Raw genomic sequence first — 56776 nt, 5'->3', positions numbered from 1 at the left:
CGGGAGCTTTCCAATTGCACTGATGCCGCTCTGCATAGTGACCGCTATCGGTTCGCTATTGGTGTTTCTGATTGGCAAACAGAACGCTCGTGCGAAGCAAGTCGCTACGGTCGGCAGCTGACCCATTGCTTCTGAGGAGGCTCGAAGTGGGCGAGCCTCCTCGTTGTGTATGTTCCAGTTTAAGGCCAGTAACATAACGGCCACCCCTTTTCCGGTACCAACGCTTGAACCGGCAGAATACCGATGAATCGTTCTTCAAGGAGATATCCATGACAACAGGGCAGTGTCTTTGCGGGGCTGTACGTTTTTCCCTCGGGGTTGAACCACGATTTTTTTATCGATGCCATTGCAGCCTGTGCCGCAAGCAAACCGGGGTCGGCCATAATCTCGCCACAGTGGTCAAAGCTCGCGACTTTCGATGGGAAGAAGGGCTAGGTGCGCTCACCAGTTGGCGCAAATCCAGCGGGTACAGAAATGACTTTTGCTCACGATGTGGCTCGACCGTGCCTAATGCTCTTCGCGAGACGCCTTACTTCTGGATTCCGCTTGGTCTTCTCGATGGCGAACTGAGCATGGAGTGTATTGGAGATTTCTGCACCGATGACGCTATGCCATGGGATGAACAACGCTCGGGAAAAAGTCATTGCTCAACCCCGGACTCACTTGGGTTTCTTCTGCAGGAGCTCCAGGTCGACAATGATTGATTCAGGCGCTTGCCGAGGGCGCGGGTGAGGGTGGATTTGCCGCTACCGGCAGTCTGTCCCCTGTTCATACTGATGAGCAGCAGGCATTTTTGCAGAGTGTGAAGGCGTATCCCTTTTGAGGAACCCGCAACGATGCTCAACAAGTGGCTGGATCCCGCCCTATTGCTGCTGACCACGCTGTCACTGCTGGCGGGTGGCGTTGCGCATTTTGCCCAGCAGCCTGATTGGGCGGCAGTGTGCTGGGCCTTCGGCAGCCTGGTGATGGCTTTGGTGTTGTTGGTCGAGATTGTCAGGCGTCTGGCACGGCACGAGGCAGGGGTGGACTTGATCGCGCTGCTGTCGATCGGCGCGGCGCTGATGTTGGAGCAGATGTTGGTGGCGGCAGTCATTGCCTTGATGCTGGCCACCGGGCGCACCCTGGAGTTTTTCACTGCTCAGCGCGCCGAACGTGAGCTGCGTGCGCTCGTCGAACGGGCACCACGCTTTGCCTGGCTGCAGGAGCTGAACGACTTGCGTCAGATACCGGTTGAGCAGATCCAGCCGGGTCAGACACTGCTTGTACGCCTGGGTGAGGTGGTCCCCGTCGACGGCCGTCTACTCAGCCCCACGGCCACTCTGGACGAGTCGGCGCTCAGCGGTGAGTCTTTGCCGGTAACCCGCCGGGAAGGCGAGCAAATGCTCAGTGGCGTTGCCAATGCTGGTGCGCCGATCCTGCTAATGGCGACGCAGACGGCGGCGCAGAGTACGTACGCCGGAATAGTGCGGCTTGCTGAGACAGCACGACGCTCGCGCGCGCCTTTCGTGCGTCTGGCCGACCGTTATGCCTTGTTCTTCATTCCGCTGACTTTGCTGATTGCCGGGCTGGCCTGGCAATTGAGTGGAGATCCTTTGCGGGCACTGGCGGTTCTGGTAGTGGCCACGCCCTGTCCTTTGATCCTGGCGGTGCCGATCGCCATCATGTCAGGTATCTCGAAGGCGGCGCGGCGCGGCATCCTTATCAAGGACGGCGCCACCCTGGAAGCGCTGGCAGGGAGCAAACAGCTGTTTCTCGACAAGACCGGCACCTTGACCTGTGGTCACGCCCGTTTGCAGTCGGTTGAGGTCAATGGCCAGGTCGATCCACAACATCTGCTTGGCTTGGCCGCTTCGCTGGCGCAGGCCTCGGTGCACCCCATCTCCCAGGCCATCGTCGAAGCGGCGCGCCAACGCCGATTGCCGCTCAGTGCCCCGCAAGAGGTTGAAGAAAGTCCGGGCTCCGGTCTTTGTGGGCTGATCGATGGTCAGCGGGTGCGCCTCGGTACACTGTCTTTTGCTCATGCAGAGGCGTCTGTCAGCGCTTGGACCGAAGCAATGCTGCGCCACATGGACTACTTGGCCTGCGGTGGAAGCTTCATTGAAGTGGATGGGGTTCTCGCGGGTCTGCTGATCTTCTCGGACAGCCTGCGTCGGGAAACCCCGCAAACCCTTCGCCGGCTGCGCAACAGCGGTATCGAGCGGATTGTCATGCTTACGGGTGATCGCCCGGAAACAGCCGAAATGATTGCTCTGTCCGCCGGCATCGACGAGCTGCGTGCCGGGTTGACCCCGGAGGACAAGGTGCGCGCGGTGCAGGAGGGCTGCACGCGCGCCAGCACGCTGATGGTCGGCGACGGCATCAACGATGCTCCTGCACTCGCGGCGGCCACCGTCGGCGTTGCCATGGGGGCCAGTGGTGCCACTGCCTCTGCACAAGCGGCGGGTGTTGTGCTGCTGGTGGATCGCCTGGATCGTCTGGTCGAGGCGCTGGAGATTGCCCGCCGTACCCGCCATATCGCCCGGCAAGGCGTGCTGGCCGGCATGGGGCTTTCACTGCTGGCCATGACCGTGGCCGCCCTCGGTTACCTGCCGCCGCTCGCCGGCGCCGTGGTTCAGGAAGTCATCGACGTGGTCATCATCATTAATGCTCTGCGTGCATTGGGGTTGTCGCCAGGACTGGGCCAACGACGACTGGCCGGCGAACAGATCGATCGCCTGCAAGACGAACACCGCCAACTCACCAGCGTGCTGAGTGATCTGCATCAACTGGCCGGCGATTTCGCCCGGCGTCCGCTTGAGCAAGCGCGGACCGATCTGTTGGATCTGGTCGAAAAGCTGCAAGTCTCGCTAGCCAGCCATGAACGGGACGATGAAAACACACTGTACCCGCTGCTGACCCGAAGCATGCCGGGCGAGGACCCCTTGTCGGCACTGAGCCACGGACACCGCGAGATTTTTCGCTGTATCCATTTGCTGGCGCGCATGAGCAGCGACTTCAGTGCCGACCCGACCTCTGTTCCTGTCGAAGAGATTCAGCATCAGTTAATTCGCCTGGATACCCTCGTGCAGCTGCACTTCGACCAGGAGGAGGAACTGTTCCGCTATCTTGATAGGCGCTAAAGAGCCTGCGGGACATTGTTCAAATGACTCTGGAGCGATGGCTGAGCTGTTTCGCCAATACCTGGTTTAGCGCCAGGCTTTTCTACTGTGTGCAGTGCTCGGATGGAATGAGGGCGACCAGATCCGTATCACCTATGTCGACACCCGCTTGTGAAAGCAAGGTAGTCACTTGTCCGCGGTGATGCGTCTGATGGTTGAAGAAATGCATGACCAAACCATAAAAGTTCCTGTCAGCGGGTATTCCCTTCATGCTTGTGTAATGGAGGGTGTGATCCAGATCCGGCTCTGCAATGGAGCGAGACCACTCGACAATGTTCTGGTCGAGCCACACTCGATGTGCCGAAAGTTCTCGGATATTCGAGAACAGCAACTGGTCGAGGCTTTTGAGGGCAGGAAGCTGCTGAATCGGTTCCAGCGCCAGGTAGTTAGCTGGGTGCTTGGCGAATCGCTTTAGCCAGACAGTGTCGCCGGCCACCAGGTGGTTCAACGTCCCGAGAATTGAACCAAAGAATGCTTTCCTGTCCACTGAGAGTTCTTCATCTGACAGGCTTCTGGCGACCTCATAAATCTTTGCGTTCATCCATTCGTTATAGGTCGCCATCAGGCAGATATGACTGGTTCGGTTCATCGTGCTTATCCTTTCAATGAATACTTGATAAGCGATCCACGCTCATCTTGAATCCCGGTCCAGTGTTGGGCTTTGTTGTTTTGGGGGCAGCAGGGGGAGGGGCGCTCTTGTTTGATGCTTGTATGTGGCTCGGCGAATGTCTTCATTTGGCTGTGGATTCAACCGGTTGAATTCACAACCCAAAGCCGCCTATTACATTCATTGACCAATGAAGAGTGGTGGTTACTTGATCTGAAAGATTCCAGCAATTGCATTCAAGGCTTTCCTGCCGTCAGATTCATAAAGACCATGTAGCAACCTCTGCTCGCTGAGACGATGCAGACGGAAGTGGTTGTAGAAAGCCTGTCCCAATCTCTGGTTCTCGAATGCACCGCTGTCCCAAAGCGCTAAGAACTCATCATAGGCCGCTCTCTCAATTTCCGGTCTTATTCTACTTTTCAATGCGGGCCTCAATTGGTGGTGAGCGCTGGCAGGATTCTACAAAGCCGGAACTGACGTTGACAGACCTGAGGGCCTACATCGCGAGCATTTCGGGTTAATGGCGTGACGCAATTACCCTAAGGTGGAGTATGCCGTTACACTGCGGCCCCCGAAATTTAAGCAAGGAAGCTTTGGATGCGTTCGCTCGTCAACGGTGTGCTCCTCTCCATGGCCTTGGTAGCCCCGGTCGTGGCCGCACCACTGTCATTTGCGGTAAATGACCCCAGTGGCAAGTACCTGGTGGAAGTGCTGTTCCCGGAGCCTCCGGAAGACCCGCATCAACTGGCGCGAGCGCTCATCACTTTGCGCGACAAAAACACGCTCGAAACCCTGCAGCAATTGCAGACCCAGGCCGGTAACGTGCCTGCAAACCACAATGACAAAGCCGACGCGTGGTTGCTCGGGCCCTACGGCTTGTTGTACTTCGCTGATTTCAACTTCGATGGTCGTCAGGATCTGGCAATTCGCAACGGCACAGATCCCAAGGTGGATGGCCGGGCGCATTTCGATGTCTATTTGCAAGACCCGCTGCAAACCCGATGGGTCCTCAACGCTGCATTGACGGACCTGGCGAAGGAGAGCAACGGGATGTTCTCGGTCAGCCCAACTGACGGCATTCTGTATTCGCAAACTGATCGCGGCTGCTGCTGGATGCGCACTAGCCAATGGAAAATGCGCGACGGCGAGTTGGTCCGGCTTCGCTCGTACACCCAGGAAGAAGTCCCTCCGACCGAGTTTGGCGAAAATTCCAGCATGCCCCGCGGCTATATGCTGCGCACCACCGGCGACTGGAAAGATGGTCAGTGGCACGAACAACCCAGCCTGGAAGGACCGGTCATCGAAGATTCTCAGAGTCTCGTCGGAACCCTCAACGGCAAAATCCCGGTAGAGATCTGGTACCAGGATCAGGGGGCGGTCCTCATTGGTGAGGTGCGGTACACCAAGGGTGGCAGCGGTGAGCCGATCAAACTGGTGGGTTCTCGGGAAGCCTACGGCGACGATAGTTTTGTCTACCTTCACGAATATGCTGACGATGGTCGTCGGACGGGTATCTGGCGGATAACGCGGCAAACCATCGAACCCCACAACTACACCGGCACATGGGTCAGCGGCGCCAAGGGTGACGACCGCGAACTGGCGATCCTGCTACACGATGAATACCGTGAACCGGACTACGACAAACTCAACGAAGTCGACCGTGACCAGCGCGGCGGCCATTACCAGATGCGCCGGGACTTTCTGGGGCGCGACGGAGATCTGGACTTGAAGATCCTGCCTGACCGCGATGCCGAGGGGAGAGAAGTGGCGGAGTTCACCGTGACATTGAAGGACGCTGTGACCTTGAAAGACATCGTGACCGAGCATCACATCGTGCCCATGGAAACCGAAAACCTGATCATTGTGCGTGAGCCGCAAGCGTCCAAGATAAATGGCCCGTATCACATACAGCTGGTGAAAAACTTCGCGGTCATCAACTACAACGCTGAGCCGGATTCTCAGGACATGCTGACGGGGATGTACCGGAAGCAGCCTTGAGTAAAACCTGTGTAGTCCTGAAACAGGTGTAGACCTTATTCAGGACGGGACACACTCTTGAACCCCAGGCACTGGGCTAACGCTAAATGCGCGGATCGACTGTCGGGATGGTGAAAGTTCGCCTCTACTCAAGGCAGATTTCAGGCGTTGCGGGCAAGCTATCGAGAAATGCGGCAATCTGCCGGTTACCGCACAAGTGCACTGTAGGAATGTCCGGACCTATGGACAGGCGCACCTTCTCGATACCTGCGCGGTAACCGCGATCGAAATTCCACACGAAATTCAGGAAGGTCAGGAACGCTCGGTCGAGCTTCTCTTTACAGCCTGTTGGGAGGTCAGGGCGAGGGCGGTTCATGACGCTGCGCAGGATCACTCGGGCGAAACAGGTAAGCCGCGAAGTATCGAGCCAGATGATCAGGTCGGTACGGGGCAGGCGAAGGTCAAAGGTTCGCCGCGCGTAGTTGCCTTCACAAATCCAGGCATCCGCTGCGATCGCTTCGCGAACCCGTGCGCGGAACTGTTCGGCGTCGGGTTCGACCCAGCCAGGCTCCCAGAACAGCGTGTCCAGATGGACCACGGGCAGGTTCAGGCGCTTGCCGAGGGCGCGGGCTAGGGTAGATTTGCCGCTACCGGCATTGCCCAGAATGACAATCCGTTGCATGGGGACTTCCTGTCGCGAAAAAGCCGGCGATTGTGCAGGTTTTGAACGTCCAGTTAAAGGCTGATGGGAGGGGGCGACCGTACCGCGGGAACGGGTGTTGTGTTGCATCGACCGGTTGAATCCACAGCCGATTTCTGCCTATCTTCGACTTCAGCTCTGAGCGTTCAGAAACAGTGAGAACAGCTCGGACTGAGATTTAATGCCGAGTTTGCTGTACATGTGCTTGCGGTGGACCTTCACAGTCTCGGCGGAAATCCCCAGCTTGCGCGCGATCTCCTTGTTTGAGCAGCCGCTGAGCATTAGCCGGCCGACTTCCAGTTCGCGGGCGGAGAGCGGGGTATCCAACTGCTGGTCAGTGGAGTCCAGCCAGCTCTGCCAGTTTGGCGTCGCCGACGCGTTCTGCTCCAGCACCTCCCGCTCGAATGCCATGCGCTGACGCATCAGGGCGGCAACCCAGGACTGGATAAGTGTGAGCAGGGCTATCTGCTCTGGACTGAAGAGGCCCTCACTCCCCAGCGACAGACTGAGGGTGCGTTCCGCGTCGAGTTGGACGTTGATATGGACTTCGTCGGCAACGACATTGAGGCGGAAGTAGCGTTGGTAGTAGTCGGTTTGTTCGAAGCACTCCGGCGCCACATCGGCTAGCCACAACAAGCCGTTCTGCGGTGTCTCTCGGTTGGCCAGGTAAAAGGGGTCGAGTAGATACAGGCCTTTGAGGTAATCCTGAAAGAGCGGGTCCGGCCCGCCATCCTTGCCAGGGCTTTCTGCGAGCACCCGCGGCCGGCCATTGCTGAAAATCAGCACGACCCAACTGTCCACCGGTATGTATCTATCCAGCAGACGCACCAAGGCCAGCCAGAAATCAGGACGGTCGAGTGCCTCAATCAGCCTGCCAATCGCCTGGTGCCAGGCCATATCCTGCAATGTAATGCTCACGTTTCTACCCATACGGGGTTACCCCATCGATGTGATTACTTTCCGTGTTATGGCTCTCCATACTCCATCCAGCCTTGGCGAGTGCTGTTCAGTTTGGCGATTGCGAGCCCACATACACGTGAAAGGATCACCGATGAAGATTGAACTCGTACAACTTACCGGTCGCGATGGCGATACCGCTTATAACCTAGAGCGTACCTTGCAGGCTATCGCTACCTGCGCAGCGGATACCGATCTGCTGATATTTCCAGAGACCCAGTTGATGGGATTCGCCAGCGCGCAACAGCTCGCCGAAGTTGCCGAGCCCCTGAACGGGCCAAGTGTGCAGGCCGTGCAGCGCGCTGCACGCGAACGGAACGTCTCGGTGGTGGTTGGCATGGCTGAGAACGACTCCGGCACCTTCTACAACACCTCCCTGCTGGTAACTCCACAAGGGATCGCCTTGAGCTATCGCAAGACTCACCTTTGGCCGTCGGAACGCGGCCTGTTCCAGCCGGGAGACCGCTATGCCACTGCGATCTGGAAGGGAGTCCGTGTCGGCATCCTGATTTGCTACGACATTGAGTTGCCGGAAAGCGCTCGAGCCCTCGGCCAACTCGGCGCCGAGCTGATTCTGGTCACTAACGGCAACATGGATCCCTACGGCCCTGTCCACCGCACCGCGATCATGGCTCGCGCTCAGGAAAACCAGGCATTCACGGTGATGGTGAATCGAGTCGGCGACGGCGATGAAGGCCTCGTTTTTGCCGGTGGAAGTGCAGCGATCGATCCCTTCGGGCGCACGCTTTTCGAAGCGGGGCGCGCAGAGTGCCGTCAGGTTGTCGAGCTGGACCTCGATCTGCTGCGCTCCGCCCGCCGAGACTATGACTACCTCAATGACCGCCGCCTGTTCCTGACTGGCGAACAGATTGAACACGCTGATGGTCGCCGTGAACTACTGATCCCCTGTGCCCTGCGCGAGGGGGCGTCTCGCACGAAAACAGTTCTTCAACCTTGATGCTGATTTCAGCCCTGCCATAACAATAATTCACACACTAGCAGGAGCGGCGCGCGCGTCCACGGACCCGCCGTCAACGCTCTGGAGCACCCCGATGAAATCGACTCGTTATATGCAATTCGCGTTGGCCTCGCTTCTCAGTGTCGGCCTGGTCGGCGCCAGGGCCGACCAGCCCGCCACCCCCACCGTGCACATCTACAACTGGTATGACTACATCGCCCCGGACACGGTGAAAAACTTCCAGAAAGAAGCAGGCGTCAGCGCTGTGTACGATGTGTTCGACAACAGCGACGTCATGCAAAGCAAGCTGATGGCCGGCCGAAGTGGCTATGACGTGGTGGTCGCCACGGGTGACCTACTACCGAACCTGATCAAAGCAGGTGTGCTCAAGAAACTGGATCGCAGCAAGTTGCCGAACTGGTCTCACCTCGACCCGGACATCCTCGCCAAGGTGCAGAGCAACGATCCCGGAAATAGCTATGCGGCCCCTTATCTGTGGGGTACGACTGGCATCGGCTATGACGCGGACAAGGTTAAATCGATACTCGGCCCAGATGCGCCAGTTAATTCTTGGGACCTGATTTTCAAGGAAGAAAATCTGGCCAAACTGAGTCAATGCGGTGTGGCCATGCTGGACGCCCCTAGCGAGATCATTCCCATCGCGTTGCACTACCTTGGACTGCCCTACAACAGCCAGAACCCGGAGGATTACAAAAAAGCCCAGGATCTGCTGCTGAAACTGCGTCCCCATATCGTCTACTTCGATTCTTCCAAGTTCATCTCTGATCTAGCTAATGGCAACATCTGCGTCGTGCTGGGCTGGGCTGGTGGTGTCGCCGATGCGCAAAAGGCCTCCGAGCTGGCCGGCAACCATCGCAACCTCGTCTACAGCATTCCACGCGAAGGTGCCCCGGTGTGGGTGGAGAGCCTGGTGCAGCTCAACGATGCGCCGAACCCGGAGCAAGGGTTAGCCTTCATCAACTACATGCTGCGTCCCGAAGTCATCGCTGAGTCATCCAACTACCTGAGCTATCCAAACGCCAACAAAGATGCCACCGCGCTTGTCGAGAAGAAAGTCCGCGACAACCCCGGGGTGTATCCGTCCAAGCAAGTCCTTGACACGCTATTTCCGCTAGAACCACTCCCGCTGAAGATAGAGCGCGTGCGCACCCGCGCGTGGAACACGGTCAAGACCGGCGCTTGATTGGCAGACTCGGCTCTGCTGATGACTAGCCAAGCCCCTTCATGCAACAAATGAAACAAGAGAGAGACCATGAAAGAGACGATGAAGCCACGTGCCCGCGACCTGAACATTCAGTTCGGCCAACTGCAACCCGGCCCCCTCAATGCCATCACCGATGTGCCCGGCGTACGGGTCGGCCACAGTAATGTGCGAGGACGCACCGCCAATGGCCGCGACATCCTGACCGGTGTCACCCTGATCGAACCTCGTGCCGGTTCCACCAGCCAGCAACCGTGCTTTGCCGGCGTCCATGTGTTGAACGGCAACGGCGACGCCACCGGTCTGGAATGGATTCGCGAGGCAGGTCTTTTGACCAGTCCCATCGCCTTCACCAACACCCACAGCCTGGGCGTGGTGCGCGATGCGCTGGTTGTGCTGGACCGTGAACAGCAGCCTGATGACGGGCGCCTCTACTGGAACATGCCGGTGGTGCTGGAGACCTTCGACGGCCTGCTCAACGACATCAACGGCTTCCATGTGAAGATTGAACATGTGGCCGAGGCCCTGCGTTCGGCCAAGAGCGGGCCGGTAACGGAAGGCTCCGTCGGGGGCGGTAGCGGCATGATTTGTCATGAATTCAAGGGCGGCATCGGCACCGCATCACGGCGTCTGAGCAGTGCTCAGGGCGGCTGGACCGTTGGGGCCATCGTCCAGGCCAATCATGGCATCCGTAACGAACTGCGCGTCGACGGCTACCCGGTCGGACGCTACATGGAGCAGGTCGACTCGCCGTTCCTCAAAGCGTCGCTGCCGCACCCGGGCATGGGCTCGATAGTCGTTTGCCTGGCCACCGACGCGCCGTTGCTGCCGCACCAATGCACGCGTCTGGCGCAACGTGCCAGCCTCGGCCTCGCCCGCACCGGCGGCGGCAATGAAGACCACAGCGGTGACATCTTCATCGCCTTCGCCACCGGTAATCAGCATGTGCCGCCGGCCGCTTACGAGAGTAAGCGTGCGCCGACTACCGACAACCTGAGCATGGTCAACAACGACCACATCAGCGAGTTGTTCCTGGCCGCCACCGAAGCGGTGGAAGAAGCCATCATCAATGCCTTGCTGGCCGCCGACACCGCTGAAGGCAACGGCCATGCCGTGCCGGGCCTGGATTCCGAGACGCTGCTCAAAGCCTTGCATCGGGCCGGCTGGCGGGGAGCGGCGAATGACTAACTGATCTCGCGGTATTGAGGTGGTGTGATTGTTTCGCGTTCATGCCACCTCGAGCACATTGATTGCATCGTCAGGTTCCAGGGAAGACGTCGTGACCCAGGGCTCACACGACGTTTAAGTGAGAGCTGTCGGGCAGACCCGCGCCATAAATCGTACGTTGCCGCACAGGCAACCGCCGATGAATCGTTCCTTGCAGCGTCTCGTCTGAAATCAAGCGGCCGGAGTGTCGACCGGCTAACCCGCGAGTGCCGCTTCGATTGCCGCGATGTCTATCTTGGTCATTGTCATCATGGCGTCGAAAGCGCGCTTGGCCGCCGCTCGATCGGGGTTGGATATCGCGGCGCTCAGGACACGGGGCGTGATCTGCCACGACAGGCCCCATTTGTCCTTGCACCAGCCACATACGCTTTCCTGGCCGCCGTTTGCGACAATCGCGTTCCACAAGCGGTCAGTTTCGGCCTGGTCGTCGGTCGCCACCTGGAATGAAAAAGCCTCGTTGTGCTTGATCCCCGGCCCCCCGTTCAACCCGAGGCAAGGGATGCCCATCACCGTGAACTCGACCGTTATCACATCGCCTTGCTTGCCCGCCGGATAGTCGCCAGGCGCGTGATGGACGGCGACGACCGCGCTGTCCGGGAATGTCCGGGCGTAGAACTCTGCAGCATCTTGCGCAGTGCCGTCGTACCAGAGGCAAATCGTGTTTTTGCTGACCATTTTGCTTCTCCAGAATCAGGTCTGATACGTTCACTCCAGCCGCGTAGTCAGCCGCGCTGAACGTTGGCTAATGAACAGGCAAACCCCAAGTATTGTTTAAATTGCTGATTTTTCAAAAGTCGGCCAAAGGAGATCTTGATGGCCACTGCACATGTTTTCATTGCCACCAGTCTGGATGGCTTCATCGCCCGACCTGATGGCGATATCGACTGGCTGTTGCAGCGCGATGATCCGACTGAGGATCATGGCTACTCAGCCTTCATCGCCGATAAGGATGTGATCGTGATGGGGCGGGGAAGCTATGAGAAGGCGCTGACCTTCGACACGTGGTTCTACGACCGGCCCGTCGTGGTGCTGTCTGAACAGCTGGCCGATTCGGCGGTGCCCGAGGCACTGACGGGCAAATTGCGTTTCTCCAACCTCAAGCCCAGGGACGTGATGGCGGAAATGGCCAGGCAAGGCGTGCGTCGGGTCTATGTCGATGGTGGGCAGTTGGTGCAATCATTCCTGCGCGAAGGGTTAGTCGCCGATATGGTGATTACCACTGTTCCTGTGCTGATCGGGTCGGGAAGGCCATTATTCGGGGCCCTTGAGCAGGATATTGATTTGAAACTGGTATCAAGCCGCTGCTTTCCTTCGGGGTTGGTGCAGTCTACTTATCGGTTGAACCTATGACCCGCTTGCGTGGATGTCCGATCCAAGAGCAATCGATTCAGTCCTAGGAAATACCTACAAACATCAGGTGCTCAAGAGAATTCTCCGACAGCTTTTCAAGGTTGCCGGGTGGGAAGGTGAATGGATAACCTCCGGCTGTCGCTGCCAATTCAGCGACCGGGCCTGGAAACCCGATGAGCGAAAGGGCTTCAATCCGTAAAAAGGAGCTTCACCATGCACAAGATCACTCCTGATCTCGCAGAAACCCCAAGCACTTCCCCTTACGCCACAACCGACTCCAAAAAACTCCACGACGCCGCCGAGCGGGCGCTGGATCATTACCTCAAGCCGCCGTTCGACAAGGGCAACCTGCCCGATAAACGTCCCTCCAACATCTTCGCGGTCATCCCTGATCTGGATAACGAAACCCTGCTGGCTCACGCCTCGGAAACCCTGGCATCGCTGAATGTGCTGACCAGCGATCTGGCATTCGAGCTGGAAGGCACGCGCCGGCATGTGGCGTTGGCGATTCAGCAGATGATTTCGCTGGGGGAGTTGTTGGTGAATCGGGCGCTGGATAATTACGATCAGCCAGAGGCGCCGTAGTACCGCGTTGTAGCAAGGCGGCTTGCTCCGTCGGCCGGTCTGCGTTGGTTCGCGACCGGTCGGTGGGTTAATGCTGGCTCGGTTGCCGGCGTTGCGCCGGGGTGCTTATTTCACGGCGTAAAACTTGCGGACATACCGGGTGCTTTGCCAGGCGCACGGTGCGCCTTGCGGTACGAACACGGTGTCGCCGGTGTTGACTGTCAGGCTCGTACCATCGGCTGCTCGCAGGGTGACGCTGCCTTCGATCAGGTGCATCAGCTCGTTGAGTTTGTGCGGCCGGCCATGGCGTTCGTAGGGGGTCGAATCCCAGACGCCGACGCGCAGGTCGGTGGTGCTGTCTTCGAAGGCATTGCGTGAGCGGCACTGCGGGGTGGGCCCGATCAGTATTTGTGGTTCCGGCGCGGCTGAAGGGGAGAGCATCGCTAACCGGTCCAGCGCTGTCAGCCCAGGTGTCGGTTCAGTATTGGGGCTGATGACGGCACAGAATGCCCAGCACGTCTCGGCTTGCGCCTCGATTCGTAGCGTGGTCCCACGACCGATCACCGCGCTGGCACCGATCCCCAGTTCCAGCGTCTGGCCTTTGGATTTCAACACGACGTGGCCGGCGTGGACCACGATCACTTCGGTGTGCGGGAAATCATTGATATCGAGTGATTCGCCTGTGTTCACGAGCCCGGCGCAGATGCCATCGGGCCCGGTGTAGGCGACTTGCCGGTGTTCCCTGAAGGGGTCGGTAGCGCTCAAGGACGTTGCCTTGAAAGACGTGGCGACACGGCTGCCGTCGGCGCGAGCCAACAGCAGGACGGTAGGTTGAGACATGCGGGTGACGCTCCATGCAAATGGGGTGTGGAGGGTGTTGGGTCAGCCAATAGCCTGGGTGACGAGTGCGAACTGTCGGACGCCGTTGACCGCTTGCGGCGGTGTGCCCCGTGCCATTTGCGCCACGGTGTCGACTTGCTTGAGGCCGACCGTTGCGAGCCAATCGCTCAAGCCACTGTCCGCCGGAATGTCGATGCGCACGAACGCATCCGGTACCTGGGCCAGTAACACGGCGATCAGGTGTTTGGCCTGTTCGATGTTTTCGGCGACCACCGGGCCAAGGCCGCGACCACGGCCATAAGGACGCAGCAGGGCGAAGGCGCGCACCTGGCCATCGCGCTCGATGACAGCTGAATGCTCGACCACATCGAACAGCTCGTTGAGCACCGTCTGCCGGTCCAGCCCGGTGCCGGCATTGGCCAGCTCCAGCACGCGGGCCTTATCGGCCTCACGCAGCGGGCGACAGGTTTCACCGTCGGCCAGTTGCCCGGGTGCAACGGCTTGCGCCGGGCCCTGGTGTTGCTGAATCCGCCCGAACTCGACAAAGCCCTGACTCGCGTAAAGCGGCGCGCCGGCAAGGGTCGCGTTGAGTACCGGGGTGCGTGACTGGCACGCATCAAGTGCCTGTTCCATCAGCTTGCGGCCGATGCCCTTGCCTTGATAGTCGTCGCTGACGATCACCAGGCCGATGGTGGCGAAATCGCCTTGGGGGCAGGCAAACGCGGTGCCGATCAGACGCTCGCCATCGAGTGCCACAAAGCCATCGCTGATGCGCAACACCATGGCCCAATCGTCCAGGCGATGGGGCCACTTCAATTGCACGGACAAGGCATGGGCCGAGGGCAGGTCGGCGGTCGTCATCGGGCGATAAACATAAGCAGAAGGGTGCGGGGCGGACATGGCGAGTCTCCGTTGGACAGTGTGCGCAATCAACCGGTTGTGCGGCGCGATGGTGCTTGTATCCCATCTGCGTGAAGGCCTGACAAGAGGGGCTGGAACATTCGGCAGATTCCGCACGCCCGAAGCCACAAGACCACACTTACTACTTATTTGCCCGGCAAGGTCGGCAGCAAATGCTTGGGCTTTTTTTCTACGATGGAGGCCTGAGTTCACGACTCGCCGTCCCTTATCTGGAGTGCTCCATGGATAGCTTCGATCCTCGCCTTATCGCTGTGCGCAGCGCTCATTTCATTGCTGGTAAATACCGCGATGCTCAACCGGGGCTTGAGGTGGTGCGGCCGTCGGATGGCCAGGTCTATGCCCAGTTGCCTATCGCCGATGCCGACCTGGTGGATGAAGCGGTCAACGATGCCTGGCAGGCGTTCAATCGCAGCGATTGGGCCAGTCGCCCGCCTCGGGAACGGGCGCGGGTCATGCGCCGTTGGGCCGATCTGATCGAAGCGGACGCCGCCGTCCTGGCGCCTTTGGAAGCGGTGGGTTCGACCCGTCCCCATAAAGATGTGATCGCCTGGGATATTCCCTACGTCGCCGAAGGCATTCGTTTCTTTGCCGAGCTGGCCGATAAGCATGGCGGTCATGTGGCTGCCACCCAGACCGATCGACTGGGCATGCAGATCGCCGAACCCTACGGCGTGATTGCCGCCATCGCACCGTGGAATTTCCCGTTGAGCATGGCCTCCTGGAAAGTCGCGCCGGCGCTGGCCGCAGGTAATGCCGTGGTGCTCAAGCCTTCAGAGCTGACGCCATTTTCCAGCCTGCGCTTTGCCGAGCTGGCGTTGCAGGCGGGCATGCCGGCGGGGATTTTCAACGTGATTCAGGGCGATGGTCGCGTTACGGGCGATGCCTTGTGCCGTCATCCGCGGGTGGGCAAGGTGACCTTTACCGGTTCCACCGCGACCGGCTCGAGCATCATGTCCACCTGCGCGCTGATCGGTCCGAAGCCGGTCACCCTGGAGCTTGGCGGCAAGAGCCCGCAACTGGTCTTCGCCGATGTGCCGGATATCGCCAAAACCGCTCGCACGGTGGCCATGGCCATTACCGGCAATGCCGGGCAGGTGTGCGTGTCCGGGTCTCGGCTGTTGATCCAGCGTTCGATCATGGAACCGTTTATCGCGCACTTGGAGGCGTATTTCGAGGAGCTGCGCCCCGGCCCGACCTGGTCGTCCGAGAGCACGCTGTCGCCGATCATTTCCCGGCTGCAGGCCAGCCGCATCGATGGCATCGTCCAGCGCTCGCGTCAGGCCGGCGCCGAAGTGCTGACCGGTGGCGGGCTGTTCGAGGGGCTCGGCGGCGCTTATTACCGGCCGACCTTGCTGACCGGCCTGGACCACCAGAACCCGGCGATCTGCGAAGAAATCTTCGGCCCGGTGCTGACGGTGCAGGCGTTCGATGATGAAGAGCAGGCGCTGAGCCTGGCGGCGCATGCGACTTATGGCTTGGCGGCGGGTGTGCACACGGCCGACATCAACCGTGCCTTGCGTCTGGTTCGGCGCCTGGAAGCGGGGACGGTGTGGGTCAATCGTTACGGACGCAGTAACGACTACATCCTGCCGACCGGTGGCTACAAACGCTCCGGCATTGGCAAGGACCTGGGGCGTGAAGCGTTCGAAGCCAATTTGCGCTTCAAGAGTGTGTTGATCGATATCGTCCAATAACACGCCGATCATAAAGCCCGACGCAACCTGTAACACCGTAGCAGCTGCCGAGCCTGCGAGGCTGCGTTCGGCTGCGGAGCAGTCGTAAACCCGGTGTGCAAGATCTGTCTGATGTACCGCGAGTTCTGATTTTACGACTGCTCCGCAGCCGAACGCAGCCTCGCAGGCTCGGCAGCTGCTACGAGGTGTACGAGGGGGTAGAAGTAAGCTTTAAACCGCACCCAAACGGGCGCTTCCTCAGGGAAGCGCCCGTTTTCGTTCTGCCCGGCGCAGGTTCTGCGGTGAATGGGTGTGCGCTTGAGCCTTGCGGCGTTATAAAGGCCCATAAGAGCGCATGAATACGGGGTTTGCCCAAGGCTGGAGCGGCCCGCAAAGTCTGCTGAGGGGGGGCGCTAAAACGGTGGTTTGTATCGAGCAGAGGTCGCTTTTAACGCCATCTGCTGATTTCACGGTGGTGTAATGACGGTGTGCTGCAGCGATGCATCACGGCTCCCGGAACGGAGCGAATGCTTGTCACGCCATGACCTCAACGAACTTCAGGACCGCACTCAATGAGCTTTCTTCGCCCCAAATTCATTACGTTCGACTGCTACGGTACGCTGACCAATTTCCACATGGGTACGATGACTCGCGAGCTGTTCGCCGATCGCGTGGTGCCCGAGCAGATGGAGCAGTTCGTCAAGGACTTCTCGGCCTATCGCCTGGACCAGGTCATGGGTGACTGGAGGCCGTATGACGAAATCCTCAAGACCGCGCTGGCGCGGACCTGCAAGCGTTGGGGCATTGAATACCGTGACGAAGGCCAACTGTATTACGACGCCGTGCCGACTTGGGGGCCGCACCCGGACGTACCGGCCGGCCTGTCGAAAATCGCCGACAAAATCCCGCTGGTGATTTTCTCCAACGCCAGCAACAGCCAGATCATGTCCAACGTCGACAAGCTCGGCGCACCGTTTCACAAGGTTTTTACCGCCGAGCAGGCACAAGCCTACAAACCGCGCCTGGCCGCGTTCGAGTACATGCTCGACAACCTCAATTGCGGCCCGGAAGACATCTTGCATGTGTCGTCGAGCTTCCGTTACGACCTGATGCCGGCCCACGACATGAAGATCAAGAACAAGGCCTTCGTCGCCCGTGGTCACGAAGTCCCGGCCAACGCTTTCTACGAGTACCGGCAGATCACCGACATCGGCGGGCTGGCGGCGCTGGTCGGTCTCTGAGTCGTCACGGCAACGGCATTCTCACGGCAGTCTTTTTGGTAGAGGCGGATTAGACATGGGCAGTGAATCCTACTGGCTCGACACTGCACCGGCGTTCACCGGTGCTCAGACCGGCGCGTTGCCCGGGCAGGTCGACGTGGCCATCGTCGGGGGTGGTTTCACCGGCCTGGCGGCGGCTCGGGCGCTGGCCTTGAAGGGCGCCAGTGTGGTGGTGCTGGAGGCCGGCAGGGTGATCGGCGAAGCCTCGGGTCGCAACGGCGGTCAGTGCAATACCGGCGTGGCCCAGGATTACGCCGGCCTGAGCGCCAGCCTCGGCGCGGACAAGGCGCGGGCCTATTACAAGGCTTACGAGAGTGCCGTGCACAGCGTGGTTTCGCTGGTGGAGCAGGAGCAGATCGCCTGCGACCTCAAGCGTAACGGCAAGCTCAAGCTGGCCGCCAAGCCGATGCACTACGAGGGCCTGGCACGGACTTGCGAGTTGATTCGCCGGGAGGTCGATGCCGATGTCGAGTTGCTGACCGCCGAACAGATCCGCGCTGAAGTCGACTCGGCCCAGTTCCACGGAGGATTGCTGCAGCGCAACGGCGTGCAGATGCATGTCGGGCGCTTCGGCGTCGGTCTGGCCGAAGCGGCGGCACGGCACGGTGCGTTGATCTATCAAGACACGCCCGTGACGGACTGGAAAGCCCAGGCGGGCGGCTATCAGGTCAACACCGCCAAGGGTTCGCTGCACGCCGGGCAAGTGCTGCTGGCGACCGGCGCCTGTCAGCACGGCGGGTTGGGCTGGTATCGGCGGCGGATCGTGCCGGTGGGCAGTTTCGTGATCGCCACCGAGGTCCTTCCCCAGAGCCTGATCGACCAATTGCTGCCCGGTCGGCGAGCCTATGTCACCAGCCGGATGATCGGTAACTACTTTCGCCTGACCCCGGACAACCGCCTGCTGTTTGGCGGCCGTGCGCGGTTTGCCATGTCCGACAGCGTCTCCGACGCCAAGAGCGGCAAGGTGCTGCGGGCGGCGATGGTGCAGATGTTCCCGGCGTTGGCCAACGTCAAGATCGATTACTGCTGGGGCGGGCTGGTGGACATGACCTCCGACCGGTTGCCCCGTGCCGGCCAGCACGGCGGGGTTTATCACTCCATGGGCTACAGCGGCCATGGGGTGCAGATGTCGGTGCACATGGGCCAGGTGATGGCCGAGGTGATGGCCGGCAAAGTCGAGGCCAATCCCTGGCGCGAACTCGACTGGCCGGCGATTCCCGGGCATTTCGGCAAGCCGTGGTTCCTGCCGCTGGTGGGCGCTTATTACCGGTTCCAGGACTATTTGCATTGAGTTGATGTTGTGGCTTTACCGTCGTTTGCGTTTCCAGGACGTTCCGGTCAACCGGAACACTCGAGCCTTCTCTTTATCGACAGGTACAACAGATATGACTGATAACAAGATCGACTCCAAACTGATCTCCGGCCAGGAAAGCCTGAGAGTCTTCGAAGGCCTCAATCGCGGCATGTCGCGCCGCAACGCGTTGCAATTGCTCGGTGTCGCCGGGGTGGCTGCAGCGGGCGCCGGCAGCCTGTTCGGCGCCGCCGGCAAACTGTTCGCCGACGAAGCCGCAAGCCCCGGCAAAGGCAAGCCGGGCGGACGGATTCGCGTCGCCGGCATGTCCAGCTCCACCGCCGATACCCTGGACCCGGCCAAGGGTGCGCTGTCCACCGACTACGTGCGCCACTATATGTTCTACAACGGCTTGACCCGTTTCGACAGCCATCTGGTGCCGCAACTGGAGCTGGCCGAGCGCATCGACAACACTGATGCCACGCTGTGGACCATCACCCTGCGCAAGGACGTGACCTTCCACAACGGCAAAACCCTGAGCGCGGCCGACGTGGTGTTCTCGCTGTCGCGGCACAAGGACCCGCTGACCGGTTCCAAGGTCATGCCGCTGATGGAGCAGTTCGCCGAGATCAAGGCCACTGGCCCCAATGAAGTACAGATCCGCCTGAGCGCGCCGAACGCCGAACTGCCGTCGATCCTGGCCGTGTCGCACCTGCTGATCGTTCCCGAAGGCACCACCGACTTCAATCAGGGCATCGGTACCGGGCCGTTCAAGGTCAAGGAATTCAAACCGGGCGTGCGTTCGATTGCTGCGCGCAATACCGGCTACTGGAAACCGGGCCTGCCTTACCTGGACGAGATCGAGTTCATCGCCATTGCCGACGAGCCATCGCGGGTCAACGCGCTGCTGTCGGGCGACGTGCACATGATCAACGAGGTCAACCCGCGCTCCACCACGCGAATCAAGGCCAGCGCCGGTCACCGCGTCGTCGATGCGCCCTCGGGCAACTACACCGACTTGATCATCCGTCAGGATCAGATGCCCGGCAAAAGCGCGGAATTCACCCAGGCCATGAAGTACCTGATGGACCGCGAGCAGATCAAATCCGCGGTGTTCCGTGGTTTTGCAGTGGTCGGTAACGACCATCCGATTGCCCCCGGTTCGCGCTACTACAACGCTGACCTGCCGCAGACCGTCTACGACCCGGAGAAAGCCAAGTTCCTGCTGAAGAAGGCCGGCATGGACAGCATCAACATGCCGCTGGTGGCATCACCTGCGGCGACCGGTTCGGTGGACATCGCCGTGCTGCTGCAGCAATCGGCGAAACAGGCCGGGCTCAAGCTCGACGTCAACCGCCTGCCCAGCGACGGCTACTGGTCCAACCACTGGATGAAGCACCCGTTGAGCTTCGGCAACATCAACCCGCGGCCGAACGCCGACGTGATGTTTTCGCAGTTCTTCCAGTCGAGCGCGCCGTGGAACGAATCGGGCTGGAAGAACGACCAGTTCGACCAGTTGCTGATGCTCGCCCGGGCGGAAACCGACGACGCCAAGCGCAGCAAGATGTACGCGGACATGCAGACCCTGGCGCATGACCACTGCGGTATCGGCATCCCGGTGTTCATCAGCAACATCGACGGCGTCGACCAGCGCGTCAAAGGCTATGGCAGCAACCCGTTGGGCGGCTTCATGGGCTACATGTTCGCCGAGCAGGTCTGGCTGGATGCTTGATGCGCCGACGAGGTTTGTGCCGTAGCAACATTGCAGGAGAACAGGGCGATGAATAGCAACACACTGTGGTTGATCGGCCGGCGTATGGGCGCCGCGATCGTGACCTTGTTGATCGTCTCCATGGTGGTTTTCGCCATCACGGCGGTACTGCCGGGGGACGCGGCACAACAGGCCCTCGGGCAGTTCGCCACGCCGGAACAGGTGGCGGCACTGCGGCTGAAACTGGGGCTCGATCAGCCCGGTGTGTTGCGTTACCTGCACTGGTTGATGAGCCTGCTCAGCGGCGACATGGGCCTGTCGGTCTCCAACGCTATGCCGGTCAGCGACTTGATGGCCGGTCGGGTGCCCAACACGCTGATGCTGGCGGCCGCCACGGCGCTGGTGTCAGTGCCGGTGGCGCTGATTCTGGGCATCGGTTCGGCCATGGGCCGGGGCGGGCGCATCGACAGCTTTCTCAGCTTTGTCACCCTGGCGATGGTCGCCGTACCGGAGTTTTTGGTGGCAACGCTGGCGGTGCTGATTTTTGCGGTGAACCTGGGCTGGTTGTCGGCGCTGTCCTATGCCAGCGACATCACTTCACCGCTGCAATTTCTACGCACGTACGCCTTGCCGGTGATGACGCTCTGCTGCGTGATCGTTGCGCAAATGGCGCGCATGACCCGGGCGGCGGTGATCGATCAACTCGATAGCCCGTATGTGGAAATGGCCCGGCTCAAAGGCGTGAGCCCGGTGCGGATCGTCCTGCGTCATGCCTTGCCCAATGCCATCGGGCCGATTGCCAATGCCATCGCCTTGAGTCTGTCCTACCTGCTGGGCGGGGTGGTGATCGTCGAGACGATCTTCAACTATCCCGGCATCGCCAGCCTGATGGTCGATGCGGTGACCAACCGTGACATGGCGCTGGTCCAGGCCTGCACCATGCTGTTTTGCACGGCGTACCTGGGGTTGGTGCTGATTGCCGACCTGTGCGCGATTCTTTCCAATCCAAGGCTGAGAAACCAATGAACAAGCTCATTGTGAAATCGATGCCTGTGACCCCCGACCTGTCGGTTGGCAAGGTGTCAAACGGGCCATCCTGGCTGGGTCTGGTCGGGGCAGCGATGTGTTTTATCTGGTTGCTGGTGGCGGTCTTCGGCCCGTGGCTGGCGCCGCACCCGGTCGGTGAAGTGGTCTCCGACAATGTCTTCGATAGCCTGAGTGCAGCGTACCCCTTTGGCACCGATTACCTGGGCCGCGACATGCTCAGCCGAATCCTCGTCGGCGCCCGTTTCACGGTCGGCCTGGCGCTGGTTGCCGCCGTGCTGGCCAGCGGTCTGGGCACCAGCTGCGCACTGTTGTCGGTGGTTTCGCCGAAATGGCTGGATGAAATCATCAGCCGCTTGATGGACGCGTTCATTTCGATCCCGAGCAAGATGCTGGCGCTGATCATGGTCTCGGCCTTCGGTTCTTCGGTGACGTTGCTGATCTGCACTGCGGTGCTGAGTTTCACCCCCGGCGCGTTCCGCATTGCCCGCAGCATGGCGGTGAACATCGAAGCGCTGGAGTACGTGCAAGTGGCCCGAACCCGTGGCGAACGCCGGCTGTATATCGCCTGTGTGGAAATCCTGCCCAACATGCTCAACCCGGTGCTGACTGACCTGGGGCTGCGTTTCGGTTTCATTGTGTTGTTGCTCAGCGGCATGAGCTTCCTCGGCCTGGGCGTGCAACCGCCGGATGCCGACCTCGGGTCGCTGGTGCGCGAAAACATTGGCGGCCTCAATCAGGGCGCGCCGGCCATCGTGATTCCGGCGCTGGCCATCGGCACCCTGACCATTGGCGTGAATCTGTTTATCGACAGACTGTCGTCCCGACGTAGTCGACGTACGGGGGGGCATTGAAATGAGTGAATTGATTCGGGTCCAGGACCTGCGCGTGGTCGCCTGTGGCGAACGCGGCGAAGTAGAAATCGTCAAGGGCGTGAGCTTCTCCCTGGAAAAAGGCGAAGTGCTGGCGCTGATCGGTGAGTCGGGCTCCGGCAAGACCACCATCGCCCTGGCGCTGCTCGGTTACGCCCGGCGCGGTTGCCGGTTGGCCGGCGGCGTGGTGCAGGTCGGCGAACACGACATGCTGGCGTTGAGCGAACGCGAACTGCAAGGCCTGCGCGGGAACCGTGTGTCGTATATCGCGCAAAGCGCTGCGGCGGCGTTCAACCCGGCGAAAAAACTCATCGACCAAGTGGTGGAGGGCGCGTTGATTCATGGCCTGGGCAACCGGACCGTGCTCGAAGCCAAAGCCATCGAGCTGTTCCGCGACCTGGCCCTGCCGGACCCTGAACACATCGGCCAACGCTATCCGCACCAAGTGTCCGGCGGACAGCTGCAGCGGGTGATGGCGGCGATGGCGCTGATCAGCGATCCGTTGCTGGTGGTGCTCGACGAGCCGACCACCGCGCTCGATGTGACCACTCAAATCGACGTGCTGCGCGCTTTCAAGCGGGTGGTACGTGAGCGTGGGGCGACGGCAGTCTATGTGTCCCACGACCTGGCCGTGGTAGCGCAGATGGCCGATCAGATTGTGGTGCTCAATGGCGGCCAGATCTTCGAACAGAGCGCCACCGCGCCCTTGCTCAAAGGCCCGGCCCATGAATACACCCGTAGCCTGCTGGCGGCGGCGCGCCCGGATACAACGATCCGCCCGCCCTGCGGTGTGGCCGAAGATCAGCCACTGCTGACCATCAAAGGTTTGACCGCCGGCTATGGCAACAAAAACACCCAAGGCATGCCGTCGATCCGCGTGCTGGAAGACATCGACCTGACGGTGCGCAGGGGCCAGGCCATCGGCGTGATCGGTGAATCGGGTTCCGGCAAGTCGACCCTGGCGCGGGTGGTGGCCGGGTTGCTGACGCCGGCGTTGGGTGGCCTGACCTTTGATGGTCAGCCACTGGGCGGCAGCCTGTCCGAGCGTACCGATGAACAATTCCGGCGCATTCAAATGGTCTTCCAGAACGCTGACACCGCGCTCAATCCGATGCACAGCATCAGCACCATTCTGAGCCGGCCGCTGAAAATGTATTTCGGCCTCAAGGGCGCCGCCTTGCGCGAGCGTATCGGCGAACTGCTGGACCTGGTGCGCTTGCCGCGGAGCCTGGCCGAGCGTCGGCCGAATGAACTCTCCGGCGGGCAAAAGCAACGGGTCAACCTGGCTCGCGCACTGGCGGCCAAGCCGGACCTGATCCTCTGCGATGAAGTGACTTCGGCGCTGGATACGGTGGTCGGCGCGGCGATTCTTGAACTGCTGCGCGACCTGCGTCAGGAGCTGGGGGTGTCGTATCTGTTCATCAGCCACGACATCTCCACCGTGCGCGCGCTGTGCGACGACATCGTGGTGATGTACAGCGGCTACAAGGTGCAGGAGGGTAGTCGACAGTCGTTTGCCCAGGCGCCTTTCCATCCGTACACCGACCTGTTGATTCATTCGGTGCCGGAGCTGCGTCAGGGCTGGCTGGAGAACTGCGGCACCACCTGCGGCACGCTGCCGCCGATCGGTGCCAAAGCCAACGTGCCGGAGCTGTGCACGTTCCTCAATCGCTGCCCGGTACGGGTCGACGGTTTGTGCAATCGCACCGCGCCAAACCGCCGGACGCTTGTCGGCGGCAGTGAAATCCTTTGTCACCACGACAGTGCCGAGCTGCTGAAAACCCAGCAGGATTTGAACAGCATGATTCAGGGAGCCTATGCATGAAGGGGCGTTTTGTGAGGCTGGCCGAGCAGGGCCGGCCGACCGTCAAATTGACGGTGGACGGCACACCCATCGAGGCGTTGCAGGGCGACACGCTGATGGTCGCGTTGCTGACCCAGGGTTCGGCGCTGCGTCAGTCGGAGTTCGACTCGGGCCGGCGGGCCGGTTTTTGCCTGATGGGCGCCTGTCAGGATTGCTGGGTCTGGACCCGCAGCGGCGAACGGCTGCGTGCCTGTTCCAACGAAGTCCGTGAAGGGCTGGATATCATCACCACACAACCGGAGGCGATATGGCCACTGCACGGCTGAGCACTCATCGAGTGGTGATCGTCGGCGCCGGGCCGGCCGGCATTCGCTGCGCCGAAACCTTGCTGGCGGCGGGCTGCAAACCGATCCTGATCGATGAAAATCGTCGCGATGGCGGGCAGATCTACCGTCGCCAACCAGAAGGATTTACCCGCGATTACGCGACGCTGTACGGTACCGAAGCGGCCAAGGCCAAAGACTTGCACCAAAGCTTCGACCGCTTGCGCGGGTTGATCGACTACCGCCCGGACACGCTGGTGTGGAACCTTACACCGGGGCAACTGTGCTGCGTCAGCCAGGGCAAACACTCGACGGTTGATTACGACGCGCTGATCCTCTGCACCGGCGCCACCGACCGCTTGATGCCGATCGAAGGCTGGCAACTGGCGGGCACCTACAGCCTCGGTGGCGCGCAGATCGCGCTCAAATCCCAGGCGGTGTCGATTGGTCATCGCGTGGTGTTCATGGGCAGCGGGCCGTTGTTGTACCTGGTCGCCAGCCAATACCTCAAGGCTGGTGCCAACGTGGCGGCGGTGCTCGACACTTCGCCGCTGAGCAAGCGCATCGGCGCCTTGCCGAAACTGCTGGCGCGCCCCGGAGTGCTGTTCACCGGGATGAAACTGTTGGCGCAGCTGTACCGGGCGAAGATCCCGGTGCACCTGGGGATTTCTCCGTTGCAAGTGCTGGGCGATGCCCAGCGCGGTGTCAGTGGTGTGCGGGTGCGGACCGCCGAAGGCAAGACATTGACCGTTGAGTGCGATGCCGTGGCGCTGGGTTATCACCTGCGCCCGGAAACCCAACTGGCGGATCTGGCCGGTTGCCGTTTGCGCTTCGATGAGGCGTCCAGTCAATGGTGGCTGGCCACCGATGAAGAAGGCCGGACCTCGGTGAATGGTGTGTATGCCGCCGGCGATGGCTCGAAAATTCGTGGTGCGGATGCCGCCGAGCACGCCGGGCGCCTGGTGGCCATGGCGCTGCTGGAGGATCTGCACCAGCCGGTGGACGCCGGATTACGCGACGAACAACGCCGCGCCCTGGCGCTGATGGACCAGTTTCGTCTCGGCCTGGCCCAGGCGTTTCCCTGGCCTGCCGAACAAGCCAAGGCCTTGCCCGACTCGGCCATTGTCTGCCGCTGCGAAATGATCAGCGCCGGCGAATTGCGTCGCACCGTCAGCGAAAAGGGCGCCTGTGAAGTCAATCGGGCCAAGGCGTTCAGCCGGGTCGGCATGGGCCGCTGCCAGGGCCGTTATTGCTCCCAGGCGGGGGCCGAGGTGATTGCCGCTGCGGCCGGCGTCAATGTGCAACTGGTCGGTCGCCAGCGTGGTCAGGCGCCGGTCAAACCGCTTTCGATGCTCACCGAGGAGGTGTCGCCATGACGCTACAGAAGGCCGATGTGGTGATTGTCGGGGGCGGCCTGATGGGCTCGGCGGCGGCGTTTTTCCTGCGCCAGCGCGGGCAGTCGGTGATCTTGCTGGAGCGCGACCAGATCGGTCAGTACGCCAGCGGCGTGAACTTCGGCAACGTCCGGCGCCAGGGGCGATTCCTCGGGCAACTGGAATTGGCCAACCGTTCCTGGGCGTTGTGGAAACGCTTGCCGGAGTTGATCGACGACGACCTCGAATTCATCGCCAGTGGGCACATGCGCGTGTGCTACCGCGAAGACGAAATCGCCGAACTGGAGGCCTACGCCGCCGCTCCCGAGGCGGCGCAACTGGACCTGAAAATCTATCGCGGCGCCGAACTGCACCAGCGTTTTCCGTTTCTTGGACCGGATGTGAAGGGCGGTTCCTACGCGCCCCACGACGGCCATGCCAACCCGCGTCTGGCGGCCCCGGCGTTTGCCCGCGCCGCACGGCGTCTCGGTGCGCGGATCGAAGAGCAGACCGAAGTCGCCGAAGTGCAAAAGGTTGGCGGTGAGTTCACCGTCACCACCACCGATGGTCGCCAGTTCAGCGCCGAACAGTTGCTGATTACCGCCGGTGCCTGGGGCCAGAAGCTGTCGGCGCAGTTCGGCGAACCGGTGCCGCTGGACACTCACGGCCCGCAAATGGCCGTGACCGAGCCGGTGCCGTACGCCTTGCCAACGGTGATCGGCGTGTACACGAAAATTCCCGAGGAAGTGATTTACTTCCGGCAGATCCCGCGCGGCAACATCGTCATCGGCGGTGGCTACCGCAGCAAGCCGGACATGCTGAACCGTCGGGCCCAGGTCGAGCCGCGCAGCATCCTCAACCAGATCCAGCAGATGCGGCGCCTGCTGCCGGGTGTCGGCAACCTGAACATCATCCGCGTCTGGAGCGGCATCGAAGGTTACATGCCCGATTCCCTGCCGGTGATGGGCCGCAGCGGTACGGTCGACGGGTTGTTCTACGCGTTCGGCTTCTGCGGTCACGGCTTTCAGCTTGGCCCGGGCGTCGGCGACGTGATGGCCGAACTGATCAGCACCGGCAGCACCAACACTTCGATTGAGCCGTTCTCCATTCGCCGGTTCGCCCTTTCAGCCGAGCAACGGAGCAAGGCCTCATGAAACCCCGTGTACTGGATATTCTCAAACGGCTGATGGCCTTCGATACCGTGTCTTCGGAGTCGAATATGGCCTTGATCGAGTACGTGCGCGACCTGCTGCTGAGCAAGGGCATCGAGTCGCTGATCGTCAAGGATGAAACAGGCAAGAAGGCCAATCTGTTCGCCAGCACCGGCCCTAAGGAGTTGCCGGGGATTCTGCTGTCCGGGCACACCGACGTGGTCCCGGCAGCGGGCCAGGCCTGGACCGTTCCGGCGTTTCAGGCGACGGTGCAGGAGGGGCGGATTTACGGTCGCGGCAGCTGCGACATGAAGGGCTTTATCGCGTTGGCCATCGACGCCATGCTCGACGCCGCCGACCATTCGTTGAGCCGACCGCTGCAACTGGCGCTGTCCCATGACGAAGAGACCGGCTGCGTCGGCGTGCGGCGTTTGCTCGACGTGTTGCACCTGGCGCCGGTACGGCCATTTTTGTGCCTGATCGGCGAACCGACCAACATGCAGTTTGTACTGGGGCACAAGGGCAAGGGTTCTTATCGCACGTATTGCCGGGGCCTGGAGGCGCACTCATCGCTGGCACCGCGCTCGGTCAATGCGATTCATGTGGCCTGCGATTTCATCGCGGCGTTGCGTCAAAGCCAACAGCAATTGCAAGAGCAGGGCGCTCAGGATACGGACTATGACGTGCCTTACAGCACGGTGCATGTCGGGCAGATTGTCGGCGGCAAGGCGCTGAACATCGTGCCGAACCTCTGCACCCTGGATTTCGAAGTACGCAACCTGCCGGCAGACGATCTGGATCAGTTCCTGACGCAGATGCAAGCGCGTGCGGAAGTAATCGTGCGCGAGGCCAAAAAGCTCTCCAGCGTGGCGGACATCGAGATCGAAACCCTCAACGTCTATCCGGGGCTCGATACCCATCCGAGTGTCGAAGCGGTGCGCTTTCTGAAGAACTTCGCCGCACCGGATACCGGCACCGCCAAAGTCTCGTTCGGCACCGAAGGCGGTTTGTTCAAGCAGCGCCTGGATGTGCCGGTGGTGGTCTGCGGACCGGGTTCGATCGAACAGGCGCACAAGCCGGACGAGTTCATCGAGATCAGCCAGATGGAGGCCGGGGAGCGGTTTCTGGAGGGGTTGCTCGGTTCCCTGAAGCAGTGATGATCATTCCCAGGCGATACGATTCCCTGTGGCGAGGGGGCTTGCCCCCGCTGGGTCGCGAAGCGGCCCTGAAACCTGCAATCCCATTTCGACAGGCACACCGCATCCACACAGGGTTGCGGGTTGGTTGTCTGCTCCTCGAACTCCTTCGGTAGAGCCTGCCGTCCCGCCGCGATTTTCAGCATCCGACGCTGCCCTCAAGGCGCTTTCAGCATCCTCTTCCGAGGCACCTCCCTAGACTGGCAAGTGTCTCGGATCAGGACCTCGACCATGCTCAAGAATCGTTTGAAAGACCCAAGCCTTTTGGCAGAACTCGCCTACATCGACGGGCAGTGGATCGGCGCCGACAACGCCGCGACGCTGGACGTTATCGACCCGGCCAACGGCCAGTTGCTTGCCCGCGTACCGGCGATGCAAGGAACGGAAACCCGTCGCGCCATCGACGCCGCCGAAAAAGCCTGGCCAGCCTGGCGCGCCCGCCCGGCGGCCGAACGTGCGGCGCTGCTGGAGCGCTGGTATCAGGCGATGATCGACAACCTCGATGACCTCGCGTTGATCATGACTTGCGAGCAGGGCAAACCGCTCAACGAAGCCAAAGGCGAAATTCGCTACGGCGCCGGTTTCGTCAAATGGTTTGCCGAAGAGGCCCGCCGGGTTTACGGCGAAACCATACCGGCCCCCAGCGGCGACCGCCGACTGCTGACCCTCAAGCAACCGGTGGGGGTCTGCGCCGCCATCACCCCGTGGAACTTCCCCAACGCGATGATCACCCGCAAGTGCGCGCCGGCCTTGGCGGCGGGTTGTCCGATCATCGTCAAACCCTCGGACCTGACGCCATTGTCGGCACTGGCCCTGGCAGTACTGGCCGAGCGCGTCGGCATCCCGGCCGGGGTGTTCAACGTGCTGACCGGAATGCCCGCCGGCATCGGTGAAGAGCTGACTGGCAACCCGAGCGTACGGAAGATTTCCTTCACCGGTTCAACGGCGGTGGGCCGCTTGCTGATGCGCCAGAGCGCCGAACACATCAAGCGCTTGAGCCTGGAGCTGGGCGGCAATGCGCCATTTATTGTGTTCGACGATGCTGACCTGGAGCAGGCGGTGGCGGGCATCATGCTCAGCAAGTTTCGCAACGCCGGGCAGACCTGCGTCTGTGCCAACCGCATCCTGGTGCAGGACGGCATCTACGAGCGCTTCGCCCAGCGGCTGGTGGAGGAGGTGGGCAAGCTCAAGGTCGGTAACGGCCTCGACGCCGACGTCACCATCGGCCCGCTGATCAATCCGGCGGCAGTGAGCAAAGTCGCCCGGCATATCGACGATGCCCTGAGCCAGGGCGCGCGCTTGCTCTGCGGCGGTATTCCCGAGGGCGACAGTCAATTTGTCCAGCCAACGGTACTCGGCGATGCCCACGCCGGCATGCTGCTGGCCAACGAAGAAACCTTCGGCCCGGTGGCGCCGTTAATGCGCTTTACCGAGGAGGCCGAAGCACTCGCGCTGGCCAATGCCACGCCTTATGGCCTGGGCGCCTACTATTTCACTCAGGACTTGCGCCGCTCGTGGCGTTTCGGCGAAGCGCTGGAGTTCGGCATGGTCGGTCTCAACACCGGGATCATTTCCATGGAAGTCGCCCCGTTCGGCGGCATCAAGCAGTCGGGCCTGGGCCGTGAAGGCAGCAAGTACGGCCTGGATGAATACCTTGAAGTCAAAGCCTTCCACATTGGTGGGCTGTAACTCACAGACACGGGGAGCCACGATTGATGAGCAAGACATTCAGAATCGCCGCGATTGCCGGCGATGGCATCGGCAAGGAAGTCCTGCCCGAAGGGCTGCGAGTCCTGGAGCAGGCCGCGAAGAAATGGCAGCTGGAGTTGAGCATCGAGGTGCTCGACTGGGCGCACTGCGATTATTACCTGGAGCACGGGCAGATGATGCCCGACGACTGGTTCGAACAGCTCAAGGGTTTTGACGCGATTTATTTCGGCGCCGTGGGCTGGCCGGACAAGGTGCCGGACCACATTTCGCTGTGGGGTTCGTTGCTGAAGTTCCGTCGGGATTTCGACCAGTACGTGAATATCCGCCCGGTGCGGTTATTCCCCGGCGTGCCGTGTCCATTGGCCGGACGTAAGCCCGGGGACATCGATTTCGTGGTGATTCGTGAAAACACCGAGGGTGAATATTCCTCGGTCGGCGGCAAGATGTTCGAAGGCACCGAGCATGAATTCGTGCTGCAAGAGTCGGTGTTCACCCGACGCGGCGTCGACCGGATTCTCAAGTTCGCCTTCGACCTGGCCCAGACCCGGCCGCGCAAACGCCTGACGGCGGCGACCAAGTCCAACGGCATTTCCATCAGCATGCCGTATTGGGACGAGCGCACCGCATTGATGGCCGCGCAGTACCCGGAGATCACCTGGGACAAACAGCACATCGACATTCTGTGTGCGCGTTTCGTGCTGCAACCAGACCGCTTTGATGTGGTGGTGGCGTCGAACCTGTTCGGCGACATTCTCTCCGACCTCGGGCCGGCGTGTGCTGGCACCATCGGCATTGCGCCGTCGGCCAACCTGGATCCCGAGCGGCGTTTTCCGTCGCTGTTCGAGCCGGTGCATGGTTCGGCCCCGGATATCTATGGGCAAAACATTGCCAACCCGATTGCGATGATCTGGTCCGGGGCATTGATGCTCGATTTCCTCGGTAACGGTGATGAGCGTTATCGCGCGGCGCATGACGGGATTTTGCAGGCAATCGAGCGGGTGATTGCCGAGGGGCCAATCACGCCGGATCTGGGCGGGAAGGGCTCGACTCAGGATGTTGGAAAGGCGATTGCTGACAGACTTTGAGTTTGTTGATGTTGATCGTTCCCACGCAGAGCGTGGGAATGATCAGTGGTGTTTTAGTCAGTAACCTTGGATGCGATCAACTTCACCCACCATTTTCTCCCCCCGCTCATACCGCCGAATATTCTCCAACAACACCCCAAACGCACTTTCCGGCTGTGTCATCGCCGCAATGTGCGGGGTCAGCAGAATCTGCGGATGGTCCCAAAACGGATGATCCACCGGTGCCGGTTCCTCCTGTAGCACATCGAGTACCGCGCCGCTCAGCTGCCCGCTGTCCAGCGCCTCGAGCAAATCACTTTCCACCAGATGCCCGCCACGGCCCATGTTGATCAGCGCCGCGCCACGGGGCAGTTGCTGGAACAGCGTGTGGTCGAGGATGCCTTGGGTCTGATCGGTCAGCGGCAGTACGCACAACAGAATGTCGCACTGACCCAGGAACGCTGGCAGCTGCTCGGTACCGGCATAACAAGCGACGCCCGGGACTTGATGGGCACTGCGCGCCCAGCCGGACAAGGCAAAACCCAGGGGCTGCAAGGTCGCCAGAATCTGCCGGGCCTGGATCCCGAGGCCCATGACGCCAACCCGGCGCTTGGCTGCCGGTTGCAGCAAGTGAGCCTGCCAGCACCGGGCCATTTGTTGCTGGCGATAGCGCAACATGTCGCGGTGCAGGCTGAGCACCGCGAAACTGGCGTATTCGCACATGCCGCGAGTGATGCCAGGGTCCAGCAGGCGCACCACCGGCAAGCTTGTCGGCAGGCGATTCAGATCCAGTTGATCGACCCCGGCGGACAACGCAAACAACACGCGCAGGTTGGGCAGTAGAACCTCGAGATCATCCGGTGCCTGCCAGGCGGCTAGGTACTGAATGTCCTTGGGGTCGCCGATGTCCGGCCAGGCGCGCCATTCGATATCCGGGGCATGCTCGGCGAACAGCGCCTTCCACTGTTCGCCGCGTACCGGGTCAGCTTTATAAAGCAGGGCCATGGGCATTTCCTGAAGGGTGAAGAGGCTGTCCATCATCGCGCAACGCCAACGCAGGATCTGTCGAAAGGGCCGGGTTAAACGCGTCGCGCCTGTTTCTATCAGGCATGCCCCGGCAGATTCGGCGGGCTGAAGGAATCTGCCGTTTGACGGGGTGAAAACAGTCGATCCGAATTTCTCAGGGCGCAAGTTCGGCGTAGTTCGTTTCGCACAAGCCTTAACCTGAACACCATCGCAACCACCTCCCGGTTGCCGGACTCACGATGGGAAATGCCATGAACAGCAAAGTCGACGAAACCCCTCATTTGCTCCGTCAGCGCGATCAGTTCGTGCCACGTGGCCTGGTTACCGCTCACCCGTTGGTGATCGATCGCGCCCAAGGTGCCGAATTGTGGGACGTGGACGGCAAGCGCTACCTGGATTTTGTCGGCGGCATTGGTGTGCTGAACATCGGCCATAACCACCCCAAGGTGGTCGCCGCGGTGCAGGCCCAGTTGCAAAAGGTCTCCCACGCATGTTTTCAGGTGGTGGCCTATAAGCCTTATCTCGATCTGGCCCAGCGCCTGTGCGAAATGATCGGCGGCAACGAAGCGTACAAAGCGGCGTTCTTTACCTCTGGCGCCGAGGCCGTGGAAAACGCGGTGAAGATCGCCCGCGCTCATACCAACCGTTCGGCGGTAATCGCGTTTCGTGGCGGGTTTCACGGTCGCACCTTGCTCGGCACCACGCTGACCGGCATGAGCCAGCCGTACAAGCAGAACTTCGGGCCGTTCGCGCCGGAGGTGTTTCACACGCCGTACCCGAATGCCTATCGCGGCGTCAGCAGCGAGATGGCGCTCAAGGCACTGGACGAGTTGCTGGCCACCCAGGTTGCCCCTGAGCGGGTTGCGGCAATCATCATTGAGCCGGTCCAGGGCGACGGTGGTTTCCTCTCGGCACCGGCGGAGTTCCTTCAGGCGCTGCGTGCCCTCACTGAAAAACACGGGATTGTGCTGATTCTTGATGAAATCCAGACCGGTTTTGGCCGTACCGGCAAGTGGTTCGGCTTCCAGCACGCCGGCATCCAGCCGGACCTGGTGACTGTCGCCAAAAGTCTTGCCGGTGGTCTACCGTTGTCAGGTGTGGTCGGCAAGGCCGGGATCATGGACGCGCCATTGCCTGGTGGCCTGGGCGGTACTTACGGCGGTAACGCGTTGTCATGCGCCGCAGCGCTGGCGGTGATCGACGCCTATGAGCAAGAACAGCTGCTGGCGCGTGGCGACGCCTTGGGCGAGCGTTTGCGTCAGGGGTTGCTGCGCTTGCAGGCCCGTCACCGGCAAATCGGCGACGTGCGCGGCAGCGGGTTCATGCTGGCGATCGAACTGATCAAGGATGACGACGCACGTACCCCGGATGCGGACCTGAATCAGCGGCTGATCGACGAAGCCCGAGCGGGCGGTCTGCTGGTGATCAAATGCGGCGTTTACCGCAACGTGCTGCGCTTCCTTGCGCCGCTGGTGACAACAGAAGATCAGATCGACGAAGCGCTGCAGATTCTTGAAGCAGCATTGGCACGCGTCTTGAACTGAGTTCATGCCTGCGTCGGGCGGTACCGCGAGGTACCGCCCGTGAACATTTATGGCGCATGGAGTGACGGAGTGCATTATTGGAGGCTTGGCGTACCATGGGGCTGACTGATTATCGAGCGTTGCTCATCGATTGCGATGAAGTCCTGGTCGATCGCGATTCGGGAGTCTGGACGGCGCTGCAACCGCTGCTCGACAGCCTTGGCGGTCGTCCGGACAAGGAACAGGTATTGGCCGAGTACGGCGAGGTGGTGCGTGCGCTCTACCCGCGTTTCGGTGAGCTGGGCTTTAGTGGCTTGCTGTGTTTCGCCCATCGTCAGTTGGCCGAGCGCTGGGGGCTGCGAGCCAGTTGGGAGGAGGGCATGAGTTTTGCCCGTTCGGTGGCCAATTGGTCGCTGTTCGAAGACGCGCCCGGCGCGATGTTGTACCTGCGCAAGTTCTATCGCTTGCTGGTGCAGGGCGATCGGGATGCCGAAGATCGAGGGCTGCTCTGTGAGCGTTTGGGAGTCATGCCCGACGACTTCATTTCACTGGCCAGTGATCCCTTGCTGGATCGGGACTGGTTACAGGCCAATGGGCTTGAGGCCCGGGAGATCCTGCAAGTGACCCGACCGTCTGCCGGTCGGCAGACGGCCAGCGATGTGTGCCTGATTTGTCGCGGGCGGGCAAAACCTGCAACGTCGTGTGCGGCGGATTACTGCATCAACAGCATGGCTGACCTGGTGGCTCAGCATCAGCTGTCTTTACGGCGCTGATTTTGCTAGAAGATTGTCCTACAAACGGCAATCAAGAGGTACGCAATGGAAGGTTTAGTGAAACTGGACCGGATCGACATCAGCATCTTGGTTGAGTTGCAAAAAGACGGGCGCATGACCAACGTCAGCCTGGCCGATGCTGTGGGGCTGTCAGCCAGCCCGTGCCTGCAACGGGTCAAGCGACTGGAGTCGGCCGGGTACATCTCGAGTTACAAGGCGCATTTGAACCTGGCCAAGATCACTGACTCGGTCACGGTGTTCACCGAGATCACCCTGAGCGATCACAAGCGCGAAGACTTTGCCAAATTCGAGTCCAATATCCGCCTGGTGGATGAAGTGCTCGAATGCCATCTGATCAGCGGTGGCTACGATTATCTGGTGCGCTTCATGACCCGCAGCATCCAGCACTATCAGGAAGTGATCGAAAGCCTGCTGGACAAGAACATCGGCATTTCCAAGTACTTCAGCTACATCGTCATCAAGTCGCCCGTGCTCAAGGACGGCGTGCCGCTGCGCAAATTGCTGCGCCATTGAGACGTTCTCCATAAACGCTTGAGCCCGCTGCGTCTTTGCAAGAGGCGCACGCCGGGCGGTACTTCAGGCATCGCGCAAAAGGTCGTGAGCGTTAAGCAGCTCGTAGGCAATCTCGGGGTGTTTTTCCAGACCGCGACGAATGGCGGCCGGAATCGACTGGCGGGTTTTGCGGCACAGCCCCGGCAGGTCCAGAAGCTGAATACCGATGCCGCGCATGCTTCGCACTTCGTGCACGCTTGGGGTGATGTGCACGCGAATGCCTAACTGCTCGTACATCCGCCGCTGCATGTGCTCGAGGTCGGCCAGGCTCTGCAGATTCTCCAGCCGGTCGAGCAGGCGCTTTTCCTCCTGGCGGGTCAGGTGCAGGATGCGCAAGTCCGCGCTGGGTATGTCCAGCAACTGTTCGCGCCTGCAATCGCAGGCACCGGGCGGGCAGGGTTGTCGAATCTGGAGAGAGGCTGTCATGGTCTCCAATCATAGCTATCGGCAACCGCTATTGCCCAGCGGGTTCGTCGCGACCCGATAAGGGTGTGGGGCGGACAAAACCACCCCGCACTGATCGCCCTCAGCCCCATGTGTTTCCGAGTGCCTCCAGGCCGGCCCTTTGCAGGTCTTGTGGGCTCATGACCAGACGGAACTTGCAGGTGGCATCGAAGTTGAGAAAGAACGGTTCTGCAAAGCTGGGGATCTGCGAGGAGTCTTGTACGTCGATCAGGAAAATCCCGCCGCGCAGTCCATCCTGCTCGGTAAAGTAGGCAGCCTCCGGTTTGATGCTTTCCAGGATTCGCCCGATGACTTCGCCGACCTTCCCGGCCCTGACGAGCGCGTTGAAGGGTTCATTCGGGCACTCGACCATCATTAGCATTTTCATTATTCGATTCTCTTTTCAGATAGCTGCCTCATCTCCCTGCCTTTGCTCCTCGCGCTCACGCAACGAAGCTCGTATTCGACCGCTCCAGCGGTGTGTGGTTAAGCATAGCGAAGCATGAGCTGACGCCCGTCCGGGGTTACGGGCGGTCGTGGCGCTGAAAGTGAATCATGTCACCCGTTTTGCACGGCTTTCAGCTTGCCTGAGCAGTTGCATAATGGTGCTGGTGGTGTTGAAACTTATACGGTTAGCATTGCGCTTTACCGACGCACCAAATGACCGGTGGGTTAACGCAACCGAGTAGGTCGAACATTGATCGAACGACGCCAATTTAGCGGAGGCATGAAGGGGAAAAACCTTCGCTATCTGAATGAGAATCCCAGCGAGACGGCTCAAATGACCCGGGCAGGATTTCTGCTGCTCGAGCATTTCTCGCTGCCCGCGTTCACCCAGGCGCTGGATACGATTGTTACCGCGAATCTGCTACGCCCCGGGTTGTTCGCTTCCCGAACGTTCGGCTTGAATGACGGGGAGGTCATCAGTGATCTCGGCCTGGTCATTCGTCCGGATGCGCGTTTCGATTCTTCAGCCATTCAAGACCTGGACCTGTTGGTCATTTGTGGCGGCTACAGGACAGAACTGAAGGCGACTGATGAGCTGATCAGCCTGTTGCGAGCAGCGGCAGACCGTGGCGTGAGTCTGGCGGGGTTGTGGAATGGCGCCTGGTTCCTCGGCAGCGCTGGCTTGCTGGATGGATATCGATGCGCCATTCACCCGGAACATCGCCCCGCACTCGCGGAAATTTCCAAGGCGACGCATGTCACCAGCGAAGCTTTTGTCATTGATCGAGACCGGCTCACCGCTTCCAGTCCCGCGGGGGCATTCCATATGGCGCTGGACTGGATCAAGGGGCTACACGATAAAGCGCTGGTCGAGGGTATCGAGGACATTCTGGCTTTCGAGGAGTCCCGTTATCGGCGTATCAAACCAGCTGAAAATGTCTGTGTGAGCGCGCCATTGCGTGAGGTGGTCAAGCTGATGGATGCCAACCTCGAAGAGCCGCTGGAGCTGGAACAACTGGCGGTTTATGCCGGTCGTTCCCGTCGACAGCTCGAACGCTTGTTCAAGGAGCAACTGGGCACGACGCCGCAACGGTATTACATGGAGCTGCGGATCACCGAGGCGCGGCGACTGCTGCAACACACCGAGCTGTCTCAGGTTGATGTGCTGGTGGCCTGCGGTTTTGTTTCACCCAGTCATTTCAGCAAATGCTATAGCTCGTACTTTGGATACAGACCCTCCAAGGAAACGCGACTGGTCAAATGAAAAACGACGCCACCGCGAGGCCGGGACAAGCGATTGTCACGGCTGTCTTGATACGTCTCCTATACTGATTCGCGTTGCCAGGCCAACGCTGGCACCCAACGCCGTCGGGCCCGCCGTCAGGGTTTTGACAGCTTCCCTATCAGTCACTGTAAGGAGATTGAACATGGCAATTCGCATTGGCGATGAAGCACCGGACTTCACTGCCGAAAGTACTGAAGGCCCGATCCACTTCCACGAGTGGATTGGCGACAAGTGGGCGATCCTGTTCTCGCATCCGAAGGACTTCACGCCTGTCTGTACTACTGAACTCGGTTATATGGCCGGACTCAAGCCTGAGTTCGACAAGCGCAACACCAAGATAGTCGGGCTCAGCGTCGACCCGGTCAGTGACCACCGGGCCTGGCTCGGTGACATCGAAGAGACCCAGGGGCATGCGGTCAATTATCCGATGATCGGCGACGAAAACCTGGTCGTGGCGAAGCTCTACGACATGATTCACCCGAATGCCAGCGGCGGCTCACGCACTGCCGCGGACAACGCGACGGTGCGCTCCGTGTTCATCGTCGGCCCGGACAAGAAAGTCAAGGCGATGCTGATCTACCCAATGAGTGCCGGACGCAATTTCGATGAAGTGTTGCGCCTGCTCGACTCGCTGCAATTAAACGCCAAGCACACGGTCGCCACCCCGGTGAACTGGCGTCCGGGTGAGGACGTGATCATTCCCACGTCGGTGTCCGACGAAGAAGCCAAGAAGAAATACCCGCAGGGCTTCAAGACGTTGAAACCCTATTTGCGCACCGTGGCGCAACCGAAGTAATTCACTCGGCGTCCCTCCCTTGCAACGATTGCCTCAGGCTCGGGCAGGGGAGGGTTGTTTAATTCGATCAAAAGCAAGTGGCTGTTTTAAAACCAATTTATGTGCTTTGGGGGCTTCCCAGACGAAACAAAAGTTGATAAATTTCCGCGCGTTCTTGCAGAGGCCCTCACGGGGCTTTCAGCAACAGCTACAGGGGCGTCGCCAAGCGGTAAGGCAGCAGGTTTTGATCCTGCCATGCGTTGGTTCAAATCCAGCCGCCCCTGCCATTTTCCCAAGTTCATCCAGGTATTCCCTCAACCGCCAGGTTTTGCGCGAGTTCGGGATGAGCGTCTTTGCCGGGCGACGTTATTCAAAGCGTTGCTCAAAGGCAGACAGCTGATTCGACATGATCGGCTGAAGCGGCACCCAGATATTCCCCGTCGATGCCGACAACTGCACTTTCTCCCTTGGCTGTTCCTCCTTCTGCATGCCTGGTCGTCGTTTTCGACGCTGTCTTTACACCTCACTCCGCTATCTCGAACTCACCGGTGAGCTTGTCATCTTTCGGATCTGACGCGCCACGAATGCCTGCATTTACGCGAGGTCAGTGAAGATCAGGGTAGACGTTGTGGCCTGATACAAAACAGTGTGTTCGGTAATTTGCACGGTTCTTGCAGAATATTTTACAGATGCCTTGATCTGTAACCCTTCTACCCGTGGAGTCGTTGAACATGCCGTTACGCTTGAAATTAGCCCTAAGCTACCTGCTGATCGGTTTGATCCCGGTTCTGGGCATGGCCTTTACGGTCTATCAACAAGCCAGTACGGCCTTGCGCGAGCAGACGCTGAACGCCCTCGAGGCGGTTGCCCATATCAAACAGCAGCAATTGCTGGATAACTGGCAGGAGCGGCGCAACCAGATCAGCACCCTGGCCAGTAACCTGAGCAACAGTTACCAGGGACTCGACGACACCGCGCTGATCAGCACCGCCCATTACGACCGCCCGATGTTTCAACACTTCATCAGCACCTTTGGCTATCGCGAGCTGAAACTGATCATGCCCGATGGCACCATCATGCTCAGTGTGCAGAGCGACAGTGACGAAAAGCACAACCTCGGTGAAGACAGCCTGCGCGACACCTCGCTGGCGCGTCTGGTGAAGCAAAGTCGCGATAGCGGAAAACCGTTGATCAGCGACCTGCAGTACAACCCATCGAGTAAAGAGCCGACCCAGTATCTGGCCACCCCCGTCATGTCGAACGGTGAGCAACAAATGATCCTGGTTCTGGAGTTACCCATCGCCCCGCTCAATAACGTGATGCAAACCCGCCAGGGCCTGGGGGAAAAAGGCGAAACCTACCTGGTCGGTAGCGATGCCGGCTTGCGCTCGGACTCGGCACGTTTCCCTGAACGCCAGGTCAACCGCAGCCTCAATGCACAAACCGGTCTCACGGGCAGTGCCGTCAGCAATGCCCTGGCAGGCCAGCAGGGGCGTCTCGCCGAACCGGGGCTGGACGGTAACACTGCGCTGAAAGTGTTTGTCCCCATCATCTTTGATGACAACCATTGGGCACTGATTGCCGAAATGGATCAGACCCAGGCATTTGCCCCGGTACGTCAGTTGATGTGGCAGGTCTTGCTGCTCGGCCTGCTGACCGTCGCCGCCGTTGCCATCGCCACCTGGCTGGTCAGCCGCAGTGTGATGCGCCCGCTGGGCGGCGAACCGAGCAATATGACCGTGCTGGCCCGTCGCTTGGCCGCAGGCGAACTGAACCTGCCGACCGAGCACCAACAACAGGCGGGCTTGATGCTGGCCCTGCATGAAATGGCCCAGGCCTGGCGCGATGTGATTGAGCGTCTGCGCCAATCCAGCCAGGACGTTGGTCAGGCCAGCAGCGAGATTCTAAGTGCCGCCGGGCAAACCAGTGAACGCCTCGATCTGCAGCAAGAGTCGCTGGAAATGGTTGTCAGCGCCGTCGAACAAATGTCCTGCACCGTGCAGGACATCGCCCGCAACGCTGCCGACAGCGCACAAGGCAGTACTGCCGCACGGGGTGCCTTTGGCGAGATGCAGGGCACCTTGCAACAGATGATCGGCCAGCAGGGACGCCTGCTGAATGACATCGGTCGGGCGGGCAGAGTGGTCGACACCCTGACCAGCGACGCCCTGCAAATCGGTAGCGTGCTCGCGGTGATCCGGGGCATTGCCGAACAAACCAATCTGCTAGCGCTCAACGCCGCTATCGAAGCCGCGCGCGCCGGGGAACAAGGCCGTGGCTTTGCGGTGGTCGCCGATGAAGTGCGTAACCTTGCCCAACGCACCAGCAGCGCCACCGAAGAAATTGTTGCCATCACCAGCACCTTGCAAAGTTCTTCCACCGAAGCCTTGCAGGCGATGCAGGCCTCGGCCGAACAAGCGCATTCTCTGGAGCGTGAAACCCAGGTCGTGCTGACCTCGCTCAGCCAGTTGGATAACTCCCTGCAAGGCGTGCACGCCCTCGCGGTGCAGATCGCTGTCGCTGCGAACGAACAGGCCGGAACCACACAGGAGGTGAATCAGCATATGCACCGCTTGCACGACATGACCCGTGATAACCGGCGCAATGCGGCACATACCCGCAGCAGCGGCGAGCACCTGCAGCAAGTAGCCAACAACCAGCAAGCCCTGGTGCTGCGCTTCCGTCTATAGCTGTCGGCGCTGGCGCTCAGTCGTTATGCATCGCTCGGAGATTCAAATCCCGCGATGCCAAAGTGTCGGGAACAGCGCGTGCTCCAGAGGAGCATCGGGTGCCAGGGTCTCTCGCAGTCCAGGGAAATCGGGTGAGGTGGTCCAGGGTCTGGGAGCATGCCGGACGTCATCGCCTATGACCCTTACTGAAAACGCGCGGCGGCGGTTTTGTCCTCCGACCCCGGCAGAGGCATGCAAGGTCAACATGTTAAAACACACCATGTCGCCCGGCGATAATGCCCATCCCAGGATAGGAAAGTCCTCGCGATGGTTTTCGATGTCCGGTAGCTCGTCCAGGGTTCCCTCGGCAAACCATTTGGCCTGGCTGTCCATGAAAGACCGAGGCATCAACCAGGGGCCCTTGTGTGAACCCGCTATAAACTCGAGGGTCGATTCCCTGGGCACTGGATCGACGGGAATCCAGAAGCTCACGGTGTCCGAGCCACTGATGTTGTAGTAAGGCTGGTCCTGATGCCAAGGCGTGCGCTGGCGCGTATTGGGCTCCTTGACCAGCAAGTGGTCATGGTGCAGGCGCACGCGTTGGCTGTTCAACAGGGCGGCAGCAATAGGCGCGATGGCGGAGTTGAAAATGAACTTGCGATAGTGCTCATTCTCTTGCCAGTTACAAAAATCCTCGAAGAACCATCCCGGGTCGCTGGCGCTGCTCGCCACTTTTGCGCGAGGGCTGGGATGGGCAAGGTTCAATTCGATGCCTTGGGTCAGTTCGCTGATTTGCTGCGCAGAAAACGCATTGCGGATGCACACCGCGCCCTGAGTCTGGAAGGCGCGCACAATCTCGTCACTGACGGGGACGGCAAGACGAGGCTCAGCGCATTGAGTCATTTCGTTCATGGGGATTACCTCACTCGCCATAAATATCAAAGTTGAAATACTGCTTTGCAATTCGGTCGTATTGGCCTGATTGGCGAATGCCGGCAATGGCGGTATTCAGCTGCTCTCGCAGATCAGGCTCGTTTTTTCTGACACCGATTGCGACGCCATCGCCAATGATGCGTTTGTCGGTGATGGGGTCACCCGCGAAGGCAAATCCTTGACCTTGAGGCTTTTGCAATAACCCGATATCTGCCTGCACCGAGGCCTGGAACGCAGCCTCCAGGCGCCCGTTGATGAGGTCTGAAAACACCTGGTCCTGGGTTTGGTAGGAAAGGATCTCGACGCCTTGGCTGCCCCATTCCGACTTGGCAAAGCTTTCTTGCAGTGAGCCTTGAACAACGCCTACGGATTTCCCTTTCAATGACGCTGCCGTCGGCAGCAATCCGGCGTTTTTCCTGGCGACGAGAGAAGACGGCGCGGTGTAGATCTTATGGCTGAAATCGACCTGCTGGCGACGCGCCTCGGTGGCGCTGAATGCCGACAGGATCGCGTCGAATTTCTTCGCTTTCAACGCCGGGACCATGCCATCGAAGTTCTGCTCGACCCAGATGCATTTGACGCTTAATTCGGCACACAGGGCGTTGCCCAGATCGATATCAAAACCACTTAATGAACCGTCCGGCTGCTTTTGCTCGAACGGAGGATAGCTGGGGTCAACGCCGAACTTGATCACTTGTTGCGCCTGCGATAGCGGGGTGATGATCAGCCCGAACAGCATGACGGTGTATTGAAGTGTGCGTAGCTGCATGATGACCTCGTTTTTTATTGGTTTTCACGGTTTGCAGGTCTTTGCTCAAGCGTTAAGCGGTAAAAAAGCCTCGGTCAACTTGACCCAATAGCCAGCGCCACGGATCAGGATGTCGTCATTGAAGTCGTAGCGTGGGTCGTGAGCCATGCAGCTCTTTTCACCGTCGCCATTGCCGATGATCAGGTAACAGCCTGGGCATTGCTGCAGGAAATAGGCGAAATCCTCGCTGCCATTGAAGGGCACGATGTCTCTCATTACTTCGTCCTCACCGAGCCAGTCGATGGCCACCTGGCTGGCGAAGCGGGTCATTTCTTCGTCATTCACCAGCAACGGGTAGTCGGCACTGTAGTGAATCTCGGCTGTCGCGCCGAACGCTTCCGCCTGGGCGTGGATGAGGCGTTTTATCTGGCTCTCCAGACGGTCTCGGACCGCATTGTTCAGCGAGCGGACCGACATCAGCATGTGCGCGCTGTCCGGGATCACATTGGACGCCTTGCCGGCGTTAATCGCCCCGACGGTGATAACGCTCATGTCCTGAGGTGAAACGTTGCGCGAGACGATTGTCTGCAAGGCCATGATGATGCTTGCGCAGACCACCACAGGGTCGACGCTCAAATGCGGCATTGCGCCGTGACCGCCTTTTCCGTGAATCGTGACATTGACCTGGTCGGCGGAGGCCATGAAGGGCCCGGCTCGGAACCCGAGTTTTCCGACGGGATAGCCAGGCATGTTGTGTGCAGCGAATACCGCATCGCAGGGGAATTTTTGTAGCACGCCTTCCTGAATCATTCTTCGGGCGCCGGCCAGGCCTTCTTCGGCTGGCTGGAAAATCAGGTGTACGGTGCCATCGAACGGATGACCATGGGCAAGGGCGTATGCAGCGGCGAGGAGCATCACGGTATGCCCGTCATGGCCACACGCATGCATTTTGCCGGGTATCCGGCTCGCATAGGGGAGGCCGGTTTTCTCTAGAATAGGCAGTGCGTCCATGTCAGCCCTGATGCCAAGCACACGAGGGCTGGTACCTTTTTTCAGCGTGGCGATAACCGCGGTTTCGGCGTAGCCACGCGTCACTGCATATCCCCATCGGGTCAATCGCTCGGCGACCAGCTCACTGGTCTCGACCTCCTGATAACCGAGTTCAGGGTTGGCATGGAGATGGTGGCGGAGTTCGCGCATTTCGTGCTCGATCTCTTTTAATAGCGGCATGAACTGAGTCATTGGCAGCGTCTTTCCTTTGTGACCAGGAGGAGAAACAAATCTGTCGCCAGGGCCACATCCAACGCTATGGCTCACGACATCATGCGTTTCATCAAAATGCCTGGGCTTTTTCTGATACGGTCCTCTGGTGATGCCAGAAGCCCAGGTGGCGTTGGTCTGAGCTTAGAGGGCCAAAGCCAAGGCCAGTAGGCAATCGAAAGTGAACAAGGCAACCCTGGGTTAACACCGGTGGACACTATGAAGTTCTATCAACTCAACGCACTGGTGGCAGTGGCCGATGCAGGCAGCATTCGCGGTGCTGCAAAAAGGCTCGACACCTCGCCGGCCGCAGTCACCAAGGCAATACAGAAGCTGGAGACAGACACCGCTACGCAATTGCTGATCCGCAATACCACCGGGATTGTGTTTACCGAACTCGGCAAGAAGCTGTTGATTCAGTCACGCTTGCTGGTGGCGCAGATGGTCAATGCCCGTCAAGTGTTGGCTGATTGCAACGGGGAACTGGTTGGACGTTTGTCGGTAGCCGTCACACCGTGGTTAGCGATGACGCTCATGCCCAAGGCAGTCGTGCGTTTTCGCCAACTGTTTCCAAACGTGCAACTTGAACTGCATGAAGGCCTTTCGTCCGTCGCCTGTCCTCGGGTGCGGGATGCGAGCGTCGATCTTTTTATCGGACGGCTTGATACCCGGTGTTCCAGCGCCGACCTGACCTATCTCCCGCTGTTCACCGCTGACTGCGCGGTGGTGGCCCGTCAGCAACATCCCTTGTCGAACTGTCGAGCCTTAGAGGAACTGGCGTTGGCCGACTGGATTCTGGCGTCGCAGCAAGACGGGACGATTACGACGCAAGGGCATGTGCATTACGCCCATTCGCTATCGATCATCTTGAGTCTGCTGCGTGAAACCGACATGTTGAGCATCTTTCCTTGGCCACTGGTGGAGATTTGCGCTCAGCGAGAAGGTTTGTGCGCCTTGCCGTTGCGCGAACCGGTCAGCAGCGCCTCGGTGGGAGCCATCAGCCGAAGCGGACAGCCCCTGCGGCCGGCGGCCGAGCGGTTTCTGGAGTGTCTGATCGAAACCATTCACTTCGAGATGGGGCATCCGGACTCGCCTTATCGGCGCATGTTGCAGACCGTCGATCTGCTGGTCTGATCACTGTTTTCGAAACCCTGGTTTCATCGTCACATCGCAATGACCGCTGGCGCGGCAGCGGAACCTGCAACGTCCATTTCGCGCAATCCACTCGGGTTGCCTGCCGTCATTAGCGTCACCGCAACCTCACTTTTGCCTGTCATTCGAGTACTGGAAAGTGCCTCGACTGTCGTAAAAACGACCTGTTGACGCTGAACGCGAACCCTCGTGACTTTTCTGTTGAACGACTGTTCAGCTTGGACTATGTTCGTTCCACCTTCTTCCCCGGCTGGTTGCGGGCTTGCGTTTCTTCTTCCCGAACGAGGCACTGGCATGCGGTTTTCACCCTTTGTTGAGCGGATCTCAGGCCAGGGCGTTGCTGCCTGGGATATTCACAATGCGGCGTTTGACGCCCAGCGTCGTGGTGAGGATGTCATCATCCTCAGCGTCGGGGACCCGGATTTCCCCACGCCAGACTTCATCACCGATGCCGCGGTTGATGCGCTGCGTGAAGGCGACACTCACTACACCGAAATTGCCGGTCGCCTGGCCTTGCGCGAAGCCATCGCCGCGCGGTACAGCCAACTGTTTGGCCGTGAGCTGCAAGCGTCAAACGTCATCAACGTGGCGGGAGCGCAGAACGCACTGTTCATCACCTCGCTGTGCCTGCTGACTGCCGGCGACGAAGTGCTTGCCCTGGACCCGATGTACGTGACTTACGAGGCGACGCTCAAGGCCTCCGGCGCGACGCTGGTGCGGGTGCCTTGCGCGGCGGATTCGGGTTTCCGGCTCGATGCCGCGGTGCTGGCCAAGGCCATCACCCCGCGCACTCGGGCGATTTTCCTCTCCAATCCGAACAACCCCACCGGCGTGGTGCTCAATCGCGAAGAGCTGCAAGCCATCGCCGACCTCGCCATCACCCATGACCTGTGGGTCGTGGTGGATGAGGTCTATGAGAGCCTGGCGTTCGAACGCGAACATCTCAGTCTAGCGGCTTTGCCGGGCATGGCCGAGCGTTGCGTGGTCATCGGCAGCCTGTCGAAATCCCATGCCATGACCGGCTGGCGGATCGGCTGGATCGTCGCCGATGAAACCCTGGTGGCGCATGCCGAAACCCTGATGCTGAGCATGCTCTACGGCTTGCCGGGGTTTGTCATGGAGGCCGCGCTCAAGGCTGTGCAGGCCCATGAGGAGGTGACCCACGGCATGCGCGAAATCTATCGCCGTCGTCGTGATCTGGTGGTGAAAGGCTTGTCCGATTGCCCGGGTATTTCAGTGCTCACGCCCGATGCCGGCATGTTCGTTCTGGTGGACGTGCGGGGCACTGGCCTGAGTTCTCTGGAGTTCGCCTGGCGTTTGTTGCGCGAGGCGCGGGTATCGGTTCTCGATGCGGCGGCTTTCGGCGAACCGGCACAAGGCTTTGTGCGGCTCTCGTTCACGCTCGGTGAAGAACGACTGGCCCAGGCCTGCCAGCGTATTCGCGATTTTATCCAGGTGTTGAAAGGCGAAGCGCCGCGACCGGCGATCACTCGTGTGACCAGCCAAGCGACCATTGAGCCGGTCGCGGCCAAGACCATGATCGAGGTTGATGGCCTGCACAAACGCTTCGGCAATATCGAAGTCCTCAAAGGCGTCTCCCTGACGGCCCGCGAAGGCGATGTGATCTCGCTGATCGGCGCCAGCGGCTCGGGTAAAAGTACCTTGTTGCGCTGCATCAACATGCTCGAAGTGCCGGACCAGGGTCGCATTCTGGTGGACGGCGAAAGCATTCAGCTGAACTTCGACCGTCCCGGCGCGCCACTGGTGTCCGACGCCAAACAGCTGGTACGGATCCGTTCGAGCCTGGGCATGGTGTTCCAGAACTTCAACCTCTGGCCCCATCGCACGGTGCTGGAAAACCTCATCGAAGCGCCGACTCAGGTCCTGCGTGAAAGCCGTGCGGAGGCCACTGAACGGGCCGAAGCCTTGCTTGAACGCGTCGGGCTTGCGGCCAAGCGCAACGAGTACCCGGCGTTTCTCTCCGGGGGACAGCAACAACGGGTGGCCATCGCCCGGGCCCTGGCCATGCGGCCCAAGGTCATGCTGTTCGATGAACCCACCTCGGCACTCGACCCGGAACTGGTCGGCGAAGTGCTGCGGGTGATCCGCTCTCTCGCCGAAGAAGGCCGGACCATGATCCTGGTAACCCATGAGATGGCCTTCGCACGCGATGTTTCTTCCAAAGTCGCCTACTTGCATCAAGGGTTGATCGAGGAAGCCGGTTCGCCGGACGAAGTGTTCGTACACCCACGCAGCGAGCGTTGCCGGCAGTTCGTCAACGCTCATCAGACTCGCTAATAACATAAAAAAAACGGGGAACAATCATGGGAAATCGACGTTTGGCAAACTGGTTGACCGGCGTGGCCTGCGTAATGCTGGCCGGCATGAGCGCGGCACAGGCCCAGCCGATCAGGTTCGCGGTCGCCGCCGAACCGTATCCGCCGTACACCGAGAAGCAGGCCAATGGTGAATGGAAAGGCTTTGAAGTCGACCTGATCCACAAGCTGTGCAGCGAAATGAAAGCCGAGTGCGAGATCAAGGAAGTGGCGTGGGACGGGATCATCCCGTCGCTGCTGGCGAAGAAGATCGACGTAATTTTCTCTTCCATGTCGGTGACCGAAGAGCGCGAAAAACAGATCGCGTTCAGCAAGGCCTACTACGATTCGGCGATTGCGCTTGTCGGGCCCAAGGGCGCGGCGGTGAACAAGTACCCGGATGACCTCAAGGGCAAGATCATCGCGGTGCAGAACTCGACAGTGAGCGCCAGCTACCTGAAGGCTTACTACGAGAAAATTGCCGACGTGAAGTATTACGACACTCAGGACTCGGCCAACGCCGACCTGATTGCCGGTCGCGTCGACCTGATGATGGCGGACGGCACGGCCATGGCGGCATTCGTCAAGACGCCGGATGCCAAGGACCTGGCCTACCTGGGCACGGTGCCTTATGACCCGATCTTCGGCCAAGGCGTGGGCGCCGGTCTGCGCAAGGATGACACCGAGCTCAAGGCCAATCTCGACAAGGCGATCAAGACCCTGCTGGCGAGCAAGGACTATGACGACCTCTCCCAAAGCTACTTCGGGACCAGCGTGAAGCCCGCGTTCTAAGCGCAAATCCTATGTGAAACGCAGATCCCTGTGGGAGCCGGGCTTGCCCGCGATGAGGCCCTTGAGGCCGCCAAAAGCTTCGCGGGCAAGCCACGCTCCCACTAAGGATGAGGTGGTGTTTTCACGGCCACCGACCGGAGAGTTGAAATGCCAGCAATGTTCGAGTTGATCGATTTCAGCGAACAAGGATGGGGCAGTGCGCTGTTGAAGGGGCTCTGGATGACCCTGCAAATATCGGCCGGGGCCTTTGTGGTCGGGCTGTTCATTGGCCTGGTGGTGGCCTGTCTCAAGTTGAATGCGCCCAAACCGATTGCGGCACTGATGCGTGGCTACACCACATTGTTCCGGGCAGTTCCGGAGTTGTTGCTGATCCTGTTGCTGTACTACGTCGGTTCCATGCTCCTCAATTCGCTGATGGCCCGGATGGGTTACGGCGCGATGGATGTCAGCGGTCCTCTGGCGGCAATCCTGGTGCTGGGCCTGGTGCAAGGCGCCTATGCCTCGGAGATTTTTCGGGCAGCGATCCAGGCGATTCCCTTTGGTCAGATCGAGGCGGCGAGGGCGTTCGGCCAGAGCGGGTTTGGACTGTTCCGGCGCGTAACCCTGCCGATCATGGCGCCCTATGCGATGGCCGGGATGGCTAACCTGTGGATCAACCTGATCAAGGACAGTGCATTGATCAGCGTGGTCGGCACCAACGAGCTGTTGTACACCGCCAAGCAAGGGGCGGGTTCGACGCGTCACTACCTGTTGTTCTACCTCACGGCCGCGGCGATGTATTACGTGGTGACGTTGGTGTCCAACTACCTGTCGGGACGGCTTGAGCGACGTACTCGTCGCTGGATGCCTTTGGCTGAGTGAATGAAATGATTCCAGCGTGGATAGTTGAGTACGCGGCGCTGTTGGGCCGAGGGCTGCAAACGAGCATCACCCTGCTGTTGTTTGCCAGTGCGTTCGGTTTTGTGCTGGCGGTGCTGGTGGCGCTGGCCCGGATCTCGAAGAATAACGTCATCGCCAAGGCCAGCCTGTTCTACACCAGCGTGTTTCGCGGGACACCGTTACTGATCCAGATCTACATCTTCTATTACGGGCTTGGCAGTCTGTTTGCGCAGTTTCCGCTGATTCGTGGCAGTTTTCTCTGGCCTTATCTGCGTGACGGCTACTGGTACATCGTGTTCGCTCTGGTGCTGTCGGTGGGGGCCTATGTGGGCGAAGTGATTCGCGGCGGCCTGCTGGCGGTGCCAAAAGGTGAAATGGAAGCCGCCTCGGCGTTTGGCATGACCCCGCGCCAGTCCTTGCTGCGGGTGCGCTTGCCACGGGCCATGCGGTTGCTGTTGCCGACATTGGCCGGGGAGACCGTGATGTTGCTGAAGTCCACGGCGCTGGCCTCGACCATCGCGGTGATTGATCTGCTGGGCGCCGCCAACGTGGTCCGTGCCCAGACCCTGCAAGTCTATCAACCGTTGCTGCTGGTGGCCGGGGTGTATGTCTGCCTGACGTTCCTGATCGAGGCGCTGTTCGCCTTTGCCGAACGGCGCGGGACGCCGCTGCGCAGGGCGGTGTAATGAGCGCGCCACGGGTTGACCGGTCGTTGCAGGGCATCGGCCTGTGCACCTTGGGTTACGCATTCCTGGCGTTGCAGGATGCGAGCATCAAATGGTTGGTGGCCGACTACTCGGTGGTCAGCATCCTGTTCTGGCGCAGCCTCGTGGTGGTGGTCGTCTGCCTATTGGCCGGACGCCTGCGGCTGGTTCAACGGGCCTGGCGTTCACCGAGCCGGCGCTTGCTGGTGGTGCGCGGGTTGCTGTCGCTCGTTGCCTGGCTGCTGTATTACACGGCAGCCCGGGACCTGACTCTGGCGGAGATGACCACGCTGTATTTTTCGGCACCGATCATGGTCACGGTGCTGGCGGTCGTCATCCTCAAGGAACGTGCCAGCGGCTGGCAGTGGTTCACCCTGGTCATCGGCTTTGTCGGCGTGATGATTGCCTGTCGCCCCAGCAATATGACCGAGCCCTTGCCGATCGTGCTGACGCTGTTGGCAGCGATGTGCTGGGCTTTCACCTACATCCAGTTGCGGCAGGTGGATGACCAGACGTCAGTGCTGGAACAGATGCTGATCACCAATGGGGTGTTTGTCATTTGCATGATGCTGGCGTTGCCTTGGACCCACACTCCGTCGCCGACTTCGGCCTGGCTGGGGATGCTGGGTGCCGGGTTGGTGGGCGGTATCGGGCAGTTCTTGCTGTTCGCCAGTTTCCAGCGGGCCACGGCGATTTTGCTGGCGCCGTTCGAGTACACCGGGTTGGTCTGGGCGTTCCTGCTATCGAACCTGGTCTGGGGCACGCTGATGGATGAGTCGCTGATGATCGGCGCCGGGCTGATCGCGGTCAGCGGCACCTTGGCGATGATCGTTGGCCGTCACCCGGCACAAGACGTCGTCGGCGCCGAATGCTCCGTGACGCAACCCCTTTATCCCGCAACAACCGACAGCGAGCTCGTTGGCGGAGCTGAAGGTTTCGGGGCTCAGGCATCCCTCGATCCAGAGTCCGTCGAGCATCGGGGTCAACAGTCATGACGAGAGGACAAGCATATGGCGCAGGACATTTCGTTCGCGGTTCGGAACAATAATGGCGACGCGGTGCGGGTCGGTGTGTGGCGATTCGAGGGCAATGGCGGCGGACCGAAGGTGCACTTGCAGGCGGGGGTGCACGCCGATGAAATCGCTGGGATGCTGGTCCTGCATCTGTTGATGCAGCGACTCCATATCGCCGAGGCCGAGGGCCGGCTCAAGGGTAGTGTGACCGTGGTGCCCCAGGCCAATCCCCTGGGCATCGGACAGTTTCGCCATGGGCGAATACTCGGTCGGTTTCACGACGCCACGGGCCATAACTTCAACCGTTCATTCGACCAGTCGACAGCGATGGCTCGGCCTTCGACTCCTGTCCAGGCCTGGCAAAAAAGCCTGGTACAACTGGCGGCTACGGCGGATGTAATGCTTGATCTGCACACCGATGACGAGGCGCTACCGTACCTCTACGTTCATCGCAGTTTCTGGCCACGTGGCCGTGAACTTGCGGCGGCGATGAAGATGGAGGTGGCGATCATCTGGGATGACGGTGGCGATGGCTCTTTCGAGGAAACCATCATCGCGCCCTGGCTGCGCGATGGCGTCACCGATCAGCATCTGGCGGCGACCCTGGAGTTGCGTGGGCAGGGCGATGTCAGCGACCGGTTTGCCGAGCAGGATGCTGCGGGGCTATACGCCTGGCTTTGCGCGTGCGGGGTGATCGATGAGCCGCTGTCGCCAGGCGATTGGCCTGTCGAGGCGATAGAGATGAGTCACATGGAGACCATTCTCGCGCCGCAGCCCGGGGTGCTGATCTTTGAAAAGGAGCTGGGCGATTTTGTCGAAGAAGGGCAGCGGTTTGCGCGGATTCTGGGGCGTCCGGGTGATCCATCTTCCGCAGTGTTGCTGTTTGCCGAGCAAGCGGGCCGGATGGTGACACGTTATCGGGATCGCCTTGTGCAACAGGGCATGGTGGTGGCGAAATTCACCGGAACCCGGGTGTCGTGTAACTGGAGTGGAGGATTGTTGGACCCGAACTAGAAGGGGGAAGCGGCAGCCTTCCAAATCGGTTTGTGTTCAGCCCCCAGAGAAAGAGCACCTGACCTGGCAATCAATGAACTGACTCTGGGGCCGTCAAGAAATCAATCAGCGCTCTGACTTTCATCGGTAGATAGCGGGCATGGGGATACAGCAACATGAAGGGGCGGGTAGCGCCACCAAACTCCCCGAGTACCTCGACTAGTTCACCGCTTTCGATTTGCGCCTGAACGGTAAACCGGTACGCCTGCACGATCCCGGCGCCGTGTCTGGCCATCGTGATCGTTGCCAGATAATCTTCAAGGCAGGTGGTATTTCCAGAGGTGTTCACGCTCACCGACCGCTGATCGACGATGAAGGTCCACGGCACATTCCTTCCGCTGCTGGGCAGTTCGAATTGAATGCAATCGTGTGACTCCAGGTCCGACAGTGCCTGCGGAACGCCATGCTGCCGAAGGTATTCAGGAGAGGCTACGACCACCAGCTCCGCATTCTCGAGTGTGCGCGCAATCAGCGCCGAGTCATCAGGCGCTCGACCGCGGATAGCCAGATCGTAACCCTCTTCAGCGAAATCGATGTTCCGGTTACTGACGTGCACGACTACCTTGACCAGTGGATAGCGTCGACGAAACTCGGCAAGGCGTGGTAAGAGTCGAAAATGCGCATAGGGTGTCGGTGCGCTGATTCGCAATTCCCCTGAGGGCGCCTGCTGCTGGCCCGTCACTTTACGTTCCGCGTCAACCAGTTGAGTCAACGCTTGCCGGCATTGCTCGTAATAGACCCGACCTGCCTCGGTCAGGCGTATCTGCCGGGTGGTGCGTACAAACAAGCGCACCGCCAGACGCTCCTCCAGGCGTGACACCGAGCGGCTCACGGCGGCAGGCGTCACACCGGCGGCCTGTGCGGCGGCAGTGAAACTCTCAAACTCAACGGCTAAACAGAACAGCTCAATGCTGCCGAGTTGCACATCGTCAAAATGCCGGGGCATCGTATCTCTCGATTGATTACATCAGGTATCAAGTAGGCGGCGTAACACGCTATCTATCCCCTGTATGACGGAAAAGTAAAGTGACCTCGGATCAACCGGAAAACCGATCCGAACCTGCTGCCAGGCAGAGTTGGCGGTAAGCACCGACCAGTTGATCCTGCGTGAACGCGCGATTTCGTCCACTGGGGTTGGGCAGGACCCAGACCGAGGCATTACCAAAGGTTTTTGACTGAAGCCCCCATGCAATTTCTCGTTGACCGGATAATGCGCCGTACGCGGCTTTGCCGAGAAACGCCACAAAACGTGGTGCATAGCGTGCGATCTTTTGTTCAAAATCGGCAGCGGCAGCGATGAACTCATGTGCAGACAGCTGATCCGCCCGAGCCGTTGGCCGTTCGACCACGGCGGTTAATCCACACTGGTATTGCAAGATCGTTCGATCGTGTTCCGGGCGTACTTCCTCCGGCGTAAAACCGGCGAGATGGAGTGTGCGCCAGAAACGATTGCCGCGACCCGCAAAATGATGCCCCTGGGCGGCGGCCGTCATGCCCGGATTGATGCCACAGAAAATCACTGCAAGCTGCTCGGCAAGAATATCTTCGAGTCTTTCACCCACGATAAAACCTCACAAACCCGACAGCTGCCGAGGTCAATTAGCCGCAGATCACGCTGACCGCATTGCGTGCAAGTTCCGTTAATTCTTCGCGGGATTTGCCCGCCCGAGCACGTATCGAAATGCTGTGCAGCAGGGATGACGCGAGTACGGCAAGGGCTGCAGGGTCGGCATCGCTTTTCAACTCGCCGGAATCGATCGCTGCCCGTAGACGCGTTTCGAGTTCGGTATCGAGCCTGCTCAGTCGATCCGAAAGCACGTCGCGTATTTCAGCATCCTCGACGGCCTCGGTAGTCGCCGTACCAATCGCAAAGCAGCCACGCGGTTGGCCTTCGCCCGAGAAGTAGATCGACAACTGCCCCTCATAGAAACGCATCAACGCCTGCTCCAGCGTCAGCGTGTTGTCTGTCAGCGCCTCATGCATGGCCGCCGCGGCAAATTCCCAATACTGCTCAAGCGCTTTGATGTAGAGCGCGTGCTTGTCGCCGAATGCCGCATAGAGGCTTGGGCGATTCATGCCGGCCGCCGTCGCAATGCTATCCAGAGAGGCGCCGGAATATCCGGTGCTCCAGAACACCCCAAGCGCCTGCTGCAGCGCTGTCTGCGGGTCATACGCGCGAGGGCGGCCACGGCCTTTGCCCTCTGCAGTTTTATTTTGTGCCATGTTGTACAAATTCCTTGAATGAAGGTGAGTCACGGCATATTCTTACACCATCGCACAAAATTAAGGAACCAGAAGTTCCTGAATTTCAGGTTTGTTGCAGCGGAGCTCGAACTGGGTATTGCGGCGATGAAACAGGTGCGGCAGAGCGATCCTCCTGACGCACACGAGATTGATTCCTCACAGCAATTATTGACATCAGGGTCGCAGGCGATCGTTGCCCGTGTTAGCCCGATTTCCCGGTTAAAGGTGTATTCGATCATGACCAGACAGTTCGACATTCCAGCTTCGCAAACCTTCGAGCACCCAGGGCCGAACCAGGCCGACAGGCCCATCAAGAAACCGTTTAAAGAGAAGTTGCGACCACTCCTTATGGTGGGTGTTCCTGCTCTCGTCGCAGCGGTTGGGTACTCACACTATGTGACGGGCGAGCCCTACGTTTCGACCGATAACGCCTATGCCCGAGTAGCGAAGGCGTCGATCAACGCTCGCGTTTCCGGACAAGTTGTCGAAATCGCGGTCGAGGACAATCAGCCTGTTCGCAAGGGCCAGGTGCTGTTTCGGATCAACCCGGAGCCGTTCCAGATCGCGATTAACCGTGCAGAAGCGCAGCTGAGCGTCGCGCGGCTTCGCATCGATGGACTCAAGGCAAGCTACCGCCAGCAGCAGGCGGAACTGCAATCGGCCAAAGAGTCGGCGGATTTCGACCAGCGGGAATTTGCCCGCAAGAAAGCCCTGGTCGCCACCGAGTTCGTCTCGCGCGCCATTTACGAGCGTGCAGACACCGACCTTAAAGTTGCCCGGCAACGAATAGCGTCGATCGAACAGCAGATCGCCAGCACGGTCGTTGCCTTGAACGGCAATCCGGACATCGAAGCCGATAAACACCCGATGGTGCGCGAGGCCAAGGCTCAGCTCGACGAAGCGCAGCTTTATCTCTCGTACGCGACGGTGTATGCGCCGCAGGATGGCATCGTGGCCAAGGTCGACGATTTGCAGGTGGGCAACTACGTCAACAGCGGTGCGCCGGCCTTTGCTTTGCTGTCCGATCGCCAGATCTGGGTTGAGGCCAACTTTCGCGAAACGGAAGTGACCCATATGCGTCGGGGCCAGGAAGCAACCATCAGTGTCGATACGTACCCTGATCATGTATTCAAAGCCCACGTGACCAGTATGAGTCCGGGTGCCGGGTCGGACTTCGCACTGCTGCCACCGGAAAATGCGACCGGCAACTGGGTCAAGGTTGTCCAGCGGGTACCGGTTCGACTCGAACTCGATGAAGTGGATCCTGCTCTGCCGCTTTTCTCGGGTACCAGCGCCACGGTCAAAGTCGACACCGGGTATCGCACGCCTTGGTGGCACCCACTCAAGGCTCTGTTAACCGCAGGTACCGACCGATGAACGCCAGTCTTGCTGGAAACCCGGCGGGAGAGGGCTCGCGCACGCTCAGGTTCGCGGCATTGCTCGCGACCTATATGCAGTCGGCGAACCTGCCTCTGCCGAATGCGGCACTGAGGTTTATTCAGGGCGCCATATCGATGACCGATGACGAGGCTGGCTGGGTATTCACTTCATACCTCGCGGCGAGCGCCATAACGCTGCCGATTGCGCAGTGGCTCGCCGGACGCTACGGCCTGAAAGTTGTGTATCAAGCCGCGATAGCCTTGTTCGTCCTTGGCTTGTTGCTCGCCATGCAGGCAACGACTCCGCTGGAGTTCGTCGGTGCGCGCATCATTCAAGGCGCCGCGAGTGGCTTGCTGGCACCGCTTTCGATGGCCATTGCAATGGAGACACTGCCACCTGCGCGGCGCGCGAAATTCGGCTCGATGTTCACGGCCATTGTGCTCTTGGGCATCGTCAGCGGCCCGAGTATCGGTGGTTGGGTCTGCGAGCATTACGACTGGCGCTCGATGTTCTCCATCAGCCTTCCGCTAACGGCGTTTATCTTCGTGGTGGTGACGTTGTTGCTGGCCGAGAAAAAGGCCGAGAAAAGTCTGCCTTTCGACTTCTTCGGCGTCGGCACCTTCACGCTGGGAATGATCGGGTTGCAAATGCTGCTCGACCGCGGAGAGCGTCTGGACTGGTTTGCTTCGCCCGAGATCTGGCTGGAGGCGCTGGCAGGTGCACTGGGGCTCTACCTGTTCGTTGTTCATGTGCTGACCGCAAAGGTGCATTTCCTCAACAAGAATTTGTTCAAAGACCGCAATTTCGTGCTGTCGACGATCATCTTTTTCGCACTGGGTTTTGTGCTGTTGCCAACGATGGCCCTGACATCGCCGATGCTGGATGAAATTCTCGGATACCCACCTGACACGACCGGCTACCTGACGATACCGCGAGGGGTAGGGCTTGTCGGTGCATTTCTGCTGATGGGCCGGGTTCCTGCACGTATCGACTCGCGACTCTTTGTTGCCGCGGGTGTGGCGCTGGTGGCGTATGCCAACTGGCTGATGCTCGGCTATTCGCCGTTGATGGACTGGTGGCCCGTGGCGGTGGCCGGTGCACTCCAGGGTATCGGCCTCGGCATCTTGATGCCGGCGATCAGTAAGGTGGCTTTCAGCACGCTCGATCCCAGGTTCCGTCCGGAAGGTACCGGTTTTTTCAATCTGGCCCGTGTCTACGGCAGCACCCTCGGCGTTGCCATCGTGCAAGTGTTCTTCTTCAACAACACGCAAACGATGCACGTGGCGCTGGCAAGCCATCTGACGCCTTATCGCGCCGCTGCACATTCGATGACGGCGTCGGCGTCCTTGCAAGCACTCGGGGGGCTTAACGAAATGATCACCGGCCAGGCGGCTTTTATCGCGGTTATCGGCCAGTTCAAGATTTTGATGCTGGCGATGCTGGTGGTGAGCCCACTGGTTGTCTTTCTTCGCAAACCCGTTCCGACCAACTAGTTTTCGTGGAGTCTGCCCAATGAAATCCAATACGTTCGTACTCAACAGACAGCAGTTCCAAACAACGGTCGGTGCGGTGTCGGCGTTGATGTTCCTGTCCGCCTGTACCGTCGGCCCTGACTATAAAGAGCCCGCGCAGACCCTGTCGCAGCACTATGATCAACAGGCCGAGCAGCGTCTCGGCGAGGGCGGCAACAAGGTTGCTGAACAGCACATTGAGCTTGGCAAGAAGGTCAGCGGTGACTGGTGGTCTGCCTTCCATTCGCCCAAGCTCGACAAGGTTGTACGTCGGGTAATCGACGGCAATCTTGAGCTCGTGGCG

General features: G+C 60.0%; 54 protein-coding genes and 1 tRNA gene (2 of these 55 only partly in view). 39 read left to right on the top strand and 16 right to left on the bottom strand.

Annotated features, from left to right (window positions below):
- The 3 genes from AO353_RS28365 to AO353_RS28360 all read left to right on the top strand — a co-directional run.
- A protein-coding gene (locus tag AO353_RS28365) for an MFS transporter (RefSeq protein WP_081013842.1) crosses the window boundary here: on the top strand, positions 1-121 show its end. 1211 nt of this gene lie to the left of the window's left edge; 121 of the gene's 1332 nt are visible here — the last part of the coding sequence; its start codon lies beyond the left edge, outside the window; its stop codon occupies positions 119-121.
- Positions 122-269: 148 nt separating this feature from the next.
- A complete protein-coding gene (locus AO353_RS30275) occupies positions 270-704 on the top strand; it encodes a GFA family protein (protein ID WP_081013841.1) in 435 nt (144 codons plus the stop codon).
- A 132-nt stretch (positions 705-836) separates the two neighbouring features.
- Positions 837-3119, top strand: coding sequence for a heavy metal translocating P-type ATPase (locus tag AO353_RS28360; RefSeq protein ID WP_054597959.1), 2283 nt, complete (start codon positions 837-839; stop codon positions 3117-3119).
- An 82-nt stretch (positions 3120-3201) separates the two neighbouring features.
- Here the strand turns inward: AO353_RS28360 and AO353_RS28355 are convergent, their stop codons facing one another.
- The gene (locus AO353_RS28355) at positions 3202-3747 is read right to left on the bottom strand and encodes a DinB family protein (protein ID WP_054597958.1); all 546 of its coding nucleotides are present in this window, start codon (positions 3745-3747) and stop codon (positions 3202-3204) included.
- Positions 3748-3969: 222 nt separating this feature from the next.
- A complete protein-coding gene (locus tag AO353_RS31805; RefSeq protein ID WP_054597957.1) occupies positions 3970-4188 on the bottom strand; it encodes a hypothetical protein in 219 nt (72 codons plus the stop codon).
- A gap of 174 nt (positions 4189-4362) precedes the next feature.
- Here AO353_RS31805 and AO353_RS28345 point away from each other — a divergent pair, with 174 nt between their 5' ends.
- A complete protein-coding gene (locus AO353_RS28345) occupies positions 4363-5763 on the top strand; it encodes an XAC2610-related protein (RefSeq protein ID WP_054597956.1) in 1401 nt (466 codons plus the stop codon).
- Positions 5764-5887: 124 nt separating this feature from the next.
- On the opposite strand, the gene AO353_RS28340 is transcribed toward AO353_RS28345, so the two are convergent.
- Both AO353_RS28340 and AO353_RS28335 read right to left on the bottom strand, forming a co-directional pair.
- Positions 5888-6424: an AAA family ATPase gene (locus AO353_RS28340; RefSeq protein ID WP_054597955.1), complete on the bottom strand. Its 537-nt coding sequence runs from the start codon at positions 6422-6424 to the stop codon at positions 5888-5890.
- 150 nt (positions 6425-6574) lie between these two features.
- On the bottom strand, positions 6575-7360 hold the full coding sequence (locus tag AO353_RS28335; RefSeq protein ID WP_054598372.1) for a helix-turn-helix transcriptional regulator: 786 nt from the start codon (positions 7358-7360) through the stop codon (positions 6575-6577).
- 133 nt (positions 7361-7493) lie between these two features.
- On the opposite strand from AO353_RS28335, the gene AO353_RS28330 reads away from it, so the two are divergent.
- From AO353_RS28330 to AO353_RS28320, 3 genes are all read left to right on the top strand, one after another.
- Positions 7494-8357: a carbon-nitrogen hydrolase family protein gene (locus tag AO353_RS28330; protein ID WP_054597954.1), complete on the top strand. Its 864-nt coding sequence runs from the start codon at positions 7494-7496 to the stop codon at positions 8355-8357.
- A 94-nt stretch (positions 8358-8451) separates the two neighbouring features.
- Positions 8452-9561, top strand: coding sequence for a polyamine ABC transporter substrate-binding protein (locus tag AO353_RS28325; RefSeq protein ID WP_054597953.1), 1110 nt, complete (start codon positions 8452-8454; stop codon positions 9559-9561).
- Positions 9562-9642: 81 nt separating this feature from the next.
- A complete protein-coding gene (locus tag AO353_RS28320; RefSeq protein WP_054598371.1) occupies positions 9643-10767 on the top strand; it encodes a P1 family peptidase in 1125 nt (374 codons plus the stop codon).
- Positions 10768-11001: 234 nt separating this feature from the next.
- On the opposite strand, the gene AO353_RS28315 is transcribed toward AO353_RS28320, so the two are convergent.
- Positions 11002-11481, bottom strand: coding sequence for a VOC family protein (locus AO353_RS28315; protein ID WP_054597952.1), 480 nt, complete (start codon positions 11479-11481; stop codon positions 11002-11004).
- Between the two features lie 138 nt (positions 11482-11619).
- Between AO353_RS28315 and AO353_RS28310 the strand changes: the two genes are divergently transcribed.
- The gene (locus AO353_RS28310; RefSeq protein ID WP_054597951.1) at positions 11620-12156 is read left to right on the top strand and encodes a dihydrofolate reductase family protein; all 537 of its coding nucleotides are present in this window, start codon (positions 11620-11622) and stop codon (positions 12154-12156) included.
- A gap of 213 nt (positions 12157-12369) precedes the next feature.
- Positions 12370-12741, top strand: coding sequence for a DUF6124 family protein (locus AO353_RS28305; protein WP_054597950.1), 372 nt, complete (start codon positions 12370-12372; stop codon positions 12739-12741).
- Between the two features lie 105 nt (positions 12742-12846).
- Here the strand turns inward: AO353_RS28305 and AO353_RS28300 are convergent, their stop codons facing one another.
- Together AO353_RS28300 and AO353_RS28295 are read right to left on the bottom strand one after the other, a co-directional pair.
- On the bottom strand, positions 12847-13560 hold the full coding sequence (locus AO353_RS28300; RefSeq protein ID WP_054597949.1) for a cupin domain-containing protein: 714 nt from the start codon (positions 13558-13560) through the stop codon (positions 12847-12849).
- A gap of 42 nt (positions 13561-13602) precedes the next feature.
- Complete coding sequence (locus AO353_RS28295; protein ID WP_054597948.1) at positions 13603-14460, bottom strand: GNAT family N-acetyltransferase; 858 nt, start codon at positions 14458-14460, stop codon at positions 13603-13605.
- A 242-nt stretch (positions 14461-14702) separates the two neighbouring features.
- Between AO353_RS28295 and AO353_RS28290 the strand changes: the two genes are divergently transcribed.
- From AO353_RS28290 to AO353_RS28225, 13 genes are all read left to right on the top strand, one after another.
- Positions 14703-16175: an aldehyde dehydrogenase family protein gene (locus AO353_RS28290; RefSeq protein ID WP_054597947.1), complete on the top strand. Its 1473-nt coding sequence runs from the start codon at positions 14703-14705 to the stop codon at positions 16173-16175.
- Positions 16176-16726: 551 nt separating this feature from the next.
- Complete coding sequence (locus AO353_RS28280) at positions 16727-17395, top strand: haloacid dehalogenase type II (RefSeq protein ID WP_019689732.1); 669 nt, start codon at positions 16727-16729, stop codon at positions 17393-17395.
- Positions 17396-17450: 55 nt separating this feature from the next.
- Positions 17451-18725, top strand: coding sequence for an NAD(P)/FAD-dependent oxidoreductase (locus tag AO353_RS28275; RefSeq protein ID WP_054597945.1), 1275 nt, complete (start codon positions 17451-17453; stop codon positions 18723-18725).
- 94 nt (positions 18726-18819) lie between these two features.
- A complete protein-coding gene (locus AO353_RS28270; protein WP_054597944.1) occupies positions 18820-20457 on the top strand; it encodes an ABC transporter substrate-binding protein in 1638 nt (545 codons plus the stop codon).
- A 48-nt stretch (positions 20458-20505) separates the two neighbouring features.
- Positions 20506-21462: an ABC transporter permease gene (locus tag AO353_RS28265; RefSeq protein WP_054597943.1), complete on the top strand. Its 957-nt coding sequence runs from the start codon at positions 20506-20508 to the stop codon at positions 21460-21462.
- A complete protein-coding gene (locus AO353_RS28260) occupies positions 21459-22334 on the top strand; it encodes an ABC transporter permease (protein WP_054597942.1) in 876 nt (291 codons plus the stop codon). The genes AO353_RS28265 and AO353_RS28260 overlap by 4 nt, the downstream gene beginning before the upstream one ends.
- Position 22335: 1 nt before the next feature.
- Positions 22336-24177 (top strand): ABC transporter ATP-binding protein, encoded by a 1842-nt coding sequence (locus tag AO353_RS28255; protein WP_054597941.1) that lies wholly within the window; start codon positions 22336-22338, stop codon positions 24175-24177.
- The gene (locus AO353_RS28250; protein ID WP_054597940.1) at positions 24174-24482 is read left to right on the top strand and encodes a (2Fe-2S)-binding protein; all 309 of its coding nucleotides are present in this window, start codon (positions 24174-24176) and stop codon (positions 24480-24482) included. Before AO353_RS28255 ends, AO353_RS28250 begins: the two co-directional genes overlap by 4 nt.
- Positions 24464-25855 (top strand): NAD(P)/FAD-dependent oxidoreductase, encoded by a 1392-nt coding sequence (locus tag AO353_RS28245; protein WP_054597939.1) that lies wholly within the window; start codon positions 24464-24466, stop codon positions 25853-25855. Before AO353_RS28250 ends, AO353_RS28245 begins: the two co-directional genes overlap by 19 nt.
- Positions 25852-27006, top strand: coding sequence for an NAD(P)/FAD-dependent oxidoreductase (locus AO353_RS28240; protein ID WP_054597938.1), 1155 nt, complete (start codon positions 25852-25854; stop codon positions 27004-27006). Before AO353_RS28245 ends, AO353_RS28240 begins: the two co-directional genes overlap by 4 nt.
- Positions 27003-28160, top strand: a complete 1158-nt coding sequence (argE, locus tag AO353_RS28235; protein ID WP_054597937.1) for an acetylornithine deacetylase — start codon at positions 27003-27005, stop codon at positions 28158-28160. Before AO353_RS28240 ends, argE begins: the two co-directional genes overlap by 4 nt.
- A 270-nt stretch (positions 28161-28430) precedes the next feature.
- A complete protein-coding gene (locus AO353_RS28230) occupies positions 28431-29888 on the top strand; it encodes an NAD-dependent succinate-semialdehyde dehydrogenase (RefSeq protein WP_054597936.1) in 1458 nt (485 codons plus the stop codon).
- A gap of 26 nt (positions 29889-29914) precedes the next feature.
- Positions 29915-30994 carry a tartrate dehydrogenase gene (locus tag AO353_RS28225; RefSeq protein ID WP_054597935.1) on the top strand — a complete coding sequence of 360 codons (1080 nt, stop codon included), beginning with the start codon at positions 29915-29917 and terminating at the stop codon, positions 30992-30994.
- Between the two features lie 57 nt (positions 30995-31051).
- Here AO353_RS28225 and AO353_RS28220 read toward each other — a convergent pair whose 3' ends face one another.
- Positions 31052-31978, bottom strand: a complete 927-nt coding sequence (locus tag AO353_RS28220) for a 2-hydroxyacid dehydrogenase (RefSeq protein ID WP_054597934.1) — start codon at positions 31976-31978, stop codon at positions 31052-31054.
- Between the two features lie 272 nt (positions 31979-32250).
- Here AO353_RS28220 and gabT point away from each other — a divergent pair, with 272 nt between their 5' ends.
- The 3 genes from gabT (at position 32251) to AO353_RS28205 (ending at position 34829) form a co-directional block, all read left to right on the top strand.
- Positions 32251-33543 carry a 4-aminobutyrate--2-oxoglutarate transaminase gene (gene gabT, locus AO353_RS28215; protein ID WP_054597933.1) on the top strand — a complete coding sequence of 431 codons (1293 nt, stop codon included), beginning with the start codon at positions 32251-32253 and terminating at the stop codon, positions 33541-33543.
- Positions 33544-33638: 95 nt separating this feature from the next.
- On the top strand, positions 33639-34295 hold the full coding sequence (locus AO353_RS28210; RefSeq protein ID WP_054597932.1) for a 2-haloalkanoic acid dehalogenase: 657 nt from the start codon (positions 33639-33641) through the stop codon (positions 34293-34295).
- Between the two features lie 45 nt (positions 34296-34340).
- Complete coding sequence (locus AO353_RS28205) at positions 34341-34829, top strand: Lrp/AsnC family transcriptional regulator (RefSeq protein ID WP_008055821.1); 489 nt, start codon at positions 34341-34343, stop codon at positions 34827-34829.
- 63 nt (positions 34830-34892) lie between these two features.
- Here AO353_RS28205 and AO353_RS28200 read toward each other — a convergent pair whose 3' ends face one another.
- Positions 34893-35294, bottom strand: a complete 402-nt coding sequence (locus tag AO353_RS28200) for a hypothetical protein (RefSeq protein WP_054597931.1) — start codon at positions 35292-35294, stop codon at positions 34893-34895.
- Between the two features lie 100 nt (positions 35295-35394).
- Positions 35395-35700, bottom strand: a complete 306-nt coding sequence (locus AO353_RS28195; RefSeq protein WP_054597930.1) for a hypothetical protein — start codon at positions 35698-35700, stop codon at positions 35395-35397.
- 309 nt (positions 35701-36009) lie between these two features.
- On the opposite strand from AO353_RS28195, the gene AO353_RS28190 reads away from it, so the two are divergent.
- The 4 genes from AO353_RS28190 to AO353_RS28175 all read left to right on the top strand — a co-directional run bounded on the left by AO353_RS28190 (position 36010) and on the right by AO353_RS28175 (position 40509).
- Positions 36010-37023, top strand: coding sequence for a GlxA family transcriptional regulator (locus tag AO353_RS28190; protein ID WP_173859951.1), 1014 nt, complete (start codon positions 36010-36012; stop codon positions 37021-37023).
- 163 nt (positions 37024-37186) lie between these two features.
- On the top strand, positions 37187-37840 hold the full coding sequence (locus AO353_RS28185; RefSeq protein WP_054597928.1) for a peroxiredoxin: 654 nt from the start codon (positions 37187-37189) through the stop codon (positions 37838-37840).
- Positions 37841-38031: 191 nt separating this feature from the next.
- A tRNA-Gln gene (locus AO353_RS28180) sits at positions 38032-38106 on the top strand.
- Between the two features lie 444 nt (positions 38107-38550).
- Positions 38551-40509, top strand: a complete 1959-nt coding sequence (locus AO353_RS28175) for a methyl-accepting chemotaxis protein (RefSeq protein WP_054597927.1) — start codon at positions 38551-38553, stop codon at positions 40507-40509.
- 42 nt (positions 40510-40551) lie between these two features.
- Here AO353_RS28175 and AO353_RS28170 read toward each other — a convergent pair whose 3' ends face one another.
- The 3 genes from AO353_RS28170 to AO353_RS28160 are packed head-to-tail and all read right to left on the bottom strand — an operon-like array spanning position 40552 to position 43411.
- The gene (locus AO353_RS28170) at positions 40552-41400 is read right to left on the bottom strand and encodes a phytanoyl-CoA dioxygenase family protein (protein ID WP_203226143.1); all 849 of its coding nucleotides are present in this window, start codon (positions 41398-41400) and stop codon (positions 40552-40554) included.
- Positions 41401-41410: 10 nt separating this feature from the next.
- Positions 41411-42190, bottom strand: a complete 780-nt coding sequence (locus tag AO353_RS28165; RefSeq protein ID WP_054597926.1) for an ABC transporter substrate-binding protein — start codon at positions 42188-42190, stop codon at positions 41411-41413.
- A 45-nt stretch (positions 42191-42235) separates the two neighbouring features.
- On the bottom strand, positions 42236-43411 hold the full coding sequence (locus tag AO353_RS28160; RefSeq protein WP_054597925.1) for a M20 aminoacylase family protein: 1176 nt from the start codon (positions 43409-43411) through the stop codon (positions 42236-42238).
- A gap of 237 nt (positions 43412-43648) precedes the next feature.
- Here AO353_RS28160 and AO353_RS28155 point away from each other — a divergent pair, with 237 nt between their 5' ends.
- The 7 genes from AO353_RS28155 to AO353_RS28125 all read left to right on the top strand — a co-directional run bounded on the left by AO353_RS28155 (position 43649) and on the right by AO353_RS28125 (position 51298).
- Positions 43649-44563: a LysR family transcriptional regulator gene (locus AO353_RS28155; protein ID WP_054597924.1), complete on the top strand. Its 915-nt coding sequence runs from the start codon at positions 43649-43651 to the stop codon at positions 44561-44563.
- Positions 44564-44875: 312 nt separating this feature from the next.
- Complete coding sequence (locus tag AO353_RS31940) at positions 44876-46879, top strand: aminotransferase class I/II-fold pyridoxal phosphate-dependent enzyme (protein ID WP_054597923.1); 2004 nt, start codon at positions 44876-44878, stop codon at positions 46877-46879.
- Between the two features lie 26 nt (positions 46880-46905).
- Entirely contained in the window at positions 46906-47688 is a 783-nt protein-coding gene (locus AO353_RS28145; protein ID WP_054597922.1) for a transporter substrate-binding domain-containing protein, read from the top strand.
- Between the two features lie 147 nt (positions 47689-47835).
- On the top strand, positions 47836-48549 hold the full coding sequence (locus AO353_RS28140) for an ABC transporter permease (protein WP_054597921.1): 714 nt from the start codon (positions 47836-47838) through the stop codon (positions 48547-48549).
- 5 nt (positions 48550-48554) lie between these two features.
- On the top strand, positions 48555-49253 hold the full coding sequence (locus AO353_RS28135) for an ABC transporter permease (RefSeq protein WP_054598369.1): 699 nt from the start codon (positions 48555-48557) through the stop codon (positions 49251-49253).
- A complete protein-coding gene (locus tag AO353_RS28130; protein WP_054597920.1) occupies positions 49253-50266 on the top strand; it encodes a DMT family transporter in 1014 nt (337 codons plus the stop codon). Before AO353_RS28135 ends, AO353_RS28130 begins: the two co-directional genes overlap by 1 nt.
- A 15-nt stretch (positions 50267-50281) precedes the next feature.
- A complete protein-coding gene (locus AO353_RS28125; RefSeq protein WP_054597919.1) occupies positions 50282-51298 on the top strand; it encodes a succinylglutamate desuccinylase/aspartoacylase domain-containing protein in 1017 nt (338 codons plus the stop codon).
- Positions 51299-51368: 70 nt separating this feature from the next.
- Here AO353_RS28125 and AO353_RS28120 read toward each other — a convergent pair whose 3' ends face one another.
- From AO353_RS28120 to AO353_RS28110, 3 genes are all read right to left on the bottom strand, one after another.
- Positions 51369-52283 (bottom strand): LysR family transcriptional regulator, encoded by a 915-nt coding sequence (locus AO353_RS28120; protein WP_054597918.1) that lies wholly within the window; start codon positions 52281-52283, stop codon positions 51369-51371.
- Between the two features lie 91 nt (positions 52284-52374).
- Positions 52375-52899, bottom strand: a complete 525-nt coding sequence (gene mug, locus AO353_RS28115; RefSeq protein WP_054597917.1) for a G/U mismatch-specific DNA glycosylase — start codon at positions 52897-52899, stop codon at positions 52375-52377.
- A 37-nt stretch (positions 52900-52936) separates the two neighbouring features.
- Positions 52937-53560 (bottom strand): TetR/AcrR family transcriptional regulator, encoded by a 624-nt coding sequence (locus tag AO353_RS28110; RefSeq protein WP_054597916.1) that lies wholly within the window; start codon positions 53558-53560, stop codon positions 52937-52939.
- 258 nt (positions 53561-53818) lie between these two features.
- Here AO353_RS28110 and AO353_RS28105 point away from each other — a divergent pair, with 258 nt between their 5' ends.
- The 3 genes in view from AO353_RS28105 to AO353_RS28095 are tightly spaced (at most 19 nt apart) and all read left to right on the top strand, a layout consistent with a single transcriptional unit that may run on beyond the window.
- Positions 53819-54958, top strand: a complete 1140-nt coding sequence (locus tag AO353_RS28105) for an HlyD family secretion protein (RefSeq protein ID WP_054597915.1) — start codon at positions 53819-53821, stop codon at positions 54956-54958.
- A complete protein-coding gene (locus AO353_RS28100) occupies positions 54955-56454 on the top strand; it encodes a DHA2 family efflux MFS transporter permease subunit (protein WP_054597914.1) in 1500 nt (499 codons plus the stop codon). Before AO353_RS28105 ends, AO353_RS28100 begins: the two co-directional genes overlap by 4 nt.
- 19 nt (positions 56455-56473) lie before the next feature.
- On the top strand, positions 56474-56776 hold the 5' end (the start) of the coding sequence (locus tag AO353_RS28095; RefSeq protein ID WP_054597913.1) for an efflux transporter outer membrane subunit. It continues 1188 nt past the right edge of the window; the window shows 303 of its 1491 coding nt (coding positions 1-303); its start codon is at positions 56474-56476; its stop codon lies off the right edge, out of view.

The organism is Pseudomonas fluorescens (genome assembly GCF_001307155.1).
GTDB classification, from domain to species: domain Bacteria; phylum Pseudomonadota; class Gammaproteobacteria; order Pseudomonadales; family Pseudomonadaceae; genus Aquipseudomonas; species Aquipseudomonas helvetica.
The sequence above is the reverse complement of the archived record's forward strand: the minus strand, read 5'-3'. Positions and strand labels throughout refer to the sequence as shown.

Bases quoted from the DNA above. Each gene is read 5' to 3' on its own strand.
- AO353_RS30275 (WP_081013841.1), top strand. From the start codon at position 270: ATGACAACAGGGCAGTGTCTTTGCGGGGCTGTACGTTTTTCCCTCGGG.
- AO353_RS28360 (WP_054597959.1), top strand. From the start codon at position 837: ATGCTCAACAAGTGGCTGGATCCCGCCCTATTGCTGCTGACCACGCTG.
- AO353_RS28355 (WP_054597958.1), bottom strand. From the start codon at position 3,747: ATGAACCGAACCAGTCATATCTGCCTGATGGCGACCTATAACGAATGG.
- AO353_RS28345 (WP_054597956.1), top strand. From the start codon at position 4,363: ATGCGTTCGCTCGTCAACGGTGTGCTCCTCTCCATGGCCTTGGTAGCC.
- AO353_RS28340 (WP_054597955.1), bottom strand. From the start codon at position 6,424: ATGCAACGGATTGTCATTCTGGGCAATGCCGGTAGCGGCAAATCTACC.
- AO353_RS28330 (WP_054597954.1), top strand. From the start codon at position 7,494: ATGAAGATTGAACTCGTACAACTTACCGGTCGCGATGGCGATACCGCT.
- AO353_RS28325 (WP_054597953.1), top strand. From the start codon at position 8,452: ATGAAATCGACTCGTTATATGCAATTCGCGTTGGCCTCGCTTCTCAGT.
- AO353_RS28320 (WP_054598371.1), top strand. From the start codon at position 9,643: ATGAAGCCACGTGCCCGCGACCTGAACATTCAGTTCGGCCAACTGCAA.
- AO353_RS28315 (WP_054597952.1), bottom strand. From the start codon at position 11,481: ATGGTCAGCAAAAACACGATTTGCCTCTGGTACGACGGCACTGCGCAA.
- AO353_RS28310 (WP_054597951.1), top strand. From the start codon at position 11,620: ATGGCCACTGCACATGTTTTCATTGCCACCAGTCTGGATGGCTTCATC.
- AO353_RS28305 (WP_054597950.1), top strand. From the start codon at position 12,370: ATGCACAAGATCACTCCTGATCTCGCAGAAACCCCAAGCACTTCCCCT.
- AO353_RS28300 (WP_054597949.1), bottom strand. From the start codon at position 13,560: ATGTCTCAACCTACCGTCCTGCTGTTGGCTCGCGCCGACGGCAGCCGT.
- AO353_RS28295 (WP_054597948.1), bottom strand. From the start codon at position 14,460: ATGTCCGCCCCGCACCCTTCTGCTTATGTTTATCGCCCGATGACGACC.
- AO353_RS28290 (WP_054597947.1), top strand. From the start codon at position 14,703: ATGGATAGCTTCGATCCTCGCCTTATCGCTGTGCGCAGCGCTCATTTC.
- AO353_RS28280 (WP_019689732.1), top strand. From the start codon at position 16,727: ATGAGCTTTCTTCGCCCCAAATTCATTACGTTCGACTGCTACGGTACG.
- AO353_RS28275 (WP_054597945.1), top strand. From the start codon at position 17,451: ATGGGCAGTGAATCCTACTGGCTCGACACTGCACCGGCGTTCACCGGT.
- AO353_RS28270 (WP_054597944.1), top strand. From the start codon at position 18,820: ATGACTGATAACAAGATCGACTCCAAACTGATCTCCGGCCAGGAAAGC.
- AO353_RS28265 (WP_054597943.1), top strand. From the start codon at position 20,506: ATGAATAGCAACACACTGTGGTTGATCGGCCGGCGTATGGGCGCCGCG.
- AO353_RS28260 (WP_054597942.1), top strand. From the start codon at position 21,459: ATGAACAAGCTCATTGTGAAATCGATGCCTGTGACCCCCGACCTGTCG.
- AO353_RS28255 (WP_054597941.1), top strand. From the start codon at position 22,336: ATGAGTGAATTGATTCGGGTCCAGGACCTGCGCGTGGTCGCCTGTGGC.
- AO353_RS28250 (WP_054597940.1), top strand. From the start codon at position 24,174: ATGAAGGGGCGTTTTGTGAGGCTGGCCGAGCAGGGCCGGCCGACCGTC.
- AO353_RS28245 (WP_054597939.1), top strand. From the start codon at position 24,464: ATGGCCACTGCACGGCTGAGCACTCATCGAGTGGTGATCGTCGGCGCC.
- AO353_RS28240 (WP_054597938.1), top strand. From the start codon at position 25,852: ATGACGCTACAGAAGGCCGATGTGGTGATTGTCGGGGGCGGCCTGATG.
- argE (WP_054597937.1), top strand. From the start codon at position 27,003: ATGAAACCCCGTGTACTGGATATTCTCAAACGGCTGATGGCCTTCGAT.
- AO353_RS28230 (WP_054597936.1), top strand. From the start codon at position 28,431: ATGCTCAAGAATCGTTTGAAAGACCCAAGCCTTTTGGCAGAACTCGCC.
- AO353_RS28225 (WP_054597935.1), top strand. From the start codon at position 29,915: ATGAGCAAGACATTCAGAATCGCCGCGATTGCCGGCGATGGCATCGGC.
- AO353_RS28220 (WP_054597934.1), bottom strand. From the start codon at position 31,978: ATGGCCCTGCTTTATAAAGCTGACCCGGTACGCGGCGAACAGTGGAAG.
- gabT (WP_054597933.1), top strand. From the start codon at position 32,251: ATGAACAGCAAAGTCGACGAAACCCCTCATTTGCTCCGTCAGCGCGAT.
- AO353_RS28210 (WP_054597932.1), top strand. From the start codon at position 33,639: ATGGGGCTGACTGATTATCGAGCGTTGCTCATCGATTGCGATGAAGTC.
- AO353_RS28205 (WP_008055821.1), top strand. From the start codon at position 34,341: ATGGAAGGTTTAGTGAAACTGGACCGGATCGACATCAGCATCTTGGTT.
- AO353_RS28200 (WP_054597931.1), bottom strand. From the start codon at position 35,294: ATGACAGCCTCTCTCCAGATTCGACAACCCTGCCCGCCCGGTGCCTGC.
- AO353_RS28195 (WP_054597930.1), bottom strand. From the start codon at position 35,700: ATGAAAATGCTAATGATGGTCGAGTGCCCGAATGAACCCTTCAACGCG.
- AO353_RS28185 (WP_054597928.1), top strand. From the start codon at position 37,187: ATGGCAATTCGCATTGGCGATGAAGCACCGGACTTCACTGCCGAAAGT.
- AO353_RS28175 (WP_054597927.1), top strand. From the start codon at position 38,551: ATGCCGTTACGCTTGAAATTAGCCCTAAGCTACCTGCTGATCGGTTTG.
- AO353_RS28170 (WP_203226143.1), bottom strand. From the start codon at position 41,400: ATGAACGAAATGACTCAATGCGCTGAGCCTCGTCTTGCCGTCCCCGTC.
- AO353_RS28165 (WP_054597926.1), bottom strand. From the start codon at position 42,190: ATGCAGCTACGCACACTTCAATACACCGTCATGCTGTTCGGGCTGATC.
- AO353_RS28160 (WP_054597925.1), bottom strand. From the start codon at position 43,411: ATGACTCAGTTCATGCCGCTATTAAAAGAGATCGAGCACGAAATGCGC.
- AO353_RS28155 (WP_054597924.1), top strand. From the start codon at position 43,649: ATGAAGTTCTATCAACTCAACGCACTGGTGGCAGTGGCCGATGCAGGC.
- AO353_RS31940 (WP_054597923.1), top strand. From the start codon at position 44,876: ATGCGGTTTTCACCCTTTGTTGAGCGGATCTCAGGCCAGGGCGTTGCT.
- AO353_RS28145 (WP_054597922.1), top strand. From the start codon at position 46,906: ATGGGAAATCGACGTTTGGCAAACTGGTTGACCGGCGTGGCCTGCGTA.
- AO353_RS28140 (WP_054597921.1), top strand. From the start codon at position 47,836: ATGCCAGCAATGTTCGAGTTGATCGATTTCAGCGAACAAGGATGGGGC.
- AO353_RS28135 (WP_054598369.1), top strand. From the start codon at position 48,555: ATGATTCCAGCGTGGATAGTTGAGTACGCGGCGCTGTTGGGCCGAGGG.
- AO353_RS28130 (WP_054597920.1), top strand. From the start codon at position 49,253: ATGAGCGCGCCACGGGTTGACCGGTCGTTGCAGGGCATCGGCCTGTGC.
- AO353_RS28125 (WP_054597919.1), top strand. From the start codon at position 50,282: ATGGCGCAGGACATTTCGTTCGCGGTTCGGAACAATAATGGCGACGCG.
- AO353_RS28120 (WP_054597918.1), bottom strand. From the start codon at position 52,283: ATGCCCCGGCATTTTGACGATGTGCAACTCGGCAGCATTGAGCTGTTC.
- AO353_RS28110 (WP_054597916.1), bottom strand. From the start codon at position 53,560: ATGGCACAAAATAAAACTGCAGAGGGCAAAGGCCGTGGCCGCCCTCGC.
- AO353_RS28105 (WP_054597915.1), top strand. From the start codon at position 53,819: ATGACCAGACAGTTCGACATTCCAGCTTCGCAAACCTTCGAGCACCCA.
- AO353_RS28100 (WP_054597914.1), top strand. From the start codon at position 54,955: ATGAACGCCAGTCTTGCTGGAAACCCGGCGGGAGAGGGCTCGCGCACG.